At 68.6% G+C, this 57,671-nt stretch carries 41 protein-coding genes and 3 pseudogenes; 20 read left to right on the top strand and 24 right to left on the bottom strand.

Features of this window, described 5'->3' with window-relative positions; all coding sequences use genetic code 11:
• Window positions 1-186 precede the first annotated feature (186 nt).
• Window positions 187-1,596, top strand: a complete 1,410-nt coding sequence (locus ACIPEK_RS22420; RefSeq protein ID WP_401998763.1) for a hypothetical protein — start codon at window positions 187-189, stop codon at window positions 1,594-1,596.
• A gap of 369 nt (window positions 1,597-1,965) precedes the next feature.
• On the opposite strand, the gene ACIPEK_RS22415 is transcribed toward ACIPEK_RS22420, so the two are convergent.
• The 7 genes and pseudogenes from ACIPEK_RS22415 to ACIPEK_RS22385 form a co-directional block, all read right to left on the bottom strand.
• Window positions 1,966-2,148 carry a hypothetical protein gene (locus ACIPEK_RS22415; RefSeq protein ID WP_401998760.1) on the bottom strand — a complete coding sequence of 61 codons (183 nt, stop codon included), beginning with the start codon at window positions 2,146-2,148 and terminating at the stop codon, window positions 1,966-1,968.
• Window positions 2,149-2,599: 451 nt separating this feature from the next.
• Window positions 2,600-3,418, bottom strand: a complete 819-nt coding sequence (locus ACIPEK_RS22410; protein ID WP_401999081.1) for a beta-galactosidase trimerization domain-containing protein — start codon at window positions 3,416-3,418, stop codon at window positions 2,600-2,602.
• A 51-nt stretch (window positions 3,419-3,469) separates the two neighbouring features.
• A pseudogene (locus ACIPEK_RS22405) lies at window positions 3,470-3,571 on the bottom strand (beta-galactosidase); the annotation flags it as partial.
• 73 nt (window positions 3,572-3,644) lie between these two features.
• Window positions 3,645-4,522 (bottom strand): annotated as a pseudogene (locus ACIPEK_RS22400) (beta-galactosidase); the annotation flags it as partial.
• Between the two features lie 182 nt (window positions 4,523-4,704).
• Window positions 4,705-6,045 (bottom strand): ABC transporter substrate-binding protein, encoded by a 1,341-nt coding sequence (locus tag ACIPEK_RS22395; protein WP_401998757.1) that lies wholly within the window; start codon window positions 6,043-6,045, stop codon window positions 4,705-4,707.
• Window positions 6,046-6,119: 74 nt separating this feature from the next.
• Complete coding sequence (locus ACIPEK_RS22390; RefSeq protein WP_401998754.1) at window positions 6,120-7,061, bottom strand: carbohydrate ABC transporter permease; 942 nt, start codon at window positions 7,059-7,061, stop codon at window positions 6,120-6,122.
• Window positions 7,062-7,066: 5 nt separating this feature from the next.
• Window positions 7,067-7,993 (bottom strand): carbohydrate ABC transporter permease, encoded by a 927-nt coding sequence (locus ACIPEK_RS22385; protein ID WP_401999079.1) that lies wholly within the window; start codon window positions 7,991-7,993, stop codon window positions 7,067-7,069.
• Window positions 7,994-8,254: 261 nt separating this feature from the next.
• Here ACIPEK_RS22385 and ACIPEK_RS22380 point away from each other — a divergent pair, with 261 nt between their 5' ends.
• Both ACIPEK_RS22380 and ACIPEK_RS22375 read left to right on the top strand, forming a co-directional pair.
• Window positions 8,255-9,241: a LacI family DNA-binding transcriptional regulator gene (locus tag ACIPEK_RS22380; protein WP_401999076.1), complete on the top strand. Its 987-nt coding sequence runs from the start codon at window positions 8,255-8,257 to the stop codon at window positions 9,239-9,241.
• Window positions 9,242-9,264: 23 nt separating this feature from the next.
• Window positions 9,265-9,555 (top strand): hypothetical protein, encoded by a 291-nt coding sequence (locus ACIPEK_RS22375; protein ID WP_401998751.1) that lies wholly within the window; start codon window positions 9,265-9,267, stop codon window positions 9,553-9,555.
• On the opposite strand, the gene ACIPEK_RS22370 is transcribed toward ACIPEK_RS22375, so the two are convergent.
• On the bottom strand, window positions 9,539-9,925 hold the full coding sequence (locus ACIPEK_RS22370; RefSeq protein WP_401998748.1) for a hypothetical protein: 387 nt from the start codon (window positions 9,923-9,925) through the stop codon (window positions 9,539-9,541). The two genes, ACIPEK_RS22375 and ACIPEK_RS22370, sit on opposite strands and share 17 nt — an antisense overlap.
• Window positions 9,926-10,144: 219 nt before the next feature.
• Here ACIPEK_RS22370 and ACIPEK_RS22365 point away from each other — a divergent pair, with 219 nt between their 5' ends.
• Window positions 10,145-11,137: an aldo/keto reductase gene (locus tag ACIPEK_RS22365; RefSeq protein ID WP_401998745.1), complete on the top strand. Its 993-nt coding sequence runs from the start codon at window positions 10,145-10,147 to the stop codon at window positions 11,135-11,137.
• 10 nt (window positions 11,138-11,147) lie between these two features.
• On the opposite strand, the pseudogene ACIPEK_RS22360 reads toward ACIPEK_RS22365, so the two are convergent.
• Window positions 11,148-11,359: pseudogene (locus ACIPEK_RS22360) on the bottom strand (serine hydrolase); the annotation flags it as partial.
• Window positions 11,360-11,860: 501 nt separating this feature from the next.
• Here ACIPEK_RS22360 and ACIPEK_RS22355 point away from each other — a divergent pair.
• On the top strand, window positions 11,861-12,445 hold the full coding sequence (locus ACIPEK_RS22355) for a TerD family protein (RefSeq protein WP_383079379.1): 585 nt from the start codon (window positions 11,861-11,863) through the stop codon (window positions 12,443-12,445).
• Window positions 12,446-13,059: 614 nt separating this feature from the next.
• Here the strand turns inward: ACIPEK_RS22355 and ACIPEK_RS22350 are convergent.
• Window positions 13,060-13,650, bottom strand: a complete 591-nt coding sequence (locus ACIPEK_RS22350; protein ID WP_401998742.1) for a TetR/AcrR family transcriptional regulator — start codon at window positions 13,648-13,650, stop codon at window positions 13,060-13,062.
• Window positions 13,651-14,086: 436 nt separating this feature from the next.
• On the opposite strand from ACIPEK_RS22350, the gene ACIPEK_RS22345 reads away from it, so the two are divergent.
• Both ACIPEK_RS22345 and ACIPEK_RS22340 read left to right on the top strand, forming a co-directional pair.
• Entirely contained in the window at window positions 14,087-16,126 is a 2,040-nt protein-coding gene (locus ACIPEK_RS22345) for a polymorphic toxin-type HINT domain-containing protein (RefSeq protein WP_401998739.1), read from the top strand.
• 2 nt (window positions 16,127-16,128) lie between these two features.
• Window positions 16,129-16,698 (top strand): hypothetical protein, encoded by a 570-nt coding sequence (locus ACIPEK_RS22340; RefSeq protein WP_401998736.1) that lies wholly within the window; start codon window positions 16,129-16,131, stop codon window positions 16,696-16,698.
• A 71-nt stretch (window positions 16,699-16,769) separates the two neighbouring features.
• Here the strand turns inward: ACIPEK_RS22340 and ACIPEK_RS22335 are convergent, their stop codons facing one another.
• Entirely contained in the window at window positions 16,770-19,424 is a 2,655-nt protein-coding gene (locus ACIPEK_RS22335; protein ID WP_401998733.1) for a SpoIIE family protein phosphatase, read from the bottom strand.
• Window positions 19,425-20,074: 650 nt separating this feature from the next.
• Between ACIPEK_RS22335 and ACIPEK_RS22330 the strand changes: the two genes are divergently transcribed.
• Together ACIPEK_RS22330 and ACIPEK_RS22325 are read left to right on the top strand one after the other, a co-directional pair.
• Window positions 20,075-20,506 (top strand): hypothetical protein, encoded by a 432-nt coding sequence (locus ACIPEK_RS22330; protein WP_401998730.1) that lies wholly within the window; start codon window positions 20,075-20,077, stop codon window positions 20,504-20,506.
• A gap of 239 nt (window positions 20,507-20,745) precedes the next feature.
• A complete protein-coding gene (locus tag ACIPEK_RS22325; protein ID WP_401998727.1) occupies window positions 20,746-22,332 on the top strand; it encodes a N,N-dimethylformamidase beta subunit family domain-containing protein in 1,587 nt (528 codons plus the stop codon).
• 326 nt (window positions 22,333-22,658) lie between these two features.
• Here ACIPEK_RS22325 and ACIPEK_RS22320 read toward each other — a convergent pair whose 3' ends face one another.
• The 3 genes from ACIPEK_RS22320 to ACIPEK_RS22310 all read right to left on the bottom strand — a co-directional run bounded on the left by ACIPEK_RS22320 (window position 22,659) and on the right by ACIPEK_RS22310 (window position 25,373).
• The gene (locus tag ACIPEK_RS22320) at window positions 22,659-22,913 is read right to left on the bottom strand and encodes a hypothetical protein (RefSeq protein WP_401998725.1); all 255 of its coding nucleotides are present in this window, start codon (window positions 22,911-22,913) and stop codon (window positions 22,659-22,661) included.
• A gap of 554 nt (window positions 22,914-23,467) precedes the next feature.
• Window positions 23,468-24,163, bottom strand: a complete 696-nt coding sequence (locus ACIPEK_RS22315) for a response regulator (RefSeq protein ID WP_401998722.1) — start codon at window positions 24,161-24,163, stop codon at window positions 23,468-23,470.
• Window positions 24,135-25,373, bottom strand: a complete 1,239-nt coding sequence (locus ACIPEK_RS22310) for a sensor histidine kinase (RefSeq protein WP_383079366.1) — start codon at window positions 25,371-25,373, stop codon at window positions 24,135-24,137. The genes ACIPEK_RS22315 and ACIPEK_RS22310 overlap by 29 nt, the downstream gene beginning before the upstream one ends.
• A 277-nt stretch (window positions 25,374-25,650) precedes the next feature.
• On the opposite strand from ACIPEK_RS22310, the gene argG reads away from it, so the two are divergent.
• The gene (argG, locus tag ACIPEK_RS22305; RefSeq protein WP_401999073.1) at window positions 25,651-27,096 is read left to right on the top strand and encodes an argininosuccinate synthase; all 1,446 of its coding nucleotides are present in this window, start codon (window positions 25,651-25,653) and stop codon (window positions 27,094-27,096) included.
• Between the two features lie 726 nt (window positions 27,097-27,822).
• Here the strand turns inward: argG and ACIPEK_RS22300 are convergent.
• Window positions 27,823-28,839, bottom strand: coding sequence for a LysR family transcriptional regulator (locus tag ACIPEK_RS22300; RefSeq protein ID WP_401998719.1), 1,017 nt, complete (start codon window positions 28,837-28,839; stop codon window positions 27,823-27,825).
• Window positions 28,840-29,060: 221 nt separating this feature from the next.
• Here ACIPEK_RS22300 and ACIPEK_RS22295 point away from each other — a divergent pair, with 221 nt between their 5' ends.
• Window positions 29,061-29,864 (top strand): hypothetical protein, encoded by an 804-nt coding sequence (locus ACIPEK_RS22295; protein ID WP_401998716.1) that lies wholly within the window; start codon window positions 29,061-29,063, stop codon window positions 29,862-29,864.
• Between the two features lie 153 nt (window positions 29,865-30,017).
• On the opposite strand, the gene ACIPEK_RS22290 is transcribed toward ACIPEK_RS22295, so the two are convergent.
• The 6 genes from ACIPEK_RS22290 to ACIPEK_RS22265 form a co-directional block, all read right to left on the bottom strand.
• Complete coding sequence (locus ACIPEK_RS22290) at window positions 30,018-30,653, bottom strand: DUF1345 domain-containing protein (RefSeq protein WP_401998713.1); 636 nt, start codon at window positions 30,651-30,653, stop codon at window positions 30,018-30,020.
• A 772-nt stretch (window positions 30,654-31,425) separates the two neighbouring features.
• Window positions 31,426-32,892 (bottom strand): class II fumarate hydratase, encoded by a 1,467-nt coding sequence (gene fumC, locus ACIPEK_RS22285; RefSeq protein WP_401998710.1) that lies wholly within the window; start codon window positions 32,890-32,892, stop codon window positions 31,426-31,428.
• Window positions 32,889-34,550, bottom strand: coding sequence for an NAD-dependent malic enzyme (locus tag ACIPEK_RS22280; RefSeq protein WP_401998707.1), 1,662 nt, complete (start codon window positions 34,548-34,550; stop codon window positions 32,889-32,891). Before ACIPEK_RS22280 ends, fumC begins: the two co-directional genes overlap by 4 nt.
• Window positions 34,551-34,926: 376 nt before the next feature.
• Entirely contained in the window at window positions 34,927-39,519 is a 4,593-nt protein-coding gene (locus ACIPEK_RS22275) for an HAD-IC family P-type ATPase (RefSeq protein WP_401998704.1), read from the bottom strand.
• A 95-nt stretch (window positions 39,520-39,614) separates the two neighbouring features.
• Window positions 39,615-40,178 carry a hypothetical protein gene (locus ACIPEK_RS22270; RefSeq protein WP_401998702.1) on the bottom strand — a complete coding sequence of 188 codons (564 nt, stop codon included), beginning with the start codon at window positions 40,176-40,178 and terminating at the stop codon, window positions 39,615-39,617.
• Between the two features lie 765 nt (window positions 40,179-40,943).
• Complete coding sequence (locus ACIPEK_RS22265; protein ID WP_401998699.1) at window positions 40,944-41,900, bottom strand: NAD(P)-dependent oxidoreductase; 957 nt, start codon at window positions 41,898-41,900, stop codon at window positions 40,944-40,946.
• Between the two features lie 504 nt (window positions 41,901-42,404).
• On the opposite strand from ACIPEK_RS22265, the gene ACIPEK_RS22260 reads away from it, so the two are divergent.
• Window positions 42,405-42,803 (top strand): hypothetical protein, encoded by a 399-nt coding sequence (locus tag ACIPEK_RS22260; protein ID WP_401998696.1) that lies wholly within the window; start codon window positions 42,405-42,407, stop codon window positions 42,801-42,803.
• Between the two features lie 41 nt (window positions 42,804-42,844).
• On the top strand, window positions 42,845-43,411 hold the full coding sequence (locus tag ACIPEK_RS22255) for a YcxB family protein (RefSeq protein WP_401998694.1): 567 nt from the start codon (window positions 42,845-42,847) through the stop codon (window positions 43,409-43,411).
• A gap of 328 nt (window positions 43,412-43,739) precedes the next feature.
• Here the strand turns inward: ACIPEK_RS22255 and ACIPEK_RS22250 are convergent, their stop codons facing one another.
• The 3 genes from ACIPEK_RS22250 to ACIPEK_RS22240 all read right to left on the bottom strand — a co-directional run bounded on the left by ACIPEK_RS22250 (window position 43,740) and on the right by ACIPEK_RS22240 (window position 45,851).
• Entirely contained in the window at window positions 43,740-44,507 is a 768-nt protein-coding gene (locus ACIPEK_RS22250) for an SDR family NAD(P)-dependent oxidoreductase (protein ID WP_383079743.1), read from the bottom strand.
• 349 nt (window positions 44,508-44,856) lie between these two features.
• Complete coding sequence (locus tag ACIPEK_RS22245) at window positions 44,857-45,486, bottom strand: alpha-ketoglutarate-dependent dioxygenase AlkB (protein WP_401998692.1); 630 nt, start codon at window positions 45,484-45,486, stop codon at window positions 44,857-44,859.
• 218 nt (window positions 45,487-45,704) lie between these two features.
• Window positions 45,705-45,851 carry a multicopper oxidase domain-containing protein gene (locus ACIPEK_RS22240; protein WP_401998690.1) on the bottom strand — a complete coding sequence of 49 codons (147 nt, stop codon included), beginning with the start codon at window positions 45,849-45,851 and terminating at the stop codon, window positions 45,705-45,707.
• Between the two features lie 484 nt (window positions 45,852-46,335).
• Here ACIPEK_RS22240 and ACIPEK_RS22235 point away from each other — a divergent pair, with 484 nt between their 5' ends.
• From ACIPEK_RS22235 to ACIPEK_RS22205, 7 genes are all read left to right on the top strand, one after another.
• Window positions 46,336-47,475 carry a Dyp-type peroxidase gene (locus ACIPEK_RS22235; RefSeq protein ID WP_401998687.1) on the top strand — a complete coding sequence of 380 codons (1,140 nt, stop codon included), beginning with the start codon at window positions 46,336-46,338 and terminating at the stop codon, window positions 47,473-47,475.
• Between the two features lie 85 nt (window positions 47,476-47,560).
• Entirely contained in the window at window positions 47,561-48,607 is a 1,047-nt protein-coding gene (locus ACIPEK_RS22230) for a cytochrome D1 domain-containing protein (protein WP_401998684.1), read from the top strand.
• Between the two features lie 91 nt (window positions 48,608-48,698).
• The gene (locus ACIPEK_RS22225) at window positions 48,699-49,562 is read left to right on the top strand and encodes an NAD(P)-dependent oxidoreductase (RefSeq protein ID WP_401998681.1); all 864 of its coding nucleotides are present in this window, start codon (window positions 48,699-48,701) and stop codon (window positions 49,560-49,562) included.
• A 104-nt stretch (window positions 49,563-49,666) separates the two neighbouring features.
• A complete protein-coding gene (locus ACIPEK_RS22220; protein ID WP_401998678.1) occupies window positions 49,667-51,325 on the top strand; it encodes an FAD-dependent oxidoreductase in 1,659 nt (552 codons plus the stop codon).
• Window positions 51,322-52,755: an ATP-binding protein gene (locus ACIPEK_RS22215; protein WP_401998675.1), complete on the top strand. Its 1,434-nt coding sequence runs from the start codon at window positions 51,322-51,324 to the stop codon at window positions 52,753-52,755. The genes ACIPEK_RS22220 and ACIPEK_RS22215 overlap by 4 nt, the downstream gene beginning before the upstream one ends.
• Before the next feature lie 705 nt (window positions 52,756-53,460).
• Window positions 53,461-55,647, top strand: coding sequence for a BTAD domain-containing putative transcriptional regulator (locus tag ACIPEK_RS22210; RefSeq protein ID WP_401998672.1), 2,187 nt, complete (start codon window positions 53,461-53,463; stop codon window positions 55,645-55,647).
• Between the two features lie 503 nt (window positions 55,648-56,150).
• On the top strand, window positions 56,151-57,671 hold a 1,521-nt coding region (locus ACIPEK_RS22205), incomplete at its 3' end, for a condensation domain-containing protein (protein WP_401998669.1).

The following is a 57,671-nucleotide window of genomic DNA, read 5'->3' as shown; positions in this document are numbered from 1 at the left end:
CCGTCGCAGGGGAGGCACGTTCGCCGACGAGCATGTGGACAGCGGCTCGACCGGGCGGATTCGGCAGGGCGGTCGGACGGGCGCCGCTACTCGCGTCGGGACCGCGCGGCTCCGTGGGGCCGGGGGCTGTGCGGGAAAGAAGATGATCCGTGCCGTGAGGTACGGGGAATGCATGGGGAGAGGCAAATGCGGAGCTATGCCGGTGTGTTTGTCGGCCATCTTGTTTTCGCCGCGATCTGCTGCTCGGCGGGCCCGGTTTTCCTCTTCGTGGGATATCTCGCCTGGCTTGACGATGCCGGCTGGAGCTGGGTGGTGTCCGCGCTCGGCGTCGGGTCGGTCGGCACGGTCATGATCCCCGTCACGGCGTTCACGATCACGCGGCAGGACTTCCCGCGGATCACGCGCAGGGACCGTGTGAAGGGTGAGAGCGGCTCGTACGGGGACGACACCTTCGTGATGTGGGCGCCACGGTCCGAAGAGGGCCCGGCGGACGCGCGGTTGGTGCGGGCGGACGTCCTGGAGGCGTCATTCGTGCGGTACAACCCCGACGGCGAGGCGACATTCACGACCTACGTGGGCAACTACGTACCCGCAGAATTCACGCCGGTGATCAGGCTGAGGCTTCGGGTGCACGATGCCGGGGACGGCGACGAGGCTGCCGGGTCCGCAGGGTGTCCTGGGTTCGAGATCACGGACCAGTGGCGGGTGCCGCCCCTGTGCCTGTCAGCCGTCACGGCGGGCCGTCTGGTCGTCCTCGTCGGCCCGGCCGGTCCGGAGGCGCGCGGCAAGGTCACCGTTCAATGGCCCCGCAGCACCCTGCTGGCGGGCACGCGAACCTGCCGGGTGATCGACCTCGAAGGCCGGTGGACCGATGTGACCCGGCGCCCCGGTCGCCAGCTGGAACAGATGCGGATCTCGCGGGCGGCCGGAGGCGTCGCGATGGCCGGTGACACGATCGACATCCGGCGCCTGGGTGCGGAAACGGCAGCCCGGTACGGCGCTCTGGCCGACCGGGCCCGCGCCTTCCCCGAGGACCAGGCACCGGTGACCGAGCCGGGCGAGGAGGCCCGGTGGCTGGCGGACCGTCTCCCGGGTGAGAAGGGGGCGTTCGGCTCCGTCGGACGGCGGTGGTCGCGCCACGGTGGACATCTGGTGCGCGCCCGGTTCCTGGAGATGCACGGCACGACCACCTTCCAGGACCACGGGCCGGTCCTGGACACGGTGCTGCGTATCCATCCGGCGGACGGCACGCCCCCGTTCGACGCCACCCGGCGGCTGACGGTACCGATGAACTACCTGGCGGTGCTGCACCGCACCAGGGAGGTGGTCCTCCACGTCAGCCCGAACGGCATGTCGTACGTCATCGACTGGGCCCGCACCAACCTGCTCGCGGGCGTCACCGCGGCCAGAGTCATCGCCCCGGACGGTCAAGAATTTCCTGTGACGGGACGCCCCGACGTCATCTGGCCCCTGATGAACCTGCTGGCATCCCACGCCCTCTCGAACACGACTCCTGTGCTGGACCTCCGCAGGCACCGAATGGGTGCGGTGGCGGGGGCAGTGATGGAAGTGGTGCGGGGCGTGGGACACAGGTGAACGCGGCCCGGCTCCAGGATATGCGGTGGCGACCCACGGCGACCGGGTCGGCAGCTTCGCGGCGAGGTTGATTCTCAGCCGGACAAGGGGTGCGGCATCGCCGAAGCGCAGCGCCGCAACGGCTACCGGGGCCGGCTCACCCTCCTGGACGCGGCCGCCGGCCCGCCTCACGACCGGCCGCCGCTGTCCGAACTGCGACGCCCAGTGCCGCGCCGCCCCCAGTATCTATGCGGCGGGCGATGCCGCCCGCTTCCACCATCAGGACCTCGGCATGCACGTGCGGCTGGAGAACCGCACCAACGCGACCGCTCAGGCCGTGGTCGTGGCGGCCAACACCCTCGGAGACGAACGCGCCTACACGCCCGTCCCCTACTTCTGGACCGACCAGTTCGACGTGAAGATCCAAGTGTTCGGCACACCCCCGCCGACGCCACCACGAGCATCGTCGACAGCGCGGACAGCGGCCGCTTCGTCGCCCGATGCGACGGGCCGCAGGGCGTCACCGCCGTCGTGGGCTGGAACCTGCCCCAGCAGAAACGGCTCCACAGTCAAGTGCTCGCGGCTCCATCACGTCTCGCCCGTTCATGAACCGGCCACCCCACCACTGACTGTCGAGGGACCCCCATGACCACGCCACCTCCCGACATCGCGGACCTGCCCGCCTTCCCTCACCCCCGCGCCGCCTCCTGCCCGTTGGAGCTCTCCCCGCATATGACGGCCCTTGCCGACCGTGGACCGGTCACGCGTGTCTCGTCCTGGGGCCGAAGCACCCCCTGGGTGGTCACCACCCACGCCGAACAGAAAGCCCTGCTCGCCGACAACCGGCTCGGCGCGGACTTCTCGAACCCCGGCTTTCCCAGTCCTGGCGACCCGCAGCACGCGCACAGCGGCTCCACCGACATGAGTTTCGTGGGCATGGACGACCCCGAGCACTCCCGGCTGCGACGCATGGTCAGTGGTGCCTTCATATATGGGCAGACAGTTGGTAATGCTGTGGTGCGATTCAGGGGGCCGGTTGCCGGAGCACCGCGACGTCCCGGGGCGGCAGCACGAGGCCGCCCCCCGTCGCGGGACCGATGAGCAGCTCACCGGTCATGCCGGGCAGCGGCACCGACACGTCGCCTCGGTTGACCAGGAAGAGGTAGCGGCTGTCGGCGTCGCGGCGCACGGTCAGCTCGACCGACCCTCGCGCTCCGTCCGGGAGTTCACTGGTCACGCCGGCCGGTGCGAGCAGTTCCGGCAGCAGTGCGGCTAGGCCTTCGGCGCCGAGGCGGGTGGAGACGTACGCGGCCGAACCGCGGCCCGTCGTACAGCGTGTGACGGCCGGACGGGAGGCGTACGTCCCGCTGCGGTAGCGGGCGAGCACCTCAACGTCCGGCCCGGTGACGTTGATCCGGTCGGTCCACAGGCTGCCGGTCGTCTCGTTGTCGAGGTCGACGGTGGCGCCGTCGAGAAGCGGCCCGAACTCCTCGATGCGGATGCCGAGCAGCTCGCGCAGGGCGCCGGGGTAGCCGCCGAGCCAGATGTGGTCGTTCTCGTCGACGACGCCGGAGAAGTACGTGGTGACGAGGTGTCCGCCGCCCTCGACGTATTGGGTCAGCTCCTTGCCGAACGGCTGGGGCACCACGTGCAGCACGGGCGCGATCACCACGTCGTACGAGGTGAGGTCGGTGCGGTGTGCGGGCACCACGTCGGCGCGGATTCCGAGCCGCAGCAGCGCGGAGTACCAGTCGAGGGCCTCGCGGTGGTAGTCGAGCAGCGAGGTGGGGTGGGAGTCGTGCTCGCTGGTCCACCACGAGTCCCAGTCGAACAGGACTGCCACGCGGGCGGGTTCGCGCCCAGCTCCGGCGATCGGCGCGAGCGCATCGAGGGTGCGCCCCAACTCGGTCACAGAGCGGAAGAGTTCGCTGTCACTACCGGCGTGCGGCACCATCGCCGAGTGGTACTTCTCGGCTCCGGCCGCCGACTGGCGCCACTGGAAGAATGCAGACGGCGTCGGCGCCGTGCGCCACGTGCAGCAGCGAGTCCCGCGCCAGCTCCCCGGGCTTCTTCGCCAGGTTGACGGGCTGCCAGTTCACGGCGCTGGTGGAGTGTTCTTCAGGAACCACGGGCGGTGGCCCACGATGCCGCTGGTCAGGTTGGCGGCGAAGGACAGCTCGTCGCGATCCTGCGGGCCGGGGGTGGCGTAGTGGTCGTTGGCAACGAAGTCGATCGCATCCGAGTCCGCCCAGTCCGCGTAATCCATGCCCTTGATGCCGCCCATCACCATGAAGTTGGTGGTCACCGGCACGTCAGGGGTCAGCTCGCGCAGCACCTCGCGCTCCGCGAGAAGATGGTCCTTGAGCGCGTCCGACGAGAACCGCTTGAAGTCGAGCTGCTGCGTCGGGTTGGGGTGCGATGCGGCGAGGCGCGGCGGCAGGATCTGGCGCCAGTCGCTGTAGCGCTGGGACCAGAAGGCCGTTCCCCAGGCATGGTTGAGGGCGTCGAGCGTGGTGTAGCGGCGGAGCAGCCAGGTGCGGAAGGCGTGGGCGGCGTCGTCGGAGTAGTCGTAGACGTTGTGGCAGCCCAGCTCGTTGTTGACGTGCCAGGCGACCAGGGCCGGATGGCCGGCGTAGCGCGTCGCCACCTCCCGTACCAGGCGCAGCGCATGGGTGCGGAAGACCGGCGAGGTGGGCCGCCAGTGCTGGCGCGCGCCCGGCCAGAGCGTCTCGCCGGTCGCGGTCACCGGCAGAATCTCCGGGTGGGCGGTGGTGAGCCACGGTGGCGGAGACGCGGTCGCGGTGGCCATGTCGACACCGATGCCGCCCGCGTGCAGCAGGTCCATGACCTCGTCGAGCCAGCCGAAGTCCCAGGTGTCGGCGGTGGGCTGGATCCGGGCCCAGGAGAAGATCGCCAGGGAGAAGATGTTCACGCCGGCCTCGCGCATCAGCCGGACGTCCTCCTCCCACACCTCCCGCGGCCACTGCTCGGGGTTGTAATCGGCGCCGTAGCCGAGGCGTCGGCTGCCGTCGCTGCCCGCCGGGTACGGGAAACGGGAGGTGAGGGGGGAGGTCATCAGGTCCTTCCGAGGTCCGATGGAGCGAAGGGGAGCTTCAAAGGCTCCGGGGACTACTTCTCGACGGTGAAACCCTGCTCCGTGCCGTACTTGACGGACGCGTCCTGCCACGCCTTCAGGCCCTGGTCCAGCTTCGTGCCGGAGATGTAGGCCTTGCCGACGGTGTCGTTGAAGATCGAGTTGGCGTACACCTGGTACGGCAGGTACTTCCAGTCGGCGGGCACGTTCTTCGCGAACTCGGCGAAGACCTTGTTGGCCTTCTGGCCGCCGAAGTACGGGAATTCGGTGTTCTGGAACGCCTCGGAGTTCAGGTCCTTCGCGGTCGCGGGGAACGCACCGTTCTCGATGCGGGTCCGCACGCCCGCACCGGAGTTGGCGTACTCGACGAAGGCGTAAGCGAGTTCCCTGTTCTTGCCGAGCTCGGGCAGCGCGAGCGAGCTGCCGCCGTTCTCCGAGCTGGCCGTCGCCCCCTGGGTCCACTGCGGCAGCGGGGCTGCGCGCCAGTCACCGGAGGCGCCCTTCACACCGGAGGCGAAGTTGGCGGGCATCCACGCACCGGTGGGCAACGTGGCGATGGTGCCGTCGCCGAGGCCCTTGTACCAGTCGTCGCTCCAGCCGGCGATCGGCGAGACGAGCTTCTCGTCGATGAGCTTCTGCCAGGTCTCGGTGTACTTCTTCGCGCCCGCGTCGGTGAAGTCGATGCCGACCTTGGTGCCGTCGACCTTGTACGGGTGCGAACCGGCCTGCCACAGAAGGCTGGTGGTCTGGCCCGCGTCGCCGAGGTCGCTGGTGATGTACGCCTTCGGGTCCGCCTTGTGTAGCTTGCGGGCTGCCTCGACGTACTCGTCCCACGTCGTCGGCACGGCGATCTTGTACTTGTCGAAGACCTTCTTGTTGTAGAAGAGCGCCATCGGGCCCGAGTCCATGGGCAGGCCGTAGATGCCGTCACCGGCCTGCACCGAGTTCCACGGGCCGGGAGAGTAGGAGTCGGCGAGCTTCTCGGCGCCGTACGGCTTGAGGTCGGCGACCGACTTCGTCAGCGCGTACTGGCTGAGCGCGTAGTACTCGATCTGCGCGACGTCGGGGACGCCCTTCTTCGCCGAGATCGCGTTCTGCAGGGCCTTGTACTGGTCGTTGTTGGTGCCCGCGTTGACCAGCTTGATGTCGACCTTCGGGTACTTCTGCTCGAAGTCGGCGGCGACCTGCTTCAGGGTGGGCTCCCACGCCCACACGGTGACAGTGCCCCCTTTCTTCAGGGCGGCCTGGATGTCGGCCGAACCGACCTTCTTCTGGCCGGAGTTGCCGCCATCGGAGCCGCCGCAGGCGGTCGCCCCGAGGGCGAGGGCGCAGACAAGACCTATGCCGCGCAGCAGGCGGCGGGGGTGCTTGGACATGGCGATGCTTCCACTTCGTCGTGGTCCTACAGAGGGATTTCAGAAACAGTGAAGGCTGAACTGGATTGCTGCGCCTACTCCTTGACGCTTCCGGCGGCGAGACCGGACTGCCAGTACTTCTGGAGCAGCAGGAACGCGGCGATCAGCGGCACGATGGTGATCAGCGAGCCGGTGATCACCAGGTTGAACACGACCTCACCGCCCGCCGCGTACGCCTGCTTGTTCCACGCGTCGAGTCCGACGGTCAGCGGGTACCAGTCGGGGTCCTTCAGCATGATCAGCGGCAGGAAGTAGTTGTTCCACGTCGCGACCGTGGTGAAGAGCAGAACGGTGACCGTGCCGGGCGCGAGCAGTGGAAGCGCGACCTGGAAGAAGGTGCGCACCTCGCCCGCGCCGGCGATGCGGGCGTCCTCCATCAGCTCGGTGGGGATCGCCTCGGCGGCGAACACCCACATCAGATACAGGCCGAACGGCGAGATCAGCGACGGGATGATGACCGCCCACGGAGTGTCGGTCAGACCCATCTTGCTGAACATGAGGAACGTCGGGACGGCGAGCGCCGTGGTCGGTACCGCGACCGCGCCGATGACGACCGCGAACACGCCCCGCTTGCCCGGGAAGTCGAACTTGGCGAGCGCGTACCCGCCGAGGACGGCCAGGAAGGTGGCGCCACCCGCGCCCACCACCACGTACAGCAGGGTGTTGAGGAGCCAGCGGCCGAAGACGCCGTCCTGGTACGTGAAGGTCTCGGTGATGTTGTCCCACAGGGCGAAGTCCCCGTCGAACCACAGGCCGAACGAGCCCGCCAGGCCCTGCTGTGTCTTGGTGGCGCTGATCAGCAGCCACAGCAGCGGTACGAGGCTGTAGAGCAGGACGACGGCGGTGAGCACGGTCAGCAGGACACTGCGCTTGGGGCGTCCCGGGGTGTGGCGGTGCGGGGTGCGCAGGCGCGAGGCGGCGGACTTCGGCGGCGCCGGGGGCCGGAAGGCGGTGGTGGTACTGCTCAGTCCAGTCATTGGGATCACGCTCCCTTGCGCATGCCGCGCAGCTGGACGACATAGGCGACGATCATGGTGATCACGCCCATGACGATGGCGACCGTCGCGGAGTAGTTGTGCTGCTGGCCGGAGAAGGACAGCGAGTACGTGTAGTAGTTCGGGGTGTAGTCGGTGGTGATCGCGTTCGGTGCCAGCTTCTGGAGGATGGCGGGTTCGTTGAAGAGCTGGAAGCTGCCGATGATCGAGAAGATGGTGGCGATGACGAGCGCGCCGCGGATGGCCGGCAGCTTGATCGCCGAGATGACGCGCCACTGTCCCGCGCCGTCGATCTCCGCCGCCTCGTACAGCGCGTGCGGGATGACACGCAGCGCGGCGTAGAAGATCAGCATGTTGTAGCCGACGAACTCCCAGGTCACGATGTTGCCGATGGACGCCAGGATCAGCTCGGAGGAGAGCGGATCGGGCAGCTTCACGTCGAACGCGTCGTTGATGTCGCCGACCAGGCCGAAGCGGGTGCCGTAGATGAAGCCCCACATGAGGGAGGCGACGACGGCGGGCACCGCGTAGGGCAGAAAGACGGATATCCGGAAGAAGTCCTTGCCGTAGAGACGGCCACTGTCGAGGGCGAGCGCGACCAGCAGGGCGAGGCCCAGCATGATCGGCACCTGGATCAGGAGAAACAGGCCGACGCGCCCGGCCCCGCCCCATAACTGACTGTCTTGCAGGGCCTGTTGGTAGTTTCCCAGGCCCACGAAGGTGGTGCCGCCGATGAGCTGGGTCCTGAAGAGGCTCAGATGGATCGAGTACCCGAGCGGCACCAGGAAGACCAGTGCGAAGACGAGGACGAAGGGGCCGATGAACCCCCATCCCGTCCACGAGCGGCGCGCCCGTCGCACCGGCGATCCGGCCGGGCGGGGCCTTGTGGCCGCCGACGGTTGAAGCGTCGTCATCTCGCGTCCCTCGCTCATACATCCCTCGCGGGTGGTGTCCCTGATGTTTGCGTAACCATTCCGACGCGCAAGGAACCGACGGCTGTTATGGTTACGTAAACATTCGGTGGCGGCATGTCTACACCGCCCCGTTGATCACGGTCAAGAGTCCGTCTCTCGGTATACGAACGAGACAGCTGGTGAGGGAAAACGGTGGGAGCAACGGACAGCGCCCCGGCGCGAGGCAGGGCCGGTGGCCGACGCCGTACGCAGAACGCGTCGATGGCGGACGTCGCCCGGGTCGCGGGTGTCTCCTCGCAGACGGTGTCCCGCGTCTCGAACGGCTTTCCCGGCGTCAACGAGGAGACACGGCAACGGGTCCTCGCGGCGATGAAGGAGCTCGGCTACCGGCCCAACAGCGCGGCCCGCGCGCTCAAGCGGGGCGACTTCCGCACGATCGGCGTGATCACATTCACGCTGTCCACGACGGGCAACATGCGCACGCTGGAGGCCATCGCGACATCGGCCGCACAGGAGGGGTACTCGGTCACGCTGCTGCCGGTCGCGGTCCCCACCCAGGACGAAGTGCGCGGCGCCTTCTCCCGGTTGGGTGAGCTGGCAGTCGACGCGGTCATCGTCATCATGGAGGTCCATCTGCTCGACTCGGCGAGCCTGTCGCTGCCGCCGCACGTGAAGATCGTGGTCGCGGACTCGGACGCCGGAGACCGGTACGCGGTCGTCGACACGGACCAGGCGGGCGGCACGCGGGACGCCGTGCTGCACCTGCTCGACCTCGGGCACCGTACGGTGTGGCACCTCGCCGGACCGGAAACGTCGTACGCGGCACAACGTCGAACCGACGCCTGGCGCAGGACACTTGAGGAGGCGGGCCGCGTGCCACCACCCCTCGTGCGCGGCGACTGGTCGGCGGAGTCGGGCTACCGCGCGGGCCTCCACCTGGCCGAACAGGCCCACTGCACCGCGGTGTTCGCCGCCAACGACCAGATGGCGCTCGGCCTGCTGCGCGCCCTCGACGAGCGCGGCCGCAAGGTCCCCCAGGACGTCTCGGTCATCGGCTTCGACGACATCCCGGAGTCGGGCTCGTTCCTTCCCCCGCTGACCACGGTCCACCAGGACTTCGCCGAGGTCGGCCGCCGCTGCGTGGAGAGCGCCCTGCGCCAGGTACGGCAGGGCGAGGCGGAGCGGGGAACTACGCTGGTGCCCATGCGGCTCGTGGTGCGGGACAGCACGGCGCACGGACGCGGCTGACGATGTGCCAGTGGCCGGGGAACGTGGAGGCGGCCACCGAAGTGGTGGGCCTCCTTACAGCCAACGCCGTGGCGCACGCGGACCCCGGCCTGCGAGGCAAGCACTGGCAGGTCGGCCTGCGCCTCGCGATCACCGAGCGCGAGCTGCTCATCGACATGTCCGTCCCGTTCCTTGAATTCAGGCACTTCGGCCAGGCGGCCGGCGCCGAGTCCGGCGGGGCCTGCTGCAGATCCGCTGACTCGGGGCGGACATCTCTCTTGGAGTGTCCGGTCGAGCGGACTTCATCGAAGCTGCTGTTCAGCGGCCCTTTTTAACAGTGTGCCGTGCGGAGTCCGCGTAGCGGATGGCGGTCTTCTCGTCGATACCGAAGACGAGCGCGAGGTGCAGTGGGCCGGCGCCGTGGTTGAGGGCCTCTTCGAGCTGGCGGTCGACGCGGATCCTTTCAAGGGGGGCGGTGAGGTTGCAGGTGGCCCGGGTGGTCCAGAGCTTGCTGGCCGGGCCGAGTTCGACGGCGGCCGAAGACCACTTCGAGATCGCCGCGGTCGCGCTGCTCCTGCAGAACGTCGCCGTCGCCCGCACCACCCGGATGCCCCGCGACCTGCTCACCCACCACGGCCGGCTCGTGCACTTCGACGGCATCACCCTCAGGGCCTGGTTCACCCCCGCCGAGCTCACGGACGTCACTCCCGAGCCCCTCAAGGAGCAGGACCGCCTCGGCTACCGCGCCAAGAACCTCCCCCCACTTCGCCGCCTTCTTCCGCGACCACACCACCGAAGAGCTCCAGACCGCCGACGACCTCGTACAGACCTTCCAGCAGATCAAGGGCGTGGGCCCGTACGCTGCCGAAGCTGATTGCGCGGGACTTGCCCTCGTGCGCACTTCAACTCCTAGCCTCCTGAGGCATGGAGACAGAGACGAAGAGCAGGAACCTGGGGCGCGACGGCATCGAGGTCAGTGCGCTCGGCTTCGGGTGCTGGGCCATCGGCGGCCAGTGGTCGGACCCGGACGGCAATCCGCTCGGCTGGGGCAAGGTCGAGGACGAGGAGTCCGTCGCGGCGATCCGGCGGGCACTGGAGCTCGGCGTGACGTTCTTCGACACGGCCGATGTGTACGGGACCGGGCATAGCGAACGGATTCTCGCCCGGGCTCTCGCCGGGCGCCGTGATGACGTCGTCATCGCCACCAAGTGGGGCAATCGCTTCGACGAGCAAGCCCGCACGCTGATCGGGGGCGACAGCTCCCCCACGTACGCCCGCGAGGCGCTCGTCGCCTCGCTGCGCAGGCTCGGCACCGACCGGATCGACCTCTACCAGCTGCATCTGTCCGACGCGCCGCTCGACGAAGCCGCAGAACTCCGCGATGCCTGCGAGGGGTTCGTGGCCGAGGGGCTGATCCGGTCCTACGCGTGGAGCACCGACGACCCGGTGCGCGCCGCACTGTTCGCGCAGGGCGCGCACTGCGTCGCCGTGCAGCACGCCTGCAATGTGCTGGAGGACGCGCCGGAGATGCTCGCGCTCTGCACGGAGCGTGGGCTCGCGAGCATCAACCGCAGCCCGCTCGCGATGGGGCTGCTCACCGGCGCGTACGGCCCCGAGCGGCGCGGCGGTGCGGGCGACATCCGGGCCACCCCGCCGGCCTGGCTGCGGTGGTTCGGAGCGGGCGGGACCGCGGCGCCCGAGTGGGCGGCGCGGGTCGATGCCGTACGCGAGGTCCTGACCGCGGACGGACGCACCCTCGCGCAGGGCGCCCTTGCCTGGCTCTGGGCCCGCAGCCCGTACACCGTGCCGATCCCCGGATTCCGGACGGTCGCCCAGGCGGAGGAGAACGCCGGGGCGCTGGCCCACGGGCCGCTGAGGGAGGAGCAGTTGACGGAGATCTCCACGCTGCTGGCCTGACGAGGTCGGCCGGCACGTTCCACGGATCGGCCTTCTCCACATCCACGGAGCCGCCGAAGCCCCAGCCCCGACCCTCGATGAACAGCGCACCGGCCCTGCTCTGGGCCGGGGTAAGCGGTCGGTGGTCATCTGCCGCACCGATGCGGGTGACAGCAGTCCGCCGCCGTCGGCGAGCAGCATCCGGGCGAACGCCGGCCAGTCGTCGGCCGTGGAGACCAGTCCGGCCAGTTCGAGCCCACGCGTTCGAAGATGCCCCGGGGCCGGCACCGGGGCCTGGACGGCCGGGACACCGGTCTGCTCGTTGAGCCCGGCGTAGGCGGCTGAGGGGAGAGTCGCTTCCGTCGCCCACCTCGATGGGATCCTGGCTCCGGTCCTCATCCGACGCCGGGCGTCGAGATCAGGACCTTGGAAAGAGCGTGGGCTTCCAGGCGTCCTTCGATCTGTCCGGCCAGGAGTCTGCGCTTGTCAAGGACGGCGGTGAGGGAGCCGGCCAGGCTCGGGACGATCAGTGCGGCCGCCCGGGGCCCGGAGCCGGTCAGACATCAACTGCGCTGGAGGGTATACCTCTGCCGTGGGGACGAGTTTCGCAGCCCGGCGTGGTCCTGTACCGGCACATGACGCAACAGGACGAAACGGCCATCGACGGACCAGGTGTGCAGAACCCCGAATGCCCCAGGCACACTTTGTTTGTCGCAGTCACATCGTCAAGGGGAAGATTCACGCATGATTACGCTCAAAAAAGAAGACGGCCCAGCGGATCTGGACGGAGTGACACATCTGTCCATCGGAGTGTCCTGGGATCCCACCGCCGGCAGCAGCGGCGGGATGATGGGAATGCTCCGCCGCAAGTCCGGTACCGACCTCGACCTGATCGCCATCGCGATGCAAGGCGGGGATCCGGTACGCCTGGCGGGACTCGATTCCCTCGATCCCATGGGTAACGGCTCCTTGGTGCACAGCGGCGACAATCAGACCGGGCACGGGGATGGCGACGACGAGACGGTGACAGTCGAGTTCGCGCGTATCCCGCCCAACATCACGTCGATAGTGTTCGTCGCCGCCGCCTACAAGAAGGGCAGTTCCTTCCAGAAGGCGCGCAACATCAGCTTCAAGGTGTACGACGCGACCGGGGGCAGCTCCCAGCAGGTCGCCGACATCTGGCCGAGCCTGCTCACCCAGGACAACGGCTGCGCCGTGGCCAAGGCCATACGCGTCAGCGACAGCTGGAAACTCGAAGTGATCAATACGACGGGGAAGATCAAGCAGGGCAACGAGCACGCCCTCATGCGCTTCGCCGTCAGCAAGTAGCGCGCAATGACCAGCCCGGTCCCGGTCTACCAGTGCCCGGTCGGCCGCCGGGCGGTCCCACGTTCACCGGCGCCGGCCAGCCCCGTTTCGTAGGCGGCAAAGACGGCTTGGCCTCGGTCGCAGAGTCCGAGTTGGCCGTTGTCGTCGATCGGCTCGCGACTCGGGCGGGGCGATGCGGATCGGCGGGCCGGTCCTGGGCCGTGCCTGCGACAAGGAAGACCAGGGCGAGCGCGATGTGCTGGTGCCAACCGGTCCAGTGCCTGACCTTCGAGTGGCGGTCCCGGGGCTCCGACCTGTCCTCGCCTCAGGCAATGTCTCATCGGTGGCAAACGCAGGAACGGCAAGCGGGCCGGGCACGCACCGGCGACGATCAACCACTTCGGTGACGGGCCAGGATCCGGACCGTTCACGGACAAAGCAGCCGACATCGCTGGCTGTTTTGAGCATTTAGGCAGGTCAGTCAGCATCCCAGCCCTGTACCACCAGCAGACGAAGAATCTCCTGGTCTTGGGCCTTGACCCAAGGCCGGGGCGCGAAGTCCCCCTCCGTAGCATCAGGACCGTAGCGACGGAAGGCTGATCGCCCCGATCAGGAATCATGCGGTGGATCCGGGTTCAGGGGCTGACCGAGCGCCAGATGTGGTCAGGCAGTGCACGGGCGGCTTCCTCCAGGTCGACGTCCCCTACGGTGAGCCAGCGGCGGACGACGCCGACGACCGGCCCCAGGACGAGGGACTCGACCACGGGGACGGACAGCGCGGCAAGGTCGCCGGATTCCCTGTGCGTGTGGATCCAGAGGGTAATCGGTGTCAGCCGGGCCTCCTGAGAGTCACGGATCTGTCCGGCGTGTGCCATGGCCTCACGATCCGCGGTGACGGAGTGCATGAGGCGGGCCGCTTCCGGATGGGCCTGCACGAAGTCGAGGTAGGACCGGACGACGGCCTGGATGCCGGAGCGGGCGTCGGTTGCCTGTTCCAGGGCTGTGGCCAGTGTGTCCAGAAGTTGACCCAGCGAGCGCAGTGCGAGCGCGGTGACCACGCCGTGGAGGCTGCCGAAGTGGTGGTAAATGCTTCCAGAGCTGACTCCGCTGGCATTGGTGATAGCGCCGACGGTGACGCCGGCTTCACCCGACGAGGCGTAGATGCGCAGTGCTGCGTCCAGCACCTGTTCGACCGTGGCTTCCCCGCGTTGTTGCTTCGGGCTCATCGAGCAGACGTCCTCGGGCTCGTAGCGGCGGATCCTCTTGGTCCTCGTAACGGACAGCGTAGAACATTATTTCTGGACTTTTTTCTAGAAAGTCTTCCAGTTCAAAAGGCCGGGCCTCCACACTGGGACGACGCACCAGATGCGAGCACGCCCGTGATCCGTGACGCGAAGTCAACGCGCTGGCGGGCGCGGCACAGGGTGTGATCGCGAGGGGCGGTACGCCTCCGCCGGACAGACACCTCGGACCGCAGCCGCACGGCTCCGCCGACGTGGCAGTGGAGCATCGACCAGATGAGGGAATGTCATGACTGAGCCGGGTCCCGTCGAAGGGCAGTCGCCTCCCGAGGGCCAGCCACCGTTAGGTGCGCCGTTCGTACCGCCACCGCCGACCCACCCACCGGCGCCGGCACGTCGTCCGTGGACACTGAGACTCCGGATGCTGACCGCACGTCAGCGCATGTTGCTCCTCGGCGGGGTCGGGGCTTTGGTCCTGGCGCTGGTGGCCGGACTGCTGACCTGGGTGAACTCCTCCTCCGAATCCGGCCCGCCCACGGCCGAGCGGAACCTGAAGCCATTCAAGGAGGCCGTCGACGACCTGGGCCAGGCCCCGGGCTTGCGATACCGGGACACGGCGATCGCCGGCATCACGGCACGGGACATCACCGTCACCGCCTCCGGAAGCCAGTTCGGTACCACGGGCTCGGGCAACAAGGAGCACGATCACGATGTCCTGCGGATCGGCAGGAAGGACTTCACCCGATGGCAGGTGGATCCGGCCCCCCACCAGGACGTCGAACCCGGCACGAAGAAACCCAGTGAATGGACGGTCGGGTTCTACGGCAACTCCGACATCCTGGACGAGGTACTCGACCACAGGCCGTCCCCGCCTGTACTGGCATTCCAACTGTCCAAGGCGCTGAAGGAACTGGGCGACGTACCACAGCCAGATTCCTCCAAGCAGCAGCGGCCCCTCACCGTGGACGGGACGCCCGCACGCGGAATCGACACCTCGGCGGGCCGCCTGCTCGTCACCGAGCAGAAGCCGTACCGGGTACTGCGCCTGGAGCCCTACGACCTGTCCGAGATGGCCGACAAGCTCCGGAACGGGGAGACTCCGACCGAAATTCCTCGGGTGACCACCGGGCCTTTGGCGGACGGTGACTCCGAAGGGATGGACCTGACTCCGATCGCCGCTGATGCCGTCGACACGATGTTCGACACCCTGGTGGAGTACGCCAAACAGCTCAAGGACGCGAGCGACCAAGGCATCAACTTCACGCTCGACGGCTCGGGGGACATGAACTGCGGCTCAGGGGGCTGCACCGCCAACCAGAAGTTCACCGGGGAGGTCACCAGCGGAGCGAAGACCCGCATCACCCAAGGCAAGGTCACCGCCATCATGAGCGCGACCTTCACCATCGGCGGGCAGCCCGCAGGAAAGTGCACCAGCAACCGCGGGACCTTCCCGGTCACCGGCAACAGCGTCTCCGGCAATCTGACCTGCTCCAACCCAGGTGTCGGCCCAGTCTACACCTCGGTCGCCGCGAAGTACAAGGCCGACGCCGAGGCCCAGTCCCGGGCCAGCGGCGGCCGGCCTGTCCGCTACAGCATTCCGCTCCGCGCCAACACCCTGATCGACGCCCGCGCCTTGGCCACGGTCGAGGTGAAGCAACTCGTCGAACGCGTGCAACGGGAACGGGACACCGCGGACTGCGCGAAGCCCCACAGCTTCCCACCCGGCACACAGGTCCTCCTCGCCGACGGAACCCACCGGGCTATCGAAGACATCCGGATCGGGGACCGGGTGACCGCCACCGACCCGGAACGCGGGCTCACCGTCGGACGGCCGGTTACCAACGTCATCACCACCGAGAATGACGAGGACTTCACGCGGCTCACCATCACCACCGGCCGAGGCCCCACCGCCATCACGGCGACCGGCAACCACCCGTTCTGGCTGACGGACGACAAGCGATGGGCGGACGCCGAGGATGTCCGGGTCGGCGACGAGCTGCGCAGCTCCACAGGCTCGCCCCTCCTGGTCACAGGGTTACTCGACCAGCACGGCCGGCAGCGTACACACGACCTCACCGTGGCCGACCTTCACACGTACTATGTGCTGGCGGGAGCTACGCCAGTTCTCGTTCACAATTCCACTCCGTGCGGTCCCGATTTGGATGCTCTTTCGCAGAGCGGGATGCGTCCGGCCAAGGGAAACACGACTCACGCGGGACGTGAATATCAGAAGCATATGAATCGCGGGGATCTTCCCGTGGTTCCAGGGAAGCAGTTGAAATCAGCCGGTCAGGATCTATTGGACGACATTCTGACCAATCCGAAAACCGTTGCGTCTCCGGTTAATTCTGGAAACTTTGCTGGCGGAACGCGGTATATCATGCCGGATCCGGCCGGCGGGCGCGGGATCGGGGCGACGTTTGACTCCAATGGCACGTTCCAGTACTTCGGACGGTATTAGGCATGTTGACAATTCAGCCATGGGCTGCTCGGGCGCATGACGGCGCCGACCTTGCTGCACTTCAAGGCGCTGTCGCAGGGAAGGCCGTGAGGGCGGTCCGCTACGTAGTGCCGCGGGGCGAAATCTGGCCTGAAGGCCACCGGGACGATCGCGCCCACGAAGTCGACATGGCCGTTGAGCTGATCATGGCCGGCGGAGCCGGGTTGGTTCTGTCCTGGGCGATGGACGGCGTCAACGAAGGCTTGGCCATTGAATTCAGGGATCCTGGAGAGTCGGATGTCGACTTGCATGGGGACGCTATCGATGTGAGTGATCATGTCGATTGGACTAGATTCCTTGGGGCGCCCATCGAAAGCATCACCCCCGCCTGGCACGTCCCCAACGAGGGATGTCCAGAAATGCCTTGGGCGTTTCGCTTTGAATTCTCCAACAAGTCGAGTCTAGTAATTGCACTGGGTGAGGCCGAGGTGGGCGGATTCACGTACTCACCCGATGCTCTCGTTGTAATTTTCGACAAGCGTCTTGCGGTTGCGTACAAGATTCCAGCGAGTGTCACTTCCTCGTACGGATAGGTCGAACCGGGGCATGGCATCTGGTGATCTCCGGAGGTTTTCAGTTCACGTTGCCTAATTTGCCGTAATTGTCAGGGCGCTTCACCGACGGCAGAGGCTGCCGGCAGGGCCTGCTCCACCCAAATGGTCTTGCCGGTGGCCGTGTAGCGCGTGCCCCACTGCTGCGCGATCTGGGCGACGATGAACAGGCCGCGGCCGCTCTCGTCGTCAGCCGCGGCGTGGCGCAGATGAGGTGAGGTGTGCCCGGTGTCGGCAACCTCGCAAATGAGGGTCTGGTCGCGGATGAGCCGGACGTGGATCGGCCCGGCGGCGTAGCGGATGGCGTTGGTGACCAACTCACTGACGATGAGTTCGGTGGTGAACGACAGCTCGTCCAATCCCCAAGCTCCGAGTTGCCCCGTGGCCATGGTGCGGGCGTTGCCGACCATCGCCGGCTCCGCGGCCAGTTCCCACACAGCCACCCGGTGATCGTCGAGCATCCGGGTGCGTACGAGGAGCAGTACCGCGTCGTCGTTCGCCGGTCCCGGCACCAGGGTCGCGACTGCGCGATCACAGAGTTCTTCCAAGGGACGCCGGGACCGGGCGAGGATATCGGCGAGCAGACCGAGTCCGACGTCGAGGTCGTCGGCGGCCGTCTGGACGAGGCCGTCGGTGAAGAGGGCGACAAGGCTGCCCCGCGGCAGCTGGAATTCCGCCGTCTCGTAGGGCAGACCCCCCAGTCCCAGCGGAGGGCCCGGCGGGAGCTCCGGGTAGGTGGCGACGCCACTGTCCGGCAGGACGACCGCAGCCAGCGCATGGCCGGCACGTGCCATGCCGCACTGTCCCGACACCGGGTCGTACACCGCGTACAGGCACGTCACCCCCAGGGCTTCGTCATCCCCGGGCCGCGCGCCGCCTGCGCCCTGAGCGGCTGCCTGCTCCTTGGCTGTCTGGCCGACCAGGTCGCCCAGGCGCGAGAGGAGTTCGTCCGGGGCGAGGTCCAGGCGGGCGAGGACGCGTACGCCGGTACGCAGGCGCCCCATGGTGGCGGCGGCGAGCAGCCCGTGACCGATCACCTCCCCGACGACCAGGCCGACACGCGTGCCCGACAGCGGGATGACGTCGAACCAGTCACCGCCTACCCCGGACCGGCTGTCGGCGGGCACGTAGCGGCTCGCCATCTCGACAGCGGTCCGCTGCGGCAGCCGGTGAGGCAGCAGGATGCGTTGAAGCCTGAGGGCCGCGGTGTGTTCGCGCGTGACGACCAGCATCAGCACGACGCCGAGCAGCAGGAATCCGAGGCCCACGACGGTCACCCCGCCCGTCTGCCCGATGAACGGCAGATCGATGGAGGTCTCACCGTAGTCGGGGTCGGCGTAGACGCCGAAGGCGGCGTAGCAGAAGAGGAAGAGCATCGTCAGCCCGCCCAGACCCGGCAGCAGGCCCTTGAACAGGAAGTCCCGGCGGCTGCGGGTGAGCACCTTGCGGAAGTACCAGACACAGGCGAAGCCGGTGAGGCCGTAGTAGAACGCGATCGCGAGGCCGACCGACCCGATGGAGTCGGCCAGGACGTTGCGGCTGAATGCCGTCAGGAGGACGAAGAAGCCGACGGAGGCCAGGCCCAGGCTGACGGTCGACCATGTCGGGGTGAGGTATCTGCGGTGTACGCGGGCGAATCGGGAGGGGATGGCCTTGTGCGCGGCCATGGAGAAGACGGTCCGGGCCATCGGGAGGATGGTGGTCTGGGTGGAGGCCGCCGCAGAGGTCAGCACCATGAGGATCAGCAGCTTGGAGAGGGCGGGCCCGAGGCCCTGGCTGCCGAAGACGGCATTACCCAGGCCCGAGAGCACGTCGCCCTCGTTTGCCTTGTTGCCCAGCCCGATTCCGGCGGAGCCGATTCCGGCGAAGGCCTGCGCCGAGGTGGCGACCAGGGCGTAGAGGACCAGCAGGAGCACAACGGAGATGACGGCGGCGCGCCCGGGGATGCGCGTGCTGTCCGCGGTCTCCTCGTTGACCGTGACGGCGGTGTCCCAGCCCCAGTAGATGAAGACGGCCGCGAGGATGCCCGAGGTCAGCGCTTCGGCCGATGGCACATGGAAGGGGTTGAACCAGGAGGCGGAGACATGGATCGCCGTCTCGGGGGAACCGGTGTACACCTTGGCCAGGGCGGTGACGGCGAACAGCGCCAGTACGGCCACCTCGATGAACAGAAGCCAGCACTGAACGGCAGCCGAGATCTTGATGCCGACGTAGCAGATCGCGGTCATCGCGGTGATCCAGACGACGCCCGCGATGGTGGTCCACACCCTGCTTTGGGTGAGTGAGTCGTAGCCCAGGAGCCGGAAACTGTAGATGCCGGCGATCTCGGCGAGGTTCGCCATGACGATGATGTCGGCGACGATGATGCCCCAGCCGCCCATCCAGCCGGCGCGCGGGCCGAAGGCACGGGTCGCCCAGGTGAAGGTGGTCCCGCAGTCGGCATTGCTCGCGTTGAGTTCCTTGTAGGCGTACGCGATCAGGAGCATCGGGACGAAGGCCAGCATCGTGATGACCGGGGCCTGCAGGCCGACGGCCGCCACGATGAGGCCGAGTGTGGCCGCGAGGCTGTACGCCGGGGCAGTGGACGCCAGGCCGATGGCAACGGAGGACCATGGTCCCAGGGCACCGGATTTGAGCCCTTTCCTACCCGCGCCTGAGCCGAGCGCGATCCGCGAGTCGGACGCAGCACGGCTACGGGAGAGCTTCACACCGGATGCCAACCTCCTCATTTGCCTTCCGATCACCATTTTCACCGCAGGTGACAAGGCCTGCCACGGGAGACCGGCTGGTTGATCTACGCCGCGGTCAACAGGACCAGTGGTACCGGACTGCCGAGCGTCCGGTCAGGCGGGACCGCGGCGCTGCCTCGGCGAGCGTTGCACCGTGCAGGAGGGCGGCCCGGTGGCCGCTGACCACGCGGGCAGGGCCACCGTGACGCCGGCCCGTTCATGGCGTGGGCTCCGGTGACACGCGCAGCCGCCTGCCGTCCGTCTGCCAAGCCCGCTCCGGCCTGCCAACCGTGCTGGGATACCGGCGGGGCGGGGGAAAATGGGGGTATCCGAGCTGCCAGGAGACCGGCGCAAGCGAAGGCGGGCAGGAGGTCCCGCGTCGGTTGGCAGGCCCTCCAGGATGGTGAAGCCGCCACGGCCTGCCTGCTCGGCCCAACCCTGGCGCACATGGTCGCCCTTGGGGAAGCGGTAGGAGTCGATCCGGGCCCCGTAGTGTTTGCCCCACTCGGCGGTAGAGGGACGCTGCACTGCGCGACAGTCATCGGCACCACGCCGCCCGGGTGCTGCGTGCCGAGCCCCCGTTCGGTCGCCCACCTCGCGCTTCCGTACTCGAAGGAGGTGCACCCGGTATGGATTCGGAACGTGCCGGCCGTTTGGTGTCGGCGCTTCGTGCACGTGGCGTGATGGCCCATCTCGTAGAGGCGGGCGTCTACGAGTTCGGGATCCGGGTCGTCCTCGACGAGGGGATCGAAGCGCTGTGGGACGTCGACGGGGCCTCGGGGCTCGACGCGGAGATCGTCAGCGACGGAGTGCTCATCGGCTTCGTACCTCATGTGTCCGGTTCAGAGAACTTCACCGAAGAGCAGCTCGTGGAGAGCATCGCCACGACGCAGTACTCGGCGGAAGGGCTCCGCCCGCCCAGCGACACGCCCGCCCCGACCCCGCCCCCGACCGGCGAGGCTGCGCCGTCGCCCGGTCCAGCGGTCACCCCGCCAGTCGCCCGCTACCAGCGCCGGGCACACTGGATCCGGCGAGGCAACAAGGACGGTCCCCGGCGCTGACCAGGCACCTGGCGCACCGCCCGACGCGCCCGCCTGCGACGCGGCGGGCCGCCGTCTCGTCACAGCGGAGCTCACACGTCCTCGACCGACGGCAGGGCGGGATGGCGCGAGGCGATCAGACCTGGCTGGTCGCACACGAAGCGGCCCGTCCCCGATTCGGCCCTTCCTGGATCGTGCCCGAGCAGGTGGCGGGTGACGATGGCTGGTGACAGCGCTGCGGGACGGGTTCGGCGGGTGGCATGAAGCATGGTGAGGGGCAGGACGCCGGGATCGCCGGTCGGCTGGACCGCAGGCTCTTCCTCGCCGTCGCAGCGGGCGGGGCGGTGGCCGGCGGCGTGGCGGTGACCGGTTGCCACTCGTCCGTGGCCGGGGGGACCGGCACCGGGTCCACCCCGCCCCGCGCCTCCCGCCGCACCGAGGAAGCGGACAGCGCTCGGGCCGCGGACTCCGACTGGCGTATCCGTTCGGTGGGCCCGCCCGGGGCCATCGAGGGCTATGCCGACAAGGTGAGCGTGGTGCCGGGTGAGGAGTTCGGCATGTACGTCTCCACCACCGCCCCCGCGTTCCGGGTCTCGGCCTACCGCGTCGGCTGGTACGACGGGGTGCAGGCACGGCTCATCTGGCGTTCGCACCGTGTTTCCGGGTCGGTCCAGGCCCGCCCCAGGCTGCTCCAGGTCACCCGGACCGTACGGGCGGACTGGCGACGCACACTCCGTGTCCGCACCAGTGGCTGGCCGGAGGGCGCGTATCTGCTCCGGCTGGACTCGGACAACGGCCACCAGCGCTATGTGCCACTGATCGTCCGCTCGGCGAGCGCGGCAGGCAGAATCGTGCTGATGCATGCCGTAGCAACATGGCAGGCGTACAACACGTGGGGCGGCTACAGCCTTTACCAGGGCGAGAACGGCGCATACAGCACGCGGTCGCTCGCTGTCAGTTTCGACCGCCCCTATGACGGCAATGGCGCCGAGAAGTTCATGGTTTACGAACGGGCGGCGGTGGTCCTGGCGGAGAGGCTGGGCATCCCGCTCGCCTACACCACAGGAACGGACATCCATCGCGACCCCGGCATTCTCGAGAACGCCGTCGGCGCTCTCTCACTGGGACATGACGAGTACTGGACGTCCCAGCAACGGGCTTACGTCACCCGGGCGCGCGACGCGGGCACCAACGTGGCCTTCCTCGGCGCCAACGCCTGCTTCCGCAGGGTCAGGCTGGAGCCGGACGCCACCGGCGCCGACCGCGTTGTCGTCTGTTACAAGACCGACTACCGCAACGACCCGTACCTCGCCGACCACCCAGACATGCCGACCAACGACTTCCGTCTGCCGCCCGGCGCCTCCCCCGAGTCGTCCCTGACCGGCGTCCTCTACGAGGGCTATCCGGTGGACGCCCCGTATGTCGTCCACCGGAGCGACCACTGGCTCTTCGAGGGGACGGGCGTGAAGCGAGGTGACTCCTTCGAGCACCTGGTCGGGGTGGAGTACGACCGGGTCACTCCGGACATGCCCACCCCGGCGCCGCTCGAGATCATCGCCCATTCCCCTCTCGTCTGCGAGGGCCGACACAGTTGTTCCGACTCCGCCTACTACACCGTGCCGAGCGGAGCGGGCATCTTCGCCTCCGGGACGATGCGGTGGGTCGAGGCTCTGATGGCGGGGACCCGTGAGAACGGACGCAACCACGGCATGGACGCCCGTACGGGGGCTTTCGTCACCCGCGCGACGGAGAATCTGCTCCACGCGTTCGCGGCCGGCCCGTGCGGCCGGAGCAGGCCCAAGCCCAGGGACAATGTGAGGGACGTATACGCGTCCGCACCACGCTGACGTCCTGATCCATCGCCCGGGTCACCGGCTCGCCCTCGCTCGGCGCGAGGGCGTCACCATCGGATTGAGCAGTGCGGCCTTGTCGGTGGCCGCCCGCTGCGGGCGGTCTTGTCGTTGGCCGCCCGCTGCGACAGCTTCGCCGGCATGTCCTCACCGAGCGATCCTGTCGCGCGCATCCCGTAAGTGGTCGAGTCGTCGCGGGGAGCCAGGCGGCCAATCGTTCCAATCCACTACTGGGCTCTGCACGCTGCGCCGACACGCGGTAGGACCGCTCAGCCCCGGCGGCCGTGTACCGGGCCGCCCCGGGGCTCGTCGTTGCTGTCGCGTCAGCTTTGGTCCCCGATCCTCGCGGTCCTGCTGACCCACTGGGACAGGGTGAGCTGTGTGGGTGCCACATGGCGGCGTTCGGCCTGGCCGTCCCTGGACGCCCCCTGGTGTCGGCCGGTGCTGTCGGCCAGGGCGTCGCGGAGCAGGGACAGGTGCACGGGCAGGGCTGCACGGAAGTCGTCCCCGTCCCGGCACGGGGGGCAGGTTGCCGGTCGTTCACTGATCGTGCGGTGCTTCTCGGATGCCGTGAGCATGGGAGGGGTCCTTCCTGTGCTGGGGTGCCGGTCGCGCGGTCATCGCGGCCGCGTAGGGGTGGTGAGCTGGGCCCAGTCGGTCGGCAGCAGGGCTGCCGGACCGGGCAGGACGAGATGGATGCCCACCGAGGCTGCAATGGTTCCGGCGGAACTGCGGACGATGGCGTCGAGGCGACGCCGAGCAGTCCGGCGGTGGCGAGATGGAGGGCGGTACCGAAGATCACACGGGTGATGCTGGGGGTGGAGAGTGTGTGGTCAGGTGATGCGAGGACGGGACCGTCCGGCCACCGAAGGGAGCGGTGACGCAGGCCGCGGTCGAGGATGCGAGCACGCGGTGTGATCGGCGCACGGTGTGCGGCTTGATCGGTTCGGCGTTGTATCGCTTGGTCGGGCAGTGGGCTTCGATCATGGCGAAACCTCCGTTCGCCTTCTCACCTTCGCCCAGGAACGGCCTCTCGCGCGTCGTCCCCCCGCAGCGATTCCCGGCTACCACGGCTGCGGTATCTGCCACGCCTGCCTACGACCGAACCGACATGCACATACCGCGCCGACGGTTACTCGGACGCCTGTGAACGCCCGGATTCCGTTGCTGGACTGACCAGGCCGCACTGATAGGCGATGACGACGAGCTGGGCCCGGTCACGAGCCGCCAGCTTGGTCATGGCCCGGTTGACGTGGGTCTTGGCAGTCAGCGGGCTCACGAACAAATGTTCTGCAATCTCGTCGTTCGACAGCCCCAGTGCCGCCAGCCCCACGACATCGCGTTCCCGCCGTGTCAGGCGCTCCAGCCGCTCGTGCACGCCCGCCGGGCACGGGTCCGGCTGCGCAAGAAAACGCTTGATCAGCGCACGCGTCGCGGACGGGGACAGCAGCGCCTCGCCGGCAGCGATCGTGCGGACGGCGTCGAGAAGCTCCTCGGGCCGGGCTCCCTTGCCGAGAAAGCCGCTCGCACCGGCGCGCAGAGCCTCGGCGACGTGCTCGTCGTCCTCGAAGGTGGTCAGGATGAGCACCTTCACCGCTGAGAGGTCCTCGGACTCACTGATGAGCCGTGTGGCGTCGAGGCCGTCCATCTCCGGCATGCGGATATCCATCAGGACCACATGCGGACGCTCTGCACGCGCCAGTTCCAGTGCCTCCTGCCCATTCGACGCCTCCCCCACCGTCTCCATGTCGTCCGTGGAGTCGAACAGCATCCTGAAGGTACCCCGCAGCAGGGCTTGGTCATCCGCAAGCAGTACGCGAATCGTCATGCCCGTCTCTCCTCGGTGGTTTGCCCATTACCAGGCCAGGACGTAGCGGCAGTACGGCCGTCACGGTGAAGCCGCCCTCCGGGCGCTCTCCCGCGTACAGCCAACCCCCGACCGTGGAAGCGCGCTCACGCATTCCGATCAGCCCGTGACCCGTCCCCGGATGGGCCACGTCCCCTCCGGTCCGCCCGTCGTCCTCAACGGTGATCGTCAGACGCTCAGGGCGGTAGTGCAGGAACAACCGGGCATGGTCGGCGTTGGCGTGCTTGTGCACGTTGGTCAGAGCCTCCTGCACGATGCGGTACGCGGCCAGGTCGACCGTCGGCGCCAGTGGTTCGGCGATGCCCCGCCGGGTATGGCTCACGGTCAGGCCGGCGCGTTCGAACGACGCCAGAAGCGCCGGTACGCGCGCAAGGCCCGGCATCGGATCACGCGGCGCCACCGGATCGCCGGACTGCCGCAGCAGCCCCACGGTCACCCGTAGTTCGTCCAGCGCGGACCGGCTGGTGTCCCGGATGTCCTCCAAAGCGGCCAGGATCTGTTCCGGTCGCCGTTCCACCAGATGGACGGCCACGCCTGCCTGAGCGTTGATCAAGGCGATGTGGTGCGCGACGATGTCGTGCAGCTCGCGCGCGATCCGCACCCGCTCGGCCGCCACCCGCTGCTGCGCCTCCTGCTCACGCGTGCGCTCCGCGTGCTCCGCCCGCTCCTCCACGGCCGCCACATAGGCGCGCCGTGAGCGCACCCCGTCCCCGACAGCAGCCGGCAGCGCCGTCCACGCCAGCATCGCCGCGTTGTCGGGGGCCAGCCATGAGTGCGGGTCGCACAGCACGGCGGCGCCCACCAGTACGACAGCCGAAAATGATGCCGCAGCCCAGGTGGCACGCCGGTCGGTCAGCGCGGCCACGTTGTAGACCGACACCAGGACCGGGCTGATCACCAGCGGGCTCTCCCGAATCCCGAGTACCTGAAAGGCCACCCCGCAGGCAACTGCCACGGCCAGTACGCCGAAAGGGTAACGGCGCCGCCACACCAACGCGGCGCAACCGACACCCGCCAGCACCACGATGGGCCACCGCAGGGAGAACTGGTGCCCGTGCCGTACGACCGACGCAGCCGCGACCGACAGCACGAACAGCAGCGCCACGCCCAGTGCCTCCATCACACCGATCCGGGGCCGCGCCCCCCGTTTCATACCGCTGATCACCGCCATGTCACCACGGTAGGGTGGACGGCCGCATCGGGCATCGTGTGGCGTGACGGGGGTGCCCCGGCCCTCGGCGTCCGCCCGTTCGCGGAGCTTTGGGCGGCGAACGGCAAATCCACGGTGTGCTGTACGACCTCCGACTCCATTGCCTCAAGGACGAACCGGCCCGGGTCGGTTCCGCCGCCAGAGCGGCGGGGCACTTCGCTCCAGAGGTGGCGTGGCCCGCCTTCGGGACCACGCGCCCGATTTTGCATGATCATGCGAGATTATGCATACTCTTCCTATATCTAAGGTCCTCACCTCCCTTCCCGCCGGCGAGCGCGTCGGCATCGCCTTCTCGGGCGGCCTCGACACCTCGGTCGCGGTCGCGTGGATGCGCGACAAGGGCGCCATCCCATGCACCTACACCGCCGACATCGGCCAGTACGACGAGCCCGACATCGCCTCGGTGCCGGGCCGCGCGAAGACCTACGGTGCTGAGATCGCACGCCTGGTCGACTGCCGCGCGGCGCTGGTCGAGGAGGGGCTGGCCGCCCTCACCTGCGGGGCGTTCCACATCCGCTCGGGCGGGCGTGCCTACTTCAACACCACACCGCTCGGCCGCGCCGTCACGGGCACTCTCCTGGTCCGGGCGATGCTCGAGGACAACGTACAGATCTGGGGCGACGGCTCGACCTTCAAGGGCAACGACATCGAGCGGTTCTACCGGTACGGCCTGCTCGCCAACCCGCACCTTCGCATCTACAAGCCGTGGCTCGACGCGGACTTCGTGACCGAGCTCGGTGGCCGCAAGGAAATGTCGGAGTGGCTGCTCGCCCACGACCTCCCGTACCGCGACAGCACCGAGAAGGCCTACTCCACCGACGCCAACATCTGGGGCGCCACCCACGAGGCCAAGACCCTGGAGCACCTCGACACCGGCGTCGAGACCGTGGAGCCGATCATGGGCGTGCGGTTCTGGGACCTCTCGGTCGAGATCGCCACCGAGGACGTGACGATCGGCTTCGACCAGGGCCGCCCGGTGACGATCAACGGCAAGGAGTTCGCCTCCCCCGTCGACCTGGTGATGGAGGCGAATGCCATCGGCGGCCGCCACGGCATGGGCATGTCCGACCAGATCGAGAACCGGATCATCGAGGCCAAGAGCCGCGGCATCTACGAGGCGCCCGGCATGGCCCTGCTGCACGCGGCGTACGAGCGTCTGGTCAACGCGATCCACAACGAGGACACGCTCGCCCAGTACCACAACGAGGGGCGGCGCCTCGGCCGGCTGATGTACGAGGGCCGCTGGCTGGACCCGCAGGCGCTGATGGTGCGCGAGTCGCTGCAGCGCTGGGTCGGCGCGGCCGTCACCGGCGAGGTGGCGCTGCGGCTGCGGCGCGGCGAGGACTACTCCGTCCTCGACACCACAGGCCCGGCGTTCAGCTACCACCCGGACAAGCTGTCCATGGAGCGCACCGAGGACTCGGCGTTCGGCCCGGTGGACCGGATCGGCCAGCTCACCATGCGCAACCTCGACATCGCCGACTCGCGCGCCAAGCTGGAGCAGTACGCCGGGCTCGGCCTGATCGGCACTGCCAATCCCGCCATCGGTGCCGCCCAGGCGGCCGCGACCGGACTGATCGGCGCCATGCCGGAGGGCGGCGCCGAGGCCATCGCCTCCCGCGGCGAGGTCTCCGGTGACGACGAGATGCTGGACCGCGCCGCGATGGAGTTCGGCACGGACTGACCAGCCCCGTCGAGCAGAACGCTCGGCACCCCGAGGGGATGCACCACGGGAAAGGCCGGCTCGACGCCAACGGCGCCGAGCCGGCCTTTCCCGTCACCCGGGGCCTGTGGTCAGGAGGAGTCGGAGGCGCCGTCGCACCGATGTCGTCCGGGTCTTCCCCAACCCGCCCGCCCCGAGCAACTGACCACCGCCGTGCTCTGCACAATGCACGAGCGGCATCATTCTGCTGCTGCCGTTCCTCCTCGACGACCGCCACCGCTGGTCGTCCGCCATCCTTCACGCTCTGTCCCTCAGTGCGTGGGAACGCCTGGTGCAGATGGGTGGTCCCTTCGGATCGGCACCCTGCCCGGCGACCGTCAGCGGGTCGTGGATCGTGTACGCGGCCTGGTCCCGCACCGCAGCACTCATCGCCATGGCCGCCGCCCACGGTCGCGATCTGTGAGCCCGCGAGCCCCACGCCACCGGCTTCGAGGCCCGCAAGGACGCCTGGGCTCTGGATGCCTGGATGCACACGGGATCGTGGCAGCAGTCGCTCGGCACGTTTACCAGGGACCTCCGGTGCCGGCCTTCGCAGGGAACGTCGACTCCGCGCAAGGAGAAGGCCGGTGAGACCTCGAAGGAAGTCGCGGCCCGTCCTGGCGCTCCGGCCGATGACGACGACCGTGTCGCCCCGGCCGAGACACACCTCGGCATGAGCCTCACCGATGCCATCGGCGCCGCGGCCTGTCAGCGGTTTCGCGGGCTGCCCTGCGCGTGACGAGGGACCGCAGGTGGAGGTACCTCGGTGGGGTCGTACAGAGGACGGACGACGATGTCGCCCCTCGCACGTCCGGCGACGGTCGTCGCCTCGGCGTGGTCACGGGCCGCCTGCTTCAACGCGTCGGCCACCACCCGGGCAGCCGCGGCGGTGCCGCCGGGACCGGTGCGACAGAGCGTCCGCGTGATCTGACTGCCGGTGACGGGCAGCGTCGTCACTGTCACCTGCTCCAGCTGGGCCGCGAGATACGCGGGCAGGACCGCGGCACCGACCTGCCCGGCCAGCAGCGCCTGGACGGCCATCATGTGGTCGGCCAGGTGCTCGACGGACGGCACGACCCCGTGGGCGCTCGCCAACCGGGCGAAGGCACGACCGCGAGCGGAGTGCGCAGGGGCGCTGATCCACGGACGGCCGGAGAGTTCGGCGGCGGCGGTCGGCACGTCCCAGGTGGCCGGGACGACCACGCGGTAGTCGTCCTCGCTCAGCACCTGTGCCCGAACCGAGGGTGGCAGCGGCATCGCGGTGTCCCGGTCGTCGGTGATGACCAGGACGTCCAACTCGCCCAGCCGCAGCTGCCGCAGGCCGTCCGACAGCCCGGCCTCCACGAACCTCGGCTCGACCCGCGGGTGCAATCGGGTAAGCAGCCGCAGCGCCCGGACCGCGATCCGGGCAAGCACCCACGACGTCGCCCCGATCGCCACCGGCCCCTGAATGACCTGTTGGTTCACGGAACCCAACTGCTGTACGGCGAGGGCGAGTTCCTTGCCTATGCGGTCGCCGGTGGCGGCGAGCAGCCGACCGGCTGCTGTGAGTTCCAGTCGTGCGCCCGAACGGTCGACCAGGGGCAGGCCCACTTCTCGTTCCAGATTTGCCAGTTGCTGCGAAACCGCCGAACGCGTATGGCCGAGCACGCGCGCCGCCGGAGCGAGGCCGCCGCTCTGCGCGATCGCGCTCAGGACCAGCAGGCGCCTGGGGTCGAGGTCCATGCGCGCCGCCCTCCTCCGCGTCAGGGGAAATCGTGCCACGGACTGTACCGACGCACCGCCAGTTCTCCTGTCGAGGGGGGGTAAGCACCGCTGTGCAACGGGGCTGCCTCGCGGCCGTGCAGCTGCCAGACTTGCCAACACCCCGAGGGCTTCGGCCGGCACCCGCCCTGGCACAGGCATGCCCGAAGCCCGGTCATGTCCCGTTCACAAGGAGGCCGCACGTGGCCAGTTCCGTTCCAAAGCGCGTCCGAACGTCGTCCGCCCCGCGTCCCGGTCAGTCCACTGTCGCGCTCGCCGTGGTCTGCGCCCTGCTGGGGCTGCCCCTGGTGTCGGCCTGCGGCCCTTCCACCGGCTCGGCCAACGGCCCTGTCGTATCCGCAGCTCAGAGCGGTGCCGCTGACCCGGCAACAGCAGGGAGCGGCGGTACCACCACTCAGGGCGGTGCCTCTGACCCGGCCGCAATCGGGAGCGCGTCCGGGGGCGGGGCCTCTGACGGCGGCACCTCGTGGGTACTCGGCGCCCCGCAGGTCGCGGCCGGCTATCCGCAGGGCCGGCCACCGGCGGACATGGTGCAGAGGTTCAACACCGATACCCGGCAGAACGCCGCGCGTCTCGGCGTGTCCGGCACACCGGTACACGCCTACTACGACGACCGGGCGGACGGCGCGTGGATCTTCTACACCGGGGTCACCGGCAGCGGCTTCGACCCCGACCATCTGCACGACATCCTCTACCAGCTCCCGGCGGTCAACGACGATGGCGCCGGTGACCGGACCACCACCAGCGCCATCGATGCCAAGCCCGGCCCGCACGGCGGCCGGGCGATCTGCAACACCGTCCTGGTCCGGACCGACATGCTCGCCACAGCGGTCTCCACGTGCTCCTGGTTCACCCCGACCACCGCCGCCGGCATCACCCTCGTCTCAAAGGCCGACGGCACCAGCACCAAGCTCGGCTTCACCGCCGTGGATGTCGCCCCGATCATGCGGGCGATCCGCGCCGAGGTCGAGATCCCGCGGCAGTAGTGCCGATCAGCTCTGATCAGCGCACCGCGTTGGACGCCCGGCCCGGCATGCGCCCAAGTGCCTCGACGCCGGCTTCGATGTCTGTGCCGTGTCTCTCGCCGCGCATCGGCTCGGGTCGCGGTCCCGGCATGACCGAACGGGGCCACCCTCACATCAGCGCGTGACGATTCCGACGACAAGGTTGATGGTGGTGGCCAGGATGCTGGCGCCGAAGACATAGGACAGCAGGCAGTGCCGGAGGGCGACCGCGCGAATCGTGGAACTGGAGACGTCGGTGTCGGAGACCTGATAGGTCATTCCGAGGTTGTAACTGAAGTAGAGGAAGTCGCTGTACTGCGGCGGGTCGTTGGAATTGAAGTCGATCCCGCCTTCGGGTGTCAGGTAATAAAGGAACGCGTAGCGGGCGGCGTACATCAGGTGGAGTGCCGCCCAGGCCATGAACACGCCACAGAGTGCCGTCGCGGCCGCGGCGTGGCTCAGCTCCGAGTCGCCGACCAGGAGCAGCGCCACGATGCCGACCAGTCCGCACAGGGCGGCCGCGACGATGACGAGTTCTTCGGTGACGGGCCGGAACTCCTCGCGTCGGACGTTGTGATGGGTGGTGGCGGCGTCCATGGGCCACAGGACGATCCAGCCTGCCACGACGAAGATCGTCTCCGCCACGGCGATTCCGGCGAGAATTCCAAGCGGTGTGTTGGTCAGTACACCGACGACTGCGCCGATCACCGCGCCGACGACCACCGAGCCGGCCAGTCGAGGAACGGCGGAAAGTGCCAACCAGTGGTTCATGGGCCTCAAGATCGACCGCCTCGATAACTCGGTGAAGGGTCTCAGGCTGGTCGCGCGACTCGGCGGGCAGGCTCGGCACCGGCAGTCGTCGGGGGAACGGAAAGCCACCGAGCAAGTCAGACCTGCCAGTTCCTGGAGCCCCTCCCTCACGGTGGCCTCACCGACGGGGGTCACCGTGGCCACCAGGAACACAGCCGTCCTCGAGGGCGGCTGTGACGACGGGCTGGGCCACGGCCATGCGACTCCCGTCGAACAATGAGGAGCACAGTGGATAGACAGGACGGGGCCAGAGTATCCGCGTGTGAACCAGGGCGCAGCCCGACAATACGACGACGCACCCTTGCGGAGGATCTCCTCAGGCCGCATCACACCTCACCGGGCCGGGATTCCGGCGTGCGGAACAACGCGCCCCGTCACAGGTGCGGCAGCGGCCGCGAGAGTCGGGTGGCGTGCATTGATCAACGGGCATAGCCTGCCCGGAAATGTCATCTCGTCACCTCATGCCCGAATGGTGGAAGGGTTGAGACTCTTGAGCGCCAATGCCCGCCGCGGCGTCGTCGGCCTCACGCAACTCCACCACGGCTGCTGCCAGGTGCGTCCGGACGATCGGGAATGACGGCTCCGAGTGGTCGTCCAACGCATGCTCCGCGCGCTCGGACGCCTCCGTGCATGCGGCCAAGGCGCGCTCTGCCCGGACTGCGGCGTGGTCATGGACCACCAAAAGCGCACAGCCCAGCCCGATAACGATCCCGAGAGCGCTGCTCAGCGCCTCTCAATGCTTGAGGTTGACCATCTTCTCGGGGTCGACGATGCGGTCGAAGTCATCTGCGGTGATGTAGCCGGTGGCGAGGGCGGCTTCGCGCAGCGTGGTCCCCTCGTCGTCCGCCTTGTGTGCGATCTGGCTGGCCTTGTCGTACCCGATCACCGGCGAGAGCCCGGTGACGAGCATCAGGGAGCGGGAGACGTAGTCGTCGATCTGCGGGCGATTCACTTCGGTGCCTTCGATGCAGTAGGTGCGCAACTTCTCGCCGGCGTCACCGAGAATGCGAGCGGAGTGCAGGAAGTTGTTGATGATGACGGGCCGCATGGCGTTGAGTTCGAAGTTGCCCTGGGTGCCGGCGAACGCGACGGCGCCGTCCTCGGCCAGGACTTGGATGCAGACCATGACCATCGCCTCGCACTGGGTCGGGTTGACCTTGCCGGGCATGATGGAGCTGCCCGGCTCATTGGCAGGAAGGGCGAGTTCACCGACGCCGCAGCGAGGGCCGGAGGCCAGCCAGCGTATGTCGTTGGCTATCTTCATCAGCGGCACGGCGAGCGCCCTCAGTCCGGCGGAGGCCGCCACCATGGCATCCAGACTGCCTTGGGCAGCAAAGGAGTTGGAGGCCGTGCGGAACGGATAGTCGGTCAGCTGTGCGATCTCCTGTGCCACCTGGGCGCCGAAACCCTCGGGGGCGTTGAGACCGGTGCCGACCGCGGTCCCCCCGACGGCCAGCTCGTACAGGCCCGGCAGGGTGGCCTCGATGCGGTCGATGGCGTCGGAGATCTGGGCGGCGTAGCCGGACCACTCCTGGCCTACGGACAGCGGGACGGCGTCCTCCAAGTGAGTACGCCCGATCTTGACGATGTCCCACCACGCTTGGGACTTGGCGTCCACAGCATGTTGAAGGTCCCTCACCTTCGGTAGCAGGTGCTCGTGGACCTGGCGGACGGCAGCGATGTGCATCGCGGTGGGGAAGGTGTCGTTGGAAGACTGGCCCATGTTGACGTGGTCGTTGGGGTGGACCGGCGTCTTGGACCCCAGCGTGCCGCCGACCAGCTGGACAGCCCGGTTACTGATGACCTCGTTGACGTTCATGTTGCTCTGCGTGCCGGACCCGGTCTGCCACACGTACAGCGGGAAGTGGTCGTCCAGGGCGCCGGAGATCACCTCGTCGGCGACACGGGCGATCAGGTCGGCCTTCCAGCCGGGCAGGCGGTCCTCGCGCCCGTTGACGAGCGCGGCGGCCTTCTTGACGTAGCCGTAGGCGTGGTAGACGGCCTTGGGCATGCGGTCGTCCCCGATGGAGAAGTGGATCAGGGACCGCTGCGTCTGGGCACCCCAGTACCGATCGGCGGGCACCTCGATGGCTCCCATCGAGTCCGTTTCGCGGCGGGTGCCGGTGGCGTCGATGCCGATCGGGACGGCCCGCACCTTCGGTGGCTGCTCGACGGCGGCGTGCTGGTGCCCGGAGGTCATTGCAACGCCTCCTTCTCGGACAGCGGTGCATAGACCGGCTGCCACATGGCGTCCTGCACGGCCTGGACCAGATCGGCCGGCTGACGGGTGGCGACCTTGTCCTGGACGGCCGCCCGGACTACCGCCACCGCTACCGTCGCCGAGGAAGCGCGCAGGTTCGCCACCGGCGGCAGCAGCGGCGCGCCGGGGGCCCTGGCGTCGACCTGCCCGGCAACCGCCTCCGCGGCAGCGAGCAGCATCCCGGCGGTGAGCCGTGCCGCCCCGGCAACGACGGTGCCCAGACCCAGGCCGGGGTAGAGCAACGCGTTGTTGGCCTGACCGATGACATGGCGTACTCCGTCGTATTCGACGGGGTCGACCGGGATGCCCGTCGCCGTCAGGACCTTGCCGTCGGTCCAGGCCAGCAGGTCGGCCGGCATGGCCTCGATCTTCTCCGTGGGGTTGGACAGCGGGAAGATGACCGGCCGGTCGACGTGCTCGGCCATCGCGGTGACGACCTCCTTGTCGAAGGCGCCCGGCGAGGTCGAGGTGCCGATCAGCATGGTCGGATGGACGTGCCGGACGGTCGCCGTCAGGTCGATCTTCCCGTCCGCCCATCCCTGCACCTCCGCGGCGGGGCGGGCGTAGGGTGCCTGATAGTCGCGCAGGTCCGGCATCCCTTCGACCAACAGCCCCTGCTTGTCGACCAGCCATACCCGACAGGTGGCCTCCTCGGGGTCCAGTCCGTCACGGACCATCGCATCACGCAGCTGGTCGGCAATGCCCACCCCGGCCGTACCGGCGCCGAACACCACGACACGCTGGTCGCGGAAGGGCTCGCCGGTGATCTTCAAGGCCGACACCGCGGCAGCAAGGGTGATCGCCCCGGTGCCCTGCATGTCGTCGTTGAACATCCGATAGCGCTCCCCGTACGTTTCGAGGATGCGGCGGGCATTGCCCGGCCCGAAGTCCTCGAAATGCAGCAGCGCGTTCGGATACAGATCCGAGACGGTCTCCAAGTAACTCTTGATGAACGCGTCGTACTGCTCCCCGCGTACCCGGCTGTGGCGCACGCCCAGATAGAGGGGATCGTTCAACAGGTTCTCATTGTCGGTGCCGACATCCATGACCACCGGCAGACAACGGGCCGGCTGCAGGCCGGCCGCGGCAGTGTAAACGGCGAGCTTGCCCACCGAGATCTGGATGCCTTGCACTCCCCAGTCGCCGATGCCCAGAATCTCCTCGGCGTCGGTGACCACCACCAGGTCGACCTCGTCCCGGTGAAGCTGAAGTGCCTCGAACGAGCAGCGCACATCCTGCGGCCGGTCGATGGACAAGAAAACCCCACGCGGGCGCCGGTACTCGTGGCTGTACCGCTTGATCGCCTCTCCCACGGTCGGGTCGTAGACGATCGGCAGCAGCTCGGCGAGGTGATCTTGCAGCAGCCGGTAGTACAACACCTCATTGCGGTCGTGCAACTGCTCGAGGTTGATGAACTTCGCCAGCGCGGTCGGCTCCTGCTGCAACTGCTCGTAAGCACGGACTGCCTGCTGGTCGAGGGTGAGCACGGCGTCGGGCAGCCGGCCCACCAGCCCGAGGCGCTCCCGCTCCTCGGCCGTGAAAGCGCTACCGTGATCGGCCAGCGGCTCCGACAGGACGGGGGGCATATATATGGGCATGGGCACTCCTCCATGGGCATGACTCCACCGGTTGCGGGCCCGCTCCCCCATTTTCGACCCGCTGCCCAAGCGTCGCTACCGCGGAAGGCCGCACTGCCTCCGCCCCTTCAATCTTGCGCTTTCGCGCGACCAGCGGCGGCGGGGCCCTACGTCCGGCGCCCAAACCCGGTGCCGGCTCTATCGAGCAGAAGTGGGATACCCCCGTTCGACCGCGGCGAGGCCAACCTGGTCCTCCAACTGATCTCGAAACGACGGGAAGGGCTCGATCGTCCTGACCCAGACCTCCGGAGAATGGGGCCAGGCCTTCGGCGACGCGGTTGAGGGAGCCCCGAAAGCCGGCCGAGCTCGGGCATGTGACCGTTGTTCATACGGGGCGTCAGCGGACGAGCCGGACCACAGGGCGCAGTCGTGACGTGAGGTCGGCCAGCAGCTGTTCGGCCTGTGGCAGTACGTGGGGTCCGAGGGAGGCGATGCCGACGGCGACTGCCACTCCGGTCCATGCCAGTGGGCCCAGCGGCGTGCACCCGAAGAAGTGGCTGACGACGGGTGTCTGGACCAGGGCGATGAGCACGGCGGCGGTGCCGAGGACTGTGGTCAGGACCAACGGGCTGTGGCGGCGGCCGACGACGGTCTGCGTGAGTTGGGCACCGACCACACCGCACAGGGCCATGGTGCTGGTGCGTCGCGCTGAGCCGGGAGTGAGGGTGCCGATGAGCCATGCGATGGCCGCACCGATACCGGTGATCAGGCCACGATGGCGGATCTGGCGTGTCAGCGGTTGCCCGAGGACGGCGAGGCCCACGGGTACGGCGTCGGCTGCGGTGGACTCACCGGCAGGTTCCGGGTCCTGGGGGGTAACCGCGACCGCCATCGCCGGGAACATGTCGGTGAGCAGGTTGACCAGCAGCAGCTGACGTGTCGACAGCGGCGACGTGCCGGACAGCAGTGTGCCGAGTACGGAGAAGCCGACCTCGCCGGCGTTGCCACCGAGCAGGATGCTGATCGCATCGGCCACGCTGCGCCAAAGGGCTCGGCCTTCGCCGATGGCGTCGATGAGAACCGACAGTTCGTCGTTGGTGATCACGAGGTCTGCGGCGTTGCGTGCGGCCGCCGATCCGCGCGCGGCGATACCGACCCCGACATCGGCGGCGCGGATGGCGGCGGCGTCGTTGGCGCCGTCGCCGACCATGCCGACGACGCGACCCGCCTCCCGGAGTGCCTCGACGACCTGGAGCTTCTGCTCGGGTGCGACGCGAGCCACGACGCCGCAGTCCCGGAGCAGGCGGGCCCGTCCCGCCCGGTCCAGTGAAGCCAACTCGTTACCGGTGACGACCGTGACATCCGGGGGCCAGCCCAGGGCGACTGCCACGGAGCGGGCGGTCTGTGGGTGGTCGCCGGTGAGCATGACGGGTCGTACACCGACCTCTCCGAGACCGGCCACGAGCGGTGCGGAGCTGGCGCGGGGGGTGTCGGCCAGTGCCACGAACCCGATGAGCTCCAGCAGTTCGAGGGGCTTGTCCAGTGCCTCCCTCGCCTCGTCGTCCGTCGCGAGACGGCGCTGGGCGACGGCCAGGAGCCGCAGGCCCTGGCCGGCGAGGGAGTGTGCCTCTTCGACGGCTGCCGGATCCGTATCCGGGCAGCAGGGCAGCACGACTTCCGGCGCGCCCTTGACGACCAGCATGTTCGCACCGTCCGCGTCTCTTCCGGCGGCGGCGGCATAACCCCGGCTCGCCTCGAAGGGCTGGGCCTGCACGGTGGTCCACCCAGCCTCGGACGGGGCCGTTGCCAGGACCGCCTCGTCGGTGGCATGGGCATGGACGCCCGGCTGCTCGGCAACGCGGGGGCAGGCCCGGGCGGCAATGCGCAGGATGTGTTCCGCCTCGACGGCGTCGGCCGGGTGCTCAACACCTGTGCCGTCGATCAGGCGGACGACCCGCAAACGGTTCTCGGTGAGGGTCCCGGTCTTGTCGAAGCAGAAGGTGTCCACGCGTCCGAGCGCTTCCAGGCTGCGTGGCGTGCGTACCAGAACGCCGAGCTTGCTCAGCCGCCGTGCGGCGGCCATCTGCGCGACGGTCGCCACGAGAGGCATGCCCTCGGGCACGGCGGCCACTGCGACTGCCAGTCCGCCCTGGAGGGCCGTACGCACCGGGCGGCCGCGCAGCATGGACAGGCCGGCCACCGCGGCGCCGCCGACGAGGGTGAGGGGCAGCACCCGGCGGGTCAGCCGGTGCAGTCGTGCCTGAACCCCCGCCGAGGTGGGGACCCGGGCGGCGAGGGAGGCCGCGCGGCCGGCCTCGGTCTGGTCACCCGTGCCCACCACCACTGCCCGGGCGTGGCCGGCCACCACCGTGGTGCCTTCGAACACCATGCAGCTGCGGTCGGCGACGGACGCCTGCGGTACAGCGGCCACTTGCTTGCGGGTGGGCAGTGACTCGCCCGTCAGCGAGGACTCGTCCACCTCGAAGCCACTGACCTCCAGCAGCCGCGCGTCGGCCGGCACCACATCGTTGGTGCGCAGCTCGATCACCTCGCCGGGCTTCAGCCGCACGGCCTCGACGACGGATGCCTCCCCTGCTGACGGGTGAGCGAGTCGCCGGGCGGTTCGCCGCTGCCCGGTCACCAGTGCGGACAGCGCCTGCTCCGCGCGCAATCGCTGTACCCCGCCGACCACGGCGTTCACCGCCACGGCGGCGATGACCAGGAATGCGTCCACCGCGGACCCCAGCAGTGCCTGCGCCGTGGCACCGACCACCAGGACCGGGGTGAACGGGTCGTCCAGTTCCGCCCACACGGCGCCGGCCAGACGTGCGCTCACCCGTGCAGGCGCGAAGGCCGGGTGCGTGGCAGCGGTACCCGCGATGTGGCCGACCCGGGCCCGTACCACCGTCAGGGCGGTGGGCGCGGCGCGTGATGCCCTCGCCAGCCGGACCATGACCTGCTCGGGCTGCAGGGCGTGCCAGGGCACCCGCGGCCTGGGGTGGGGGGTCGTACCGACGGCTACTCCGAGTGCGGCGCACCAGCCCATGACCAGGGCCGCGGCAGTGGCGATAGTGACGGGGCTGAGCCGCACTTCGACGGGGAAGGGAACCCGCTGCGACCGAGCCCCCTGGGTGAGTACCAGGAGCTCGGAGAGCGTGGCGCCCGCCTCGGCGCAGAACTTGGCACGCCGGCTGACCGCCCGCGCTGTGGGTACGGCGGACAGCAGCCGCCACACGCCCTCCAGTCCGCGCAAGGGCAGAAGGTCGGCGCCCCAGACGATGGCGCTGCGCTCGTCGGTGACTGCGACGGCGATGTCACTGCGGAGCAGTCCGTCGAGTACGTCATGGGCGGCGGCGGTCAACTCCCGTGCGGCTGCCGCCCGGTCGTGTGGGACGCGCGCCACCGTAAGGACCGTTCGGCCCTCGTTCTGCAGGGCAGCCACCACCTCGGCCAACGGGATTTCGGCAGATACGAGTTGATCGGCCAGGGTCCCGAACTCGCCGAGCGAGTGGTCGTCCACCACCACGACGTGCAGGCCGGCTCGGCGCGCCGCGTTCAGCGCGGCTTCGGCCATGGGGTCGACCTCCCAGCCGACCAGGACGGTGCCGACGTCCGTTCCGCGAACCGACGCGATCATCAGTCCCGCGTCCGGCGCCTTCTCATCGGGCACTGGGCGAAGGCCGATGCATGACTCCTCGGACGGCGTTGCCGCGTCCTCGGGCGCGCTCAGGGCCGCGGTGGCTTCCTGCCACAACCGGTGGTGATCCCAGTCGGTCGTGCTGGGGTGGACCTCGAGCACAGTGCGCCGGGTGCTGCGTAATGCTTCGGGGTGCAGGACCACGGTGTCCACGAGCTCCAGTTGGCGCAGCCGCTCGGGGTCGCGGACCAGCACGTCCTCGCGTGCCAGGGCACTGCCGAGAGCCGCGGTGAAGGCCGCCGGGCCGTAACGTGCCGCCTTGGGCGAACCGGCGAGTACGGTCTCGGCCGCCTCGTCGAGGCTGCGGGTGAACAGGAGCGTGGTGGCGGCGCCGCCCAGCATCCCGTTGACCGCGGCGGCGGCATATTCCTCGCCCGGGCACGGACGCAGCGGCGGACGTACGACGTCGGTGCCGGCTACGGTCAGCCGGTCAGGGGCGCACAGCGTGTCGTGTACGGCGTCGAACGTCGCGAGCTGAGCCAGCGATTCCACCAACTGGGCGGTCCGCAGTGCCGCGTCGAGGAGCAGCGGACTCGGCGACTGCCCGATCCCGCAGACGGCCGCATGGGCCGCGGCCAGCACCAGATCGGCTGCGTCCGGGCCCAGCGCACGGCTCAGCACCACGCGTACCCGCGAGTCCTCACGCATCACGACGACCGCGGCCACCATGGCCTCCGGCGCGCGCTTGACGAAGGCCGCCCGTGCGGCGAATGCGACTCCGATGCCCGCCGCGTCGCACGCCAGGGCCACAGCGTTGGCACGCACGCCCCCGGCGGCGCCCGGGTGCACGTGTTCCAGCGTCTGATCGCCGACGTGCACCAGCCCGTGTTCGGCGGCCAGTTCGGACACCTGGTCCACCACCCTCTCGCCGACCGCGTCGTCGGTGGTCTGCACGACCAGCCGCCCCAGGCCGCCGTCCCAGTAGGCGATCAGCACGTCGGGGTGCTCGGCCAGCTCGACGGCCACCTTTCTGGCGGCGGCCTCGAGTCGTTCCACGGTTCGAACGGACGCGTCCGGGTGGTGCTCCAGTGCGATGTGCATCCGGGTTCCGGCGCGCCAGTAACCGACCTGAGGGGTCATCGCGTTGCGGGCGACCCTGCCGACCCGCAGCGCGGTCGCCGACACCGCTGCCGCCCCGTCCACCGCGCCGCGTGCACCGGCGTTCACAAGCTCAGCGGCCAACCGCGCCGCATCTGCGGTCGGCGTGGCGATCCGGCGGGTCGCCTCGACCGGCACAGCCAAGGCACTCTGGAGGGCCACGGCGGGCAGCCCGGTCAGGAAGCGGAGCAGCATGTCTCACCTTCGCGGGCTTGCCGCACGCGGCCGGGGCGGAACGGTCATAACAGGCGCCGGCACGGAACGGTCGTGACAGCGGATGGGAGACGACCTCAGGGCTTCTTGCGCCCATGTGCCTTGGCGCGCGTGGTACCCGTGGCGCTCGTGGCTGCGCGCTTGGACGCGCGGGCCTTCGCCGTCCCGGAGGCGGTCGATGACTTGGCGGGGCGGGTCTTCGCCGTCCCGGAGGCCGTCGATGACTTGGCCGGACGTTTCTTTGCCGTTTTCGATGTGGTCGATGCTTTGGCCGAGCGGGTCTTCGCCGACTTCGCGGTGGTCTGCGCCTTGGCCGGCCTGCCGGCCCGCTTCGCCTGCAATCCTTCGGTGCGGGCCTCGCCGGCAGCAGGGGACGTCGCGACATCCTTCGGACGCGGCTGCGTGAGCCACACCACCGCGGCGCCCGCCATGGCCACGGGCCACTCGACCACACCGGCTACGCCGAGCAGTCCGGCACCGGTGTACGCCGCGACACGCCGTGCATGCGGCGAGACGATCCCGACGGAGTCCAGAACACCGTCGACGATCCCCTTGACCCGATCCGCCCCGGGGACCCTCTCGACTGCTGTCGTCACCCTCTGCACGGGGTGCGCCAGTGTCTCCTGAACGGGATGCTGCACCTTTGTGTCCCCTGAGCCAGACACATGGGAACTGTCAGTCATGGTCGCTCTCTCTCCGTGGGGCAGGGGTGACGGGCGGCACGTGGCCGTGACGCCTCTCACGTTTCAGTAACCTTGACAAGATCGCGCACATCCGGCAAGCCTGGACATACCTACCTACCGCCAAGTGAGGTAACAGGCGGCGTCCTCAACGCCAAGGGCCTTCCCGGCTGCGGCAATTCCGAGAAGGCCAGCTGTCCGGCCCCGACAGCGGGTCGTTGCGGATCGCTGACCGACAGCCGCGTGTGTCCTGGCCGCGAGGAGATGAGGGCACGAGCGCTCATCCCAGCCCAGAGCCGACTTCCCCGAACCTTCGCCCACCGACGCCGACACCACCTGACCGCGGCCCCTGCGCTCGTCGACTGACCCGCCACACACTGTTCTCCGCCCGACCGGCCGGGCCGGCAGCAAGCCCCCTACCTCCGCTGGAGGCCGTTTCATGCACATCGAACTGACCTGGCCGCGCCCTGGCGCCGAGGACCGGACCCTGACCCTGCCCCTCCCCGGCCCTCCCGCCACGGACCTGCTCCGCCCGGCCCTGCGGTACACGAGCCGGTTGCGGACCCCTGCCGCCCTTCGGCGCGCCGTCGCATGCGCGGAGCCCGTCATCGGAGCCGCAGCCCGCGCTTCCGGCGCGAACGCACTCACCCGGGCCGCCCTGCCGTACGCCATCCGGTTCACCCGGCAGGCACTCCTCAGCGGCACGGACCTCACCCGTGATGTCGGTCAGCAGGTCATGCCTGCGGTGACAGACCGTCGTCCACGTGCACGTTCTGGGGGGGTCAGCGTGATGCCGGAGTTCCTGGCCTGCTCAAGGATCAGGGCAGCGAAGTCCTCCTCGACGCGCCCTGCCCCGATGGCACCCGCCACCAGCTGAGCGGTGGCGGCGGCGAGCGGCATCGGGACCTCCAGTTCGCGGGCTGCGGACAGCCCCAGGTCGAGGTCCTTGCGCAGCAGCGGCATGGTGAACGTCGGTGTGAAGTCCAGGTTGACCAGCGCGGGCGACTTGTAGCGGGTGTAGACCGAGCCCATCACGGAGTCGTTGAGGAATTCCAGAAAGGCGGCACGGCTGACACCGCCCTTCTCTGCGAGGACCGTGATCTCGGCGAGCGACTGGGTCACGACACCCAGAAAGACGTTGTGCGCGATCTTGACGAGACGGGCGACGTCGTCCTTGCCCACGTAGGTCACCCCACGCCCGAGGAGTGCCAGCAACGGCTCGACCTGGCCGAACACCTCGTGCGAGCCGGAGACCGCGACCGTCAGCTTCCCTGCAGCGATCACCTTCGGGTTCCCACTCACCGGGGCGGCCAGGAAGTCGGTCCCACGGTTGGCGGATTCGCTCCGGATCAGCGCGGACATCTGGGGGGACACCGTCGAGCTGTCGATCAGCACCCCCGGAGCGGCATCCGGCGAGGTCAGCACACCGCCCGGGCCCGTGGTGACCGCCTCCAGGTCGGGCGAGGCGGAGACCATGGTGAAGACGACATCCCGGTCGGCCAGATCGGCCGGCCGGGAGACGATCGTCGCTCCCTTCTCCGTCAGCGGTTCGGCCTTGGACCGGGTCCTGTTGTAGACGGCCACGTCGTGCCCGGCGTCCAGCAGCCGGGCGGCGAGTTGGGAGCCCATGCGGCCGGCACCGATCCAGCCGATACGCGGGCGGTCCTGGGCGACATACGCCATTCCTCTACCTCAATCCTGGAAGACGGCTCAAGTGGTGCGGCCCCACGGCTCACCGGCCGGACGGCGGCATACAACTGAGAGGCGACGGTCTCAGCATGCGCTTGCATGAGTACCTCCGCCCTGCCGGCACGGCGGTGATCGAAAGCGTGTCGCCTGCCGACTACAGCGCTCAGCGCCTCGTTCATGTGCGGGTGACGGCTGCGGTGGTGGGAAGAGGCCTGGCAAGACTCCGTGATGGCCTCCAATCACCTACCGAGGTTGAACTCGCGGTGTCATATGGGCTGACGGTCCTCGACCTGGGCTGAGGCCGGCTCGCCCGCTACGGTCACGGCTCGTCACCGAGCAGCACCGGAGAGGGGCCGTGACAGAGAGGCGGGGAGTGGCGGCGGGCGCCGTCGTGGAGCTGAGATACGAGCTGGGGCAGCAGCCGGACTGGTCCGACGCGTTCCACGCACCGGGCGGGTACGGGGGATCAAGGGCCGGCTGCAAGGACTGCTGCCGCCGGTGCTCTTCGCGGTGACGGTGTGGCTGCTCGCCGACAACGTTCTGGCCGCGGGAATCGCCTTCCTCGGCAGCCTGTTCGGCCTCGTCGTCGGGACGGGCGTCTTGGCCGCGCGGCATGCCGAGATGGGTGCCCCGCCGGGGCCCCGAATCGTGACCGTCGGTGACTCCGGCGACGCTGTGCGCTTCGCGGGCGCACACATGGAGACGCGCCGGGGCCGGCGGAGCCTCGGCGGGCACATGCAGACCGCCGCCGGATTCGTCCTGCCGACGCCTCCGCCGTACCTGCTCGTCGTGCACTATCTGCCGAAGCGCGCCATAGGCAGGGGCGACACCGACAGGCTGCGCGGCGTACTCGATCGCCGCCGGCCCCGCCACGGCGGCCGTCCGCCCCGGCACTGAGGTTCGGTAGGATCCGCAGGTCTTGGTACCGGGGAGGGATCATGGCCGAGGGCCGTAGCACCGAGGGCACCATCAACAGCGCGGAAACCTCTGACGATGTCGTGGACGAGCAGGCCGTGGTCCAGTTGGTGTACCGGCCCCAGTCTGCCGACACACTGGTCGGCCTGCGGGTCCGCGAGCGGATCAAGCGGACCGGGCTACTGCTGCGGGGCGTGTTCCTCGCACTGTGGGTAGGGCACTGGCTGGTCTCCGCCGTGGGCCGCGGGAGTATCGACGCGGTCTCGACGGTTCTGTTCTTGTTCGTCGTCCTGGTGGTGTGGGGGTACCCGCGGCTACAGGCCGCCCATGTGCAGCGGATCACCGGATGGCAGGGCGAGTACCGCGCCACCGTGTCTCCGGCCGGGATCACCTGCCGCAGCGACCACAGCACGTTGATCCAGAAGTGGTCCGTCTTCCAGGGCTACCGGGAGACGGCAGGTCACTTCGTCCTGCTGAGCCGGGACCCCAACATCATGTGTCTCGATGTCCTGCCCAAGCGGGGCGTGCATGAGGCCGAGGACCTCAACCGGCTGCGGGCCATCCTGGACCAGCACACCACTCGCGTGTGACGAACCTGAAAGGCACCCAGCGCCGGCTGGTCGGTCCGGCTGCATCCGCTGCCGCATGGCTTTCCACGTCTGCCGCCACCGCTGCACCGAACGGACGCTCACCCGCAGGTCCTTGGCGATCACCGCGCTCGCCTCGCTCTGGGCGAACCGCTCCGCCAGCTGGAGCCGTAACCACTCGCGGAACTGCTGGCGTGCGGCGGTCGGAACGCCCCTTGTGGATACCGCATGCCCCTGGTGATACCGCAGCAGACGACCAGCCGTCAGCCCTCACGACACCGCGAGTTCAACCTCAGTAATGCTCCATCGCACGACCCTGCCTTTTGTTGGGTCAGAACCAGCCGCCGTCGGCCTGGATGGTTCTGCCGGTGATGAACGAGGCATCGTCCGACACCAGGAACGAGACGACTGCGGCGATTTCGGAGGGCTGGGCCATCCGTCCGAGCGAACTGGCGGTGCGAATGAGGGTGTGGAATTCAGTGTCGACGTCGGGATGGACGTAGTGGGAAGCCGCGTGAGCGGACATGTCAGTGACGGTCCCCCCGGGCGCGATGGCGTTGATGGTGATGCCGCGCCGGCCGAGTTCGGCGCTGAGGTTGAGCGCGATGCATTCGACGGCGGCCTTACTCGACGCATAGAGGGCGTGGTAGAAAACCGCCTTGTGGGCACTCTGCGATGACGTCAGTACGATCCTCCCTCCTTCGCTCATATGCCGTACCGCGTTCTGTACCGCGAAGAACTGGGCTCGTGTGTTGATGGCGAAGACGCGGTCGAAGTCGGTGGGGGTGACGTCGTCCAGCTTGCCGAAGTGCTCAATTCCGGCGTTGCTGGCGAGAATGTCGAGTCCGCCGAGAGCCTCGGCGGCCTGATCGGCCAGCCGACGGATCTCGTCCGGATCGCTGAGGTCCGCCTTGATCGCAACCACGCGGCGGCCGTCGGCGGTGATCTCGGCGGCGAGCGCTTCGGCCGCATCACCGCTGCTCCGGTAGTTGATCGCCACGTCGGCTCCGTCAGAGGCGAGCCTGCGGGCCACAGCCGCACCGATCCCTCGTGCGCCACCGGTGACCAGGGCCTTCCTGCCAGTCAGCTTTCCGCTCATCGGTCTTCTCCCGTCCACGGCAATCCGGCGGTCATGCAGAATGCGCATGACGCGGCGTATGGGTCCCGGAACTCACGGCAGCAGATGAATTCTTCACCGCGCATACGCAGTGGAGGACTGCCGTGGTCATCCTCGTCACGGTGGGCGCGTACTCGTTCACCACCGGGCCGTAAGCACCAGAATCGCCCCGGCCCGGGCACTGGCGCCACTCGGAGCAAAAGTCCGGCCCCGAGTGGCACACCCGCCGTCCGCCACCAGCTCGCCCCGGGCGCGCAACCGGGGGTTTTGCTGGCTGAGCCCAAGGGAAGGCGCGTCCATCCTGCGAGTACACCCCTTGCGAGGTGGGAGGTCACTGCACCCCACGCGGCCGGAACTGAATGCTGATGCGTCCTCCCGCGGCCCGCGCGGTCTTGGGGATGGCGTGCTCCCAGGTCCGCTGGCAGGAACCGCCCATCACGATCAGGTCGCCGTGTCCGAGTGGTCGCCGGACGACGTCGCCGCCGCGGCGCGGGCGCAGCAGCAGGTCGCGGGGCGCTCCCACGGAGAGGATGGCGACCATCGTGTCCTCGTGGGCCCCGCGGCCGACGCGGTCGCCGTGCCAGGCCACGCTGTCGCGCCCGTCGCGGTAGTGGCACAGGCCTGCCGTCGTGAAGGGTTCACCGAGCTCGGGGGCGTAGTACGCGGAGAGTGCCTGTCGTGCCTCCTCGAGGACGGGGTGCGGCAGCGGTTCGCCGGCGCGGTAGAAGGCGAGCAGGCGCGGGACGTCCACGACCCGCTCGTACATCTGCCGGCGCTCGGCCTTCCAGGGAACGTTCGTGGCCAGCTGTTCGAACAGGGCGTCGGCGCCACTCAGCCAGCCCGGCAGGAGGTCGATCCAGGCGCCGTCGCCGAGCTCTGTTCTGCGGAGGCCGTGCAGTGGGCTTAGACGCACGTCGTCGCTCTGATCGAACAGGGACCCCTGGAGCTGGTGCGATGCCATGCATGCAGCGTACCTCGCATTCGAACATTTGAGCTATGAGGAATGGCGCTCAGGGTGATAGGGACGGCGCGAGGGACCCGGGATGCGGGACCGGGCGAGCCCGTGGACGACGGGCACGCGCCTGACGTTGTGGCGGGCCATCGTCGCGGAGATCTCGTTCCCTCCGTCGTCGGCGCCGGTGGTGACCGCTTCGCCCCGGCGCTGCGGGCATCGGCACGTCATTTGACGATCTCCAGCACCGCCATCATGCCCGCGTCCTCATGGTTGAGGATGTGGCAGTGAAGCACGGTCCTGCCGGTGTAGTTCCTGAAGTGGGTCCGGACGACGAGCTTTCCGGAGGATGCGGAGTTCGCGGGCCTGATCAACCGCGTATGCCGGGCAGACCGAGTGCATGCGCACGATCCATCCGCACCACAGGGTTGTTCTCGCCGCCGCGCCCTCGACGGGCCGCGACCCCAGCGCGACCTCGGTCGTGAGAGAGGCCGACCAAGCGCCTCTCTCCAAGTGGCGCGAGCCTGAGCGTCCAATATATTACGTTTTGCGGAAAAGTTATGTAACTGGCGGCAATCCAGACGGCGGTTGGGCTGCCGCATGTGGTCGCGCGCCATTTGAGCTGGGGCCAGTTGACGGATCCGATGGCGGCAACGCCGTACGGCTTGCCACCTCGCTCCTTGCCTGAGGGAAACCATGACTGACGAGACATCCGCGTCCCTGGAGAACGGGTGGAGCGGCGAAGGGTGCCCGGCGAGCGCGTTTGCCCGGCGGTCGTTCCTTCACGGCGCCGCCGCGGGCCTGGCCGGAGCAGCGGGCGTAGCAGCCCTGGGCAGCGGTGAGGCGTTCGCCGACACGATGGCCGAAATCAAGGCGCAACCGAGATCCCGTACGATTCCCTTTCACGGCCATCACCAGGCAGGCATCGCCACTGCGCCCCAACAGGACGCGATTTTCGTCTCGTTCGACGTGACCGCTTCCAACCGCGCGGAGCTCACCGGCCTGTTCCGCACGCTGACCGCGCGGGCCCGCTTCCTCACGGCGGGCGGCAGGCCACCGCAGGTGCCCCCGACCGCAACGCCGTCGGACAACGGCATCATGGGACCCACGTTCGTGGCGGATGGTCTCACCCTCACAGTCGGAGTGGGCGCGTCTCTCTTCGACGACCGCTACGGATTGGACACGCGCAAGCCGGTCCAGCTCGTTACCATGACGCCCTTCCGTCACGACGACCTGGACCCCGCGCTGAGCCAGGGTGACCTGCTGATCCAGATCTGCGCTGATCACCGCGACACGACGGTGCACGCGCTGCTCGACATCCTGACCCACACCAAGTCCGCGATGAAGCTGCGCTGGCGTATTGACGGCCAGCGTAATCCGGAGCGTCCCGTCGGTGTCCGGCGTGACTGGTTCGGCTTCAAGGACGGCATCTCCAACCCGACCGTGACCGACGACGCCCAGATGAATCAGGTGGTCTGGGTCCAGCCGAAGGGCGCCGAACCGGACTGGGCCGCGGGCGGCACGTACCACGTGGTGCGTATCGTGCATTTCTTCATCGAGGCATGGCAGAAGGTGCCCATTGCTCAACAAGAGCGGATCTTCGGCCGCCGCAAGGCCAGTGGCGCCCCCATGTACGCCGTGGATGAGAACGTCACGGATCTCCTCGACCCCATCTACACCAACGACCCGCAGGGTCTGATCACCCCGCTGAATTCTCACATCCGCCTCGCCAATCCCCAGACTCCGCAGACCGCGGCGACCAGCACCATCCTGCGTCGCAGTTACGACTACGACCGGAGCCCCAACCCACCGGAACTCGACATGGGGCATGCGTTCGTCTGCTTCCAGCAAGAGCTGAACACCTACATCGCCATGCAGACCCGGCTGGAAGACGAAACACTGGTGCCGTACATCAGCCCCCGGGGCGGGGGTTACTTCTTCGCGCTTCCCGGAGTTCGGGACGAGAAGGACTACTACGCCCGCGGGCTCCTGACCTGATCCTTCCCTGCCCCCGGCCGGCGTCGGCGAGACGCCGACCCGCCCGGCCCCGGACCGAACCATCGCAATGCGCACAGGAGGCGAGATGTTCTCTGCCCTGCGGACCCGAGCCGGCGGCGGCCGCCGGCGCCCCGGCAGGACGCTCCGGCCGGCACTCGCGGTGGGCATCGGGATCCTGTTGATCTCCTGCACGCCCGCCGCCTCGGTCCGCAAGGACTCCGCCGTGCCGGCCGCGACAGCCCACGCCGGTGCCAGTGGCCGCGTGTATGTCACGAACCAGCAGGACGACACGCTCTCGGTGATCGATGCCCGTACCTACAAGGTCGTCACAACCGTGCCGGCCGGCGTGGCGCCCGAAGGCGTCGCGGTCGCCAAGGACGGCAAGCACGTGTACATCGCCAACAGCGGCTCGGCCCGGGTCTCGGTCCTCGACACCCGGAACAACAAAATCGTCGCGGCCGTGCCGGTCGGAAAGAGCCCCACCGGTGTCGGCCTCAGCCCCGATGGCAGCTCCCTCTGCGTCACCAACGGCGGTTCGAACACCGTCTCGCTGATCGATACCCGAACCAACCGGGTGGCTGCGACCATCCCGGTCGGCAAGTCTCCGGTGAACGTGGCGTTCAGTCCTGACGGTGGTTCGGCCTACGTGGCGAATTCCGGGTCCGGCAGCCTGTCGGTCATCGACACCCGCACGCGGCGCGTCGACCGGACCCTCCCCGCAGGGCGCTCCCCGGTGGGCGTCGCCATCACCCCGGACGGCAAGTCGGCCTACGTCGCCGACGAGGTGGCAGCGCACGTCCATGCCATCGGAACCCGTACCGGCAAGGTGACCACCGTGTCCGTGGGCGAGGGCCCCTTTGACGTGGCCATCGGGCCCGACGGCCACTTCGCCTACTCCGCCGATCTCGGCCCGGGCAACGTATCCGTGATCGACACCGGCAGCCACCGTGTCTCGGCGACCATCGCCCTCGGCCCTCCCGGCACCGACCCGTTCAACCTGAAGGTCACCGACGAGGCGATCTACGTCACGAACCAGGGAGCGGGCACCCTCAAGGTCATCGACCCGAATTCACACAAGGTCGTCGCGACTGTCACCGTCGGCGCCAGCCCCTACGGCGTGGCGGTGAGCTGAGCCCGCGACGCACCACCGGAGGTTTCCTTGCCGGGAAAGACTCGGGTTGTCGGCGGAACATGGACAAGGGGAAACGGAAAAGGGGTCTTCCATGTCTCACGCTTCCATCGTCGCTGTTCTCGGAGCAGGCGCACTCGGCGCCGCGATGGCGATGCGTCTCGGAGACACCGGCCACGAGGTACGGCTCTGGAACCGTACGGAGGACAAGGCCCGTGCGGTCGCGGAGCACGCTGCCGGGGTCACGGCAGTCAGGGCGGTGGGCGACGCGGTCTCCGGCGCGTCCGTCGTCATCACTGTGCTCCGTGACGGCGATGCGGTCGCGGAGGTCATGTCGGATGCCATCGGTCGGCTCGACAACGATGCCGTCTGGGTGCAGGCGAGCACGGTAGGGCCGCGGCACGCCGCCGCGCTGGCCGGTCTGGCTCGTGATCACGGTGTTGCTTACCTCGACGCACCGGTCTCGGGAAGCACCGCTCCGGCTCGGCAGGGCAAGCTTGTCTGGTTGGTAGCCGGCTCCGATGGCGTCCTCGCGCGGGCGCGTCCCCTGCTCGACGATCTCGGCTCGTCCGTGCTCCACGTCGGGACTGGGGTCGAGGGCAGCGCCGTCAAGCTCGTGGTCAACGCCTGGATGGCTGCCTCGACAGTCGCCATGAGCGACGTACTCGCGCTGTGCGACGCACTCGGCGTCGACCACACGACGTTCGTCCAGGTGCTTGAGGCGGGCCCGCTCGCCATGCCGTACGAGTTGCAGAAGGTTGGTGTCATGGACGACGCCTCGTACGCGCCCGGATTCGCGGTGCGACTCGCCCTGAAGGACATCGAACTGGCCGCGGCAGCCGCCGCCCCCAGCCCTCTGCTCCAGGCCGTCCGAGACCGCCTGGAAGCGACCGTCGCAGCCGGCCACGACAGCGACGACCTCGCCGCAGTCGACTACTCGAGGAAGCCGCCGTCGTAGTCCGGATGCGGGCCGTCGGTCCGGTCCCGCTGCTCTCCGTGCTGCCGGAGCCCCCATCGGATCTTCACCCGTCGTTTCCGCATCTTTGCGGGAATGATGGAACCATGGCGAACCCGACAATTCTGACTGTCGACGACGACCCGGCGGTCTCCCGTGCGGTCGCCCGCGACATCCGGCGCCGGTACGGCGACCGCTACCGCATCGTGCGCGCCCTCTCCGGCCGCGATGCCCTGGACGCACTGCGCGAGATCAAGCTGCGTGGCGATCAGCTCGCGCTCATGCTGGCCGACTACCGCATGCCGCACATGAACGGCATCGAGTTCCTCGAGGCGGCCATGGATCTCTTCCCGCTCGCCCGTCGCGTACTGCTGACCGCCTACGCCGACACGGAAGCGGCGATCGATGCCATCAACGTCGTGGACCTCGACCACTATCTCGTCAAACCCTGGAGCCCGCCGGAACAGCACCTTTACCCGGTGATCGACACACTGCTGGACCTGTGGCAGGCCACGCCCGATCCGGGGATCACGGAGACCCGCGTGGTCGGGCACCGCTGGTCCGCGCCGTCCTTCGCTGTCCGTGACTTCCTCACCCGCAACCTCGTGCCCTACCGGTGGCTGCTGTCCGACGAGCCGGAAGGGCAACGTCTGCTGGCCGCCGCAGGAATGTCGGCGGCCGACGTACCGCTGGTCATCACCCCGGACGGCGAGCCCCTGGTCTCCCCCACCGAGCGGGAACTCGCTGCGAAGGTAGGCCTCAGCACAGTTCCGGCCTCGGATTTCTACGACCTGGTGGTGGTCGGTGGCGGGCCGGCCGGTCTGGGAGCTGCCGTCTATGGGGCTTCGGAGGGTCTGCGTACGGTCCTGGTGGAACAGCAGGCGACCGGCGGACAGGCCGGACAGAGCAGCCGTATCGAGAACTACCTGGGCTTTCCCGACGGCGTCTCCGGTTCCCAGCTGACCGAACGTGCTCGCCGTCAGGCGCTGAAGTTCGGGGCGGAGATTCTGAGTGCGCAACGGGCCGTCGCGCTGGAGGCAGCTGGATCGGGCCGGGTGCTGCACCTGGGGCCGGAGGGCTCCATCGCCGCCCACACCGTGGTCCTGGCCACCGGGGTGGCCTACCGGCGGCTGGCCGCCACCGGGCTGCAGGAATTCACGGGTGCGGGCGTCTTCTACGGGTCCGCCGTCACCGAGGCCCCCAGCTGCTCCGGGGAGGATGTGTACATCGTCGGCGGAGCCAACTCCGCGGGTCAGGCAGCGGTCTATTTCTCGCGCTACGCGCGGCGCGTCCACGTACTCATCCGTCACGGTGATCTGACCCGTTCGATGTCCAGCTATCTCATCGACCAGATCAACGGCGTCGACAACATCGAGATCCACGCGTGGACCGAAGTCCTCGGCGGTGAGGGCGAGGGACACCTGCAGCGGCTGACCCTTCGCGAGGGCCGGTCCGGCGTCGTGCGCACCGTTGCTGCGTCCTGGCTGTTCATCTTCATCGGGGCCGAGCCGCATACCCAGTGGCTGGAGGGAGTGGTCTCCCGTGATGAACGCGGATTCGTGCTGACCGGCCCGGACCTGGTGGCCGGAGGGCAGCGTCCGGCGGGCTGGCGGCTGCCGAGAGATCCGTACCACCTGGAGTCGAGCGTGCCTGGTGTCTTCGCCGCCGGAGATGTGCGTTCCTCCTCGGTCAAACGAGTCGCGTCGGCCGTCGGCGAGGGAGCCATGGCCGTCTCCTTGGTGCATCGCTATCTGGAGGCACAGTGACCACGTCAGTACATCTGTCACCGGAGCAGTTGCGGACGCTGTTCCTGTTCGAGAAGCTCAGCGACGAGCAGCTCAATTGGCTGGCGGCGCGCGGCCGTGCTGAGCAGCGGCCTGCCGGAAGTGTGGTGTACGGGGAGGGCGAACCGGCCACGTGCTTCTTCGTCCTGCTCAGCGGTGCCATCGCGCTCAGCCGTGTGCTGCACGGCGACGATGTGGAAGTCAACCGCACCGATCAACGCGGTGTGTACAGCGGGGCAACCCGTGCGTACCTCGGGGACCGTGTCGAGCAGCGGTATCCCCACACACTGCGGGCTGTCACCGATGCCGAGTTCTTCGTGCTGCCCGCCGCTGATTTCGCCCACGCGGTACGCACGTGGTTCCCGATGGCACTGCACCTGCTGGAGGGACTCTTCTTCGGTACGCGGGCGGCCAACGCGATCGTGAGTGAGCGGGAACGGCTGCTGGCCCTGGCCTCGCTGTCGGCAGGCCTGACCCACGAGCTGAACAATCCTGCGGCAGCCGCTGTGCGGGCCACTGCGGCTCTGCGGGAGCGAGTGACCGGCATGCGCCACAAACTCGCCTTGATCGCTGACGGTCGGCTGGACGGCACCGACCTGCACCGTCTCGTAGAGCTGCAGGATGATGCGGTGCAACAGGCCGCAACGACTTCCGGTCTGCCCGCGCTGGCTGCTGCCGATGCCGAGGATGCCGTCGGCGACTGGCTCGATGAGCGCGGGGTGACGGAAGCATGGGAACTGGCACCGACACTGGTCGCCGCGGACATCGGCGTGCCGTGGCTGACCTCGGCAGCCGACACCATCGGTGAGGACAACCTCGGCCCCACGGTGCGCTGGCTGGCGTACACCATCGATGCGGAACTTCTGATGGGCGAGATCGAAGATGCCGTGACCCGCATCTCCGGGTTGGTCGGCGCCGCCAAGCAGTACGCGCAGCTGGACCGGGCACCGCAGCAGACCGTGGATGTGCACACATTGCTCGACGCCACGCTGACCATGCTGCAGGCGAAGATCCCCACCGGTGTCCAGGTGGTCAAGGAGTACGCCCATGGCCTGCCGCCGATTCCGGCTTTCGGAGCCGAGCTCAACCAGGTATGGACCAATCTGATCGTCAACGCCGTCGATGCCATGCCTGACGGGGGCACGCTGACGATTCGGACGTGGCGGGAGGACGCACGGCTGCTCGTGGAGGTGGCCGACACGGGCACGGGCATTCCGGCTGAGATCAGACCGCGGATCTTCGAGCCGTTCTTCACAACCAAGCCGGTCGGTGAGGGCACCGGGCTGGGACTGGACATCTCCTACCGCATCGTCGTCAACAAGCACCATGGGGACATCCGGGTCTCTTCGCAGCCCGGCGACACCCGCTTCCAGGTGTGTCTGCCGATCGCCCCGCAGCCCGAGGACCCCTGAGGACTGTCGTGGCATCCAACAGTGGGGGCAGCTCTGGGCTCGGCCCTGCGTTGTCCACGACGCGATGTCGTGGCGGCCGTGGCACGGAGGACGGCGGAGGCTGACGCCACCGACCATCCACTACGACGATGGCCGACATGGCCCGCCGTCGCCCGCACGCCCCGACTCCCCCGCACGCGGTCCGCCGCGATTCACTGCATCGGTTCCGCCGAATGGTGCTCGACCACAGCAGCGGCGACTGAGCAGGTGCCGAGGCCACCGCCGGCCCACCAGCCGCATATCAAGGTGCCGAGGCAGGTTTCCGAACGACGCACGGGGGCGGCTTCCCGGAGTCGCGGACTCGGCAGGCATCGGACATATCGCCTGTCGCCGACGAGAGCATCCCCGGCGAATCACACGTGGAGAAAGCCGGGGTGCTCGCGCTTCAAACATGGAATTTCAGACGTTCTTTTTCCGGAACTTACGGATAGCGGTACCTCATAACGCGTCTGAAGAGAAAAGAAGTTGACGGACGCGGCCAGGGCAGTGAGTCGTTGACTGGCCCCTTTCGATCATGCAATCATTCGAATGCACATCCTGTATCCGCTTTTCGTACACCCTGCACCATTATTCGAACACGCCAGGTACGGTGGAGGTCGGCGGGCCTGTGCGTCAGGCCGTTCGCCATCACCCTCTATGAGCCGTCATCGCCGCGAAGGGGGCCCCATGCAGTTCAGGATTCTGGGGCCGCTCGAAGTCCTGGACGACGGCAGGCACATAGACGTCAGCGGGCAGCGCCAGCGCACGGTTCTGGCGATGCTGCTCCTCGAATCGGGACGTGTCGTCTCCAATGACCGCCTGGTGGAGGCCATATGGGAGCGGAAGCCGCCGGCGACGAGCCGCACCCAGGTACAGATCGGCATCTGCGCGCTGCGGCGCATGCTCCCCGCGGGGCCCCACCCCAGCCCCATCGTGACCCGCTCGCCCGGTTATCTCTTACGGATGACCGAGGGGCAACTCGACCTCCACGCCTTCGAGGAACGGGTAGCCGCAGGCGGAAGAGCCGCTGCCGCCCATCAACCCCAGCAGGCGGTAAAGGAGTTACGGGCCGCGTTAGGGCTGTGGCAGGGTCACGCCCTGACCGATATCAGCAGCAAGCCGGTACGGGCGAACGCCGTCCAGCTCGACGAGCGGCGCCTCGCCGTACAGGAACAGTGTCTTGAACTCGAACTACGGCTCGGCAATCACCACCGCGCCGTGAGTGAACTCGGCGCTCTGGTCGCCGCCCACCCACTCCGGGAACGCCTGCGGGTGCTCCTGATGACCGCGCTCCACCGCGCGGGACGGCAGGCCGAGGCCCTGGACGCCTACCGCCAGGCGCGGGCGGCCCTCGTCGAGAGGCTCGGCATCGAGCCCGGCGCGGAACTGCAGCGACTGCACCGCATGATCCTGGCAGGGGAAGAGGAGTGGGGCACGCCGCCCCGGATCCAGCCCTTCATCAAGGTGACGGCGCCCGCCGCCCAGCCGAACGGCCCCGGCAGCGGCCCGGCGGTCGCGGCCCTTCCTGCGGTTCCGGCCATTCCGGCGCACAAGATTCCGCGGCTGCTGCCCGCCGACATCGCCGACTTCACCGGCCGCGCGCGAGCGATCCAGCGCATTCTGGCCGCCCCCACCCGTGCCGCTGACGCCCCCCGAACTGTCGTCCCCGTCACCGTGATCACCGGACGGGGTGGCTCCGGCAAGACGACCTTGGCCGTACATGTCGCCCATCGGCTCGCTCCGGACTACCCCGACGGGCAGCTCTTCGCGAAACTGTCCGGCGCCCCGGGCCACCCGACGAGCGCCGCAGAGGTGCTCCGGCGCTTCCTGCGCGCGCTCGGGGTGACCGACGAAGCCGTCCCGGCCGGCGTCGAAGAGCGCGCCGAGATGTACCGTGACCTGCTGGCGGAGCGCCGGGTCCTTGTCGTGCTGGATGGCGCGGCATCCGAGTGCCAGGTCGCCCCGCTGCTCCCCGGGTCGTCCGGATCGCAGGTGCTGATCACCTCGTGGCGGCGCTTCACCGGGCTGCCCGCGGACACCCGCATCGAGCTCTCCCGGTTCCGGCGGGAAAGCTCCGTGGAAATGCTGATGAAGATCATCGGACGGCGGCGGGTCGCCGCCGAACCGCTGGCCGTCGAGAAGCTCTGCCGTGCCTGCGACGATCTGCCGCTCGTGCTGCGCGCGGCCGCCGCACGCCTGGCCGCCCGGCCGCACCGGGCCGTGGCGGACGCCGTCGCCCAGGCCGAGGCGGTGGACGGATGCGCCGACATGGCCCGCCGCCCGGACGAGCTGCGCCACGTGGAGCAGGCGGTGCGTACGTGCATGACCCCGGCTTACGAGGCGCTCAGTCCGGAGGCCCGGCGGGCCCTGCGCCGCCTCGCTCAGTTGGAGATACCCGATTTCGCCCCCTGGGTCGGCGCCCCCCTGCTCGAATGCGAACCGCACCGCGCCCAGGACCTGCTGGACGAGCTCACCGAGTCCTATCTGCTCGACGCGGTGGTGGACCAGCTCTCCAGAGCCGTCCGGTACCGCTTCCCCGCGTTCGTACGGGCCTTCGCCCTGGAGCGCCTGGCGGCGGAGGAGCCGCCGGAGGAGCAGCGGGCGGCGCTGCGGCGCGTTCTCGACACCTTGGCGTATCTCACCGGAGAAGCGCAGCGCCGCAGCGGGTACGGGGACCCGCCCGTACCGGATGAGCCCATCCGCTGCCATGCGATGCCGCGGAGCCTGATCGACCGTCTGCTGGCGGACCCGTTCGCCTGGTACCAGCAGGAGCGCGCCCAGGTGGAGGCGGCGGGCCGGCAGGCAGCCGAAATCGGCCTATGGACCATTTCCTGTCGCCTGGCGAGCAGTTCGACGGTGCTGGCCCGGAAGTGATTCCCCCTCGGGTGGCAGCACGGCGGTTCGGCCGTGGGCACCGATTCCCTCTTACCCGCCCGTTAGCGGCGCGCATCCCGTCACAGCTGTCTTGATGACATCCTCTCCGGGGGTCACGCACAATCCCCCCGCGAGCCTCGACGGGCTCCGGGGAGAAGGCCGCGCCGGGACGCGATTCAATCTGCCGTTCATATACAAGGCGAAGGTGTGCTTATTTAGCTCTATCACTTCCCTAAATTTACGCTAACGATGTGATCCAAAACCCTCCCGATCGTTAAAAGATGCAGGTCAGGCGTCGCTCACAAGGGTTGACCGGCCCTGATGCGTCTCTCTAATGTGACAGCGCTCCGCCATGTCCCATGCAAATAACCCCGCAGTTCTTCGCAGCGTTCACAGGTTCTCTTCGGCGATGCACGTACGCACTGCTCTGTGTGCTCTTCAAAAACCGCGGCCGCGTTTCGTTTTTATTGGACCTTTAGTGGACCGGTGAGAAGGGCGTCATCATGGACGGCATCCCCACGACCGACGAGAACGCGGTGGAAGACGCACGTACGGGAGGCGGAACGAGACCGTCTTCGGCCGGCCGGCTCTGCGCCAGGCCGGATGAGCGCGGACCGCTCTCTTTCGGCCAGCAGCGGCTCTGGTTCCTCGACCGCTGGCTCGGGGACAACGCCGTCTACAACATTCCGGTCGTTCTTCGCTTCACCGGCCCCTTGGACGCCGCCCGGCTGACGGCCGCCGTCACTACGACCGCGGCCGGTCATGACGCCCTGTACACCGTCTTCGAGGCGGACGGGAACGGAGAGCCGCGCCAGCAGTTGCTGGACACCCGTGAGACGGACTGCCCGCTCGTCGACCTCACAGGACTCGCACCCGCCGACCGCGTCCGCAGCGCACGGGAGGCCGTCGAGACGGATGCCCGCAGGCCGTTCGACCTGGCCCGGGATCCGATGCTGCGTGCGTCGCTGTACCGGCTGTCCGAGGACGAGCACTGGTTGCAGCTGACCTTCCACCACATCGCCTGCGACGGCTGGTCGCTCGATGTGTTCCAGCGCCGGCTGAACGAGGCGTACCGTGCCGGTGGCGGGTCGGCCGGTCCACTGCCGGTCCAGTACGCCGACTACGCATTGTGGCAGCGCGAGACGCTGCGCGGTGCTCGTACGGAGAAGGCCCTGGCGGCCTGGACGGACGCGCTGGCCGATGCTCCGGCCGTGCTGGACCTCGGCACGGACCGCCCCCGTCCGGCTGAGATGAGCTATCGGGGCGAGACGACGGACTTCCCGCTCAACGGAGTGTCCTCGGCGGCACTGGAGGCGTTCGCCGCCGAGGAGAACGTCAGTCTGTACACGGTGATGCTCGCTGCCTTCCAGGTGCTCGCCGCGCGCCACTCGGGGAGCAGCGATGTCGTCGTCGGTTCGCCGGTGGCGGGCCGGGACAACGCCAAGCTCAACGATCTGGTCGGCTTCTTCGTCGACACGCTCGTCCTCCGGGTGGACCTGGGGGACGACCCCGGCTTCCGGGAGCTCGTGGCGCGCTCCCGCGCGTCGCTGCTGAGCGCACTCTCCCGGAGCAGGGCCCCGTTCGATCTCGCCGTGAAACAGCTGCACCCCGAACGGTCGCTGAGTCACAACCCGATCGTGCAGACGCTTTTCGCCTTCCATGAGGAGGAGCCGCTGGAGCCCTTCGGTGAGGGGCTGAGCGTCGAGCGTTCCATGGTGGCCACGGGGACCGCGAAGTTCGACCTCACCTGGTCGGTGTACCGGCAGCCGGACGGGCTCCGTCTCCAGGTCGAGTACGCGACGGACCTGTTCGACGCCGACACCATCCGCACCCTGGTGGACCACTGGCAGATCCTGCTCGGTCAGATCCTCGCCACTCCCGACCTTCCGGTGAGCCGACTGCCGCTCATGGCTCCTGCCGAGCGGCAGTTGGTGGAGTCGTGGGCGGGTGACGGCGGAGAACTCCCGGTCGGCGCGATCCACGAACTGGTCATACGCCGCGCGCTGGAGACCCCCGACGCCGTG

Origin of the sequence: Streptomyces sp. NPDC088246 (genome assembly GCF_044741025.1) — a bacterium.
Classification (GTDB): Bacteria; Actinomycetota; Actinomycetes; order Streptomycetales; family Streptomycetaceae; genus Streptomyces.
Note: the sequence above shows the minus strand (reverse complement) of the source record. Positions and strands in the feature narration are given on the sequence as shown.

Coding starts and splice junctions, on each gene's coding strand:
- ACIPEK_RS22420 (WP_401998763.1), top strand. CDS start 187: ATGCGGAGCTATGCCGGTGTGTTTGTCGGCCATCTTGTTTTCGCCGCG.
- ACIPEK_RS22395 (WP_401998757.1), bottom strand. CDS start 6,045: ATGTCCAAGCACCCCCGCCGCCTGCTGCGCGGCATAGGTCTTGTCTGC.
- ACIPEK_RS22390 (WP_401998754.1), bottom strand. CDS start 7,061: ATGACTGGACTGAGCAGTACCACCACCGCCTTCCGGCCCCCGGCGCCG.
- ACIPEK_RS22385 (WP_401999079.1), bottom strand. CDS start 7,993: ATGACGACGCTTCAACCGTCGGCGGCCACAAGGCCCCGCCCGGCCGGA.
- ACIPEK_RS22380 (WP_401999076.1), top strand. CDS start 8,255: ATGGCGGACGTCGCCCGGGTCGCGGGTGTCTCCTCGCAGACGGTGTCC.
- ACIPEK_RS22365 (WP_401998745.1), top strand. CDS start 10,145: ATGGAGACAGAGACGAAGAGCAGGAACCTGGGGCGCGACGGCATCGAG.
- ACIPEK_RS22355 (WP_383079379.1), top strand. CDS start 11,861: ATGATTACGCTCAAAAAAGAAGACGGCCCAGCGGATCTGGACGGAGTG.
- ACIPEK_RS22350 (WP_401998742.1), bottom strand. CDS start 13,650: ATGAGCCCGAAGCAACAACGCGGGGAAGCCACGGTCGAACAGGTGCTG.
- ACIPEK_RS22345 (WP_401998739.1), top strand. CDS start 14,087: ATGCTGACCGCACGTCAGCGCATGTTGCTCCTCGGCGGGGTCGGGGCT.
- ACIPEK_RS22340 (WP_401998736.1), top strand. CDS start 16,129: ATGTTGACAATTCAGCCATGGGCTGCTCGGGCGCATGACGGCGCCGAC.
- ACIPEK_RS22330 (WP_401998730.1), top strand. CDS start 20,075: ATGGATTCGGAACGTGCCGGCCGTTTGGTGTCGGCGCTTCGTGCACGT.
- ACIPEK_RS22325 (WP_401998727.1), top strand. CDS start 20,746: ATGAAGCATGGTGAGGGGCAGGACGCCGGGATCGCCGGTCGGCTGGAC.
- ACIPEK_RS22320 (WP_401998725.1), bottom strand. CDS start 22,913: ATGCTCACGGCATCCGAGAAGCACCGCACGATCAGTGAACGACCGGCA.
- ACIPEK_RS22315 (WP_401998722.1), bottom strand. CDS start 24,163: ATGACGATTCGCGTACTGCTTGCGGATGACCAAGCCCTGCTGCGGGGT.
- ACIPEK_RS22310 (WP_383079366.1), bottom strand. CDS start 25,373: ATGGCGGTGATCAGCGGTATGAAACGGGGGGCGCGGCCCCGGATCGGT.
- ACIPEK_RS22300 (WP_401998719.1), bottom strand. CDS start 28,839: ATGGACCTCGACCCCAGGCGCCTGCTGGTCCTGAGCGCGATCGCGCAG.
- ACIPEK_RS22290 (WP_401998713.1), bottom strand. CDS start 30,653: ATGAACCACTGGTTGGCACTTTCCGCCGTTCCTCGACTGGCCGGCTCG.
- fumC (WP_401998710.1), bottom strand. CDS start 32,892: ATGACCTCCGGGCACCAGCACGCCGCCGTCGAGCAGCCACCGAAGGTG.
- ACIPEK_RS22280 (WP_401998707.1), bottom strand. CDS start 34,550: ATGCCCATATATATGCCCCCCGTCCTGTCGGAGCCGCTGGCCGATCAC.
- ACIPEK_RS22275 (WP_401998704.1), bottom strand. CDS start 39,519: ATGCTGCTCCGCTTCCTGACCGGGCTGCCCGCCGTGGCCCTCCAGAGT.
- ACIPEK_RS22265 (WP_401998699.1), bottom strand. CDS start 41,900: ATGGCGTATGTCGCCCAGGACCGCCCGCGTATCGGCTGGATCGGTGCC.
- ACIPEK_RS22255 (WP_401998694.1), top strand. CDS start 42,845: ATGGCCGAGGGCCGTAGCACCGAGGGCACCATCAACAGCGCGGAAACC.
- ACIPEK_RS22250 (WP_383079743.1), bottom strand. CDS start 44,507: ATGAGCGGAAAGCTGACTGGCAGGAAGGCCCTGGTCACCGGTGGCGCA.
- ACIPEK_RS22245 (WP_401998692.1), bottom strand. CDS start 45,486: ATGGCATCGCACCAGCTCCAGGGGTCCCTGTTCGATCAGAGCGACGAC.
- ACIPEK_RS22235 (WP_401998687.1), top strand. CDS start 46,336: ATGGCCGAAATCAAGGCGCAACCGAGATCCCGTACGATTCCCTTTCAC.
- ACIPEK_RS22230 (WP_401998684.1), top strand. CDS start 47,561: ATGTTCTCTGCCCTGCGGACCCGAGCCGGCGGCGGCCGCCGGCGCCCC.
- ACIPEK_RS22225 (WP_401998681.1), top strand. CDS start 48,699: ATGTCTCACGCTTCCATCGTCGCTGTTCTCGGAGCAGGCGCACTCGGC.
- ACIPEK_RS22220 (WP_401998678.1), top strand. CDS start 49,667: ATGGCGAACCCGACAATTCTGACTGTCGACGACGACCCGGCGGTCTCC.
- ACIPEK_RS22210 (WP_401998672.1), top strand. CDS start 53,461: ATGCAGTTCAGGATTCTGGGGCCGCTCGAAGTCCTGGACGACGGCAGG.